This is a genomic window from Chitinophaga sp. ARDCPP14, assembly GCF_051362515.1.
Lineage (GTDB): Bacteria > Bacteroidota > Bacteroidia > Chitinophagales > Chitinophagaceae > Chitinophaga.
Genome location: NZ_JBKIXB010000005.1, coordinates 115343 through 173013, shown reverse-complemented (window position 1 = coordinate 173013; position 57671 = coordinate 115343). Strand labels below are relative to the sequence as shown.

Sequence of the window (57671 nt, the reverse complement as noted above, 5' to 3'; positions counted from 1 at the left end):
GGGATTTACCAGCTGCGCTGCATATTCTGTAGCCCGGAAGGCATTTTCTGAAAAATCCGTCAGGATGAGCATTGTTTTCATATGCATGTGTTTTGGTACAAACAGATTAGTACGAAATTACTGCCAATAACTGGATGAACAATTTAAGCAGGCTTATGTTCAGCGAAAATTAACAATTGGATGGAGACGCCATGTTCATTTTTGTAAGAAAAGTGTTCATTTTTGAACAAAAAGGAGCCGGTTGATTTTTAAAATTGGCTATGGTACTGGCTCTTCTACGTGGCATCCGTTTTGGGCGCCAGGTATAACTATTTAAATATATATCGTCGTTATTCCTACAATTATGATCAGCAACTATTTTAAAATTGCCTGGCGGAGCCTTTCCAGGAGTAAAATGTACTCTTTGATCAATATCATTGGTCTGACCGTCGGTATTGCCTGTTGTATCCTGATCGTGTTATATGTGAAGGATGAATTGTCGTATGACCAATATCATAAAAATTACCATCAAATTTACCGGGTACTGCATGCGTACCGCGAAAAATCTGCTCAGAAGTTGCCCCCACCAGCACCGGGAGAATACCAGGTATGGGGCAATGCGCCAGTAGCGCCGGCTTTACAGGCAGATTTTCCGGAAATAAAAATGACAGCCAGATTCACCAGTCCGATCACCCTGTTACTGCAACATGGCGATAAGCGGTTCCAGGAAAGCAACCTGACATTCGCTGATTCTACCATGTTTGATATCTTCAGCTGGAAGCTGATATATGGTAACCGGGAAGCGGCGTTAAAAGCGCCTAACAGCATTGTGCTAACCGAGAGTACTGCAAAGAAATATTTTGGAGATAGTAACCCGGTAGGGCAGGTATTTAAAACCGATCAGGATAATCCTTTAACAGTTACGGGTGTGATGGAAGATGTGCCTTCCAATTCTCACTTTACGTTTTCCGGATTATTGTCGATGAGTACTTTTTATCGCTTCAGGCCGGAGATCTTTAATGAATGGGGATATGTTGACTTCTACACTTATTTCTTACTGAATGAAAATGCAGACATCAACATGATGCGAGGGAAGTTGCCTGAATTCTTAAAACGGCATATTCCCAATGAAAGCAACTATGCTATTGCTTTTGAACCGTTGAAGAACGCTTATCTGCGTTCGGAGGCAATGCGGCAGCCCGGAGCTACCGGGAGTTTGTCAAATGTGTATATTTTTTCGCTGGTAGCCGCTTTCATTCTTTTCATTGCGGCTATCAACTTCATTAATCTTACTACGGCGCGTTCTATGGAAAGGGCAAAGGAGATCGGCGTACGAAAGGCTGTGGGTGCTCATCCGCAGAGTTTAATTCTGCAATACCTTGTAGAAGCTGTGGTGATTTCCATGTTGGCTACTGTGCTGGCATTTGCGATGGTATTTATTTTATTGCCGATGGTGCGTAATATATCCGGAAAGCCGTTGCCATTTGTTGACCTGCTGTCGTGGCAGATGATATCTGTTTTAATACTGGCGCCTTTTTTTGTAGGGATTCCCGCCGGTATTTACCCGGCGTTGGTGCTGTCGCGTTTTAAGCCGGCCCTTGTGTTAAAAGGAAAATTTTATTCCTCAGGGAAGGGTATCCAGCTGAGAAAGGGGCTGGTGGTATTCCAGTTTACTTTATCCATTGCACTGATTGCCTGTACGGCCATCGTGTTTTCCCAGCTCGATCACTTGCGGTCGCATAACCTGGGTTTCCGGCAGGACCAGATGCTGGTAATTGACTATGGTGGCGATAATGAAGTGAATAAGAACATAGAAGCCGTAAAGGCCACACTAGCCAATAATCCGGCGGTGATAGCCATAACAGCTTCCCGTGCAGTGCCAGGAGAATTTTTTCCCAACGCACATACCGTTATTGCTTCGCCCAGTGGTGAAATGCAGCCTTTTGGTCCGGGGCTGTATGAAATAGATGCAGATTTTATACCGGCATATGAAATAAAGATGGCCGCAGGCAGGGCATACTCCCGTGATTTCCCGGCAGACCTGGAGCAGTCGATGATCATTAATGAAGCTGCTGCGAAACAATGGGGCTATGCCAATCCGCAGGAAATTATCGGGAAGAACTTTGAGCAATGGGGCCGTAAAGGCACCGTTATCGGCGTTGTAAAAGATTTCAATTATCAGTCGCTGCATAAAAAAGTAGAGCCGCTGGCGTTAAGAATGGCGCCCTCCGATGCATTGAACAGGCTTTCCCTGCGCATTAAAACAACGGAGATAAACAAGACTATTTCAGCGTTGGAACAAACATGGAATCAGCTGGAACCACAAAGGCCATTCAAATACAGCTTCCTGGACCAGGCTTTCAATGAACAATATCTGAAAGACCTCCGCTTCGGAGAAATCTTTGCGGCTTTTGGCACACTCACTATATTCATTGCCTGTCTTGGTTTATTTGGCCTGGCCACTTTCTCCACCGAAAAACGGCTGAAAGAAATCGGCATCCGCAAAGTGCTGGGTGCGTCTATCACGAGTATCGTTGGCCTGCTATCCGGCGACTTTATTAAACTGGTATTAATTGCCATCCTGATAGCTACACCGCTGGGCTGGTGGAGCATGCATCGCTGGCTGAATGGATTCGCCTACCGGGTGGATATCCATTGGTGGACATTTGGCCTGGCAGGACTGGGGGCGGTGATTATCGCTTTACTTACCGTAGGTGTGCTGGCGCTAAAGGCCGCGAGGATGAATCCTGTGAGGTCGTTGAAGGCGGAGTAGGGGTACAAATTAATGATAGCTGACCCATTGAATTCCAAACAGGCCGCGGTGTTCTTCTTTATTCAGATAATCTCCATCTTTAAACCGCTTGTATAAGCTGAAGGGAACAGTTTGCCGTACAGGCAATACATTTGTAGGGAGTAATTCGAGCTGGAAACGCTCCCTGAAAGGCACTGCTGCGCTGTCACGTCCCTTCCACTTATCCATTACGAGGTAGTTTACACTATCCTTGCCTTTGTAAGGACCATAGTCTTTAACGCCATAGTAGTCATTTGCGGGAACGGTCTGCCAGCGCGTGGGGCCGGTCATACTTTCCGCGGGCAACAGGTAAAAGTAATAGATGTCTATTTCGCTGATATCCGGATCGTTAAAGACATGAGTAGTATGATCGCTGCGGGTGATGTAATATCTTGTAATCGTGGGCGTAGAGAAGTCGAATGCATAATTAAGGGCAAAGAAAAAGGGAATGATGTAAAAGGCCAATGTTCGCAGCAATGCCCGTTTGTTATATTTATGTACTTCTGTTGGAACAGGATCCTTACCAAACAAAAGATACCAGCCTATCGCAGGTGCAATGATGATGAGTATCCACCAGAAATAGGAGGTAGTGTAAATCTCAAGTACGTGTGCTAACACCAATACATACAACACTGCTATGCCGGCAAGGATAAAAAAATGGCTGACTACTCCCAGCTTCGGGTAGCCGGCGAAAAAAACGTCCATTTCCGTTTGCTGCCACGCATGAAGAATATACCTGATCACCGGTAATAAAAAAATGACAACAATAAGATATCTAAACGTTACAGACAACTGGTCTGTGAACAAAAGAGCGATACCCAATACCATCCGGGTGATGGCAGAAAAGCTGACCCGGTACAAGAGGTTCTTCATTTGAGATTATTTTCTGTTATTCTCTGTTTGTGGAATAACACAGGGCTAACATGTTAATCTATATTTTTTTAGCGATAAAATTACAAGATTATATCGTAAATGTGTAGATTTTATGTGTTGATGATTATTGATGTTGGAAGTATATGCGTGTGTTTTCGATCAATTTAATTGTCTGGTAGACCTTGGGCTTTTAACGCTTGTATAACAGACTGCCATTCGTCTCTGTCTTTTTCCTGAACAAAGTAGAATTTACCTCCGGGCTCATATAAGAAGCCGCCGTACCCACTTACTTTGAATTTTCTCTTTTTGCCGTCATTGAATTCTACAATGAGCAAATATTCATCTTTCCAGATAGCCATTGTTTGTTCTTTACATTCTGAATTACTCAAAATTCGTGCAGCATTGTTTATTTTTACTGGTTTTAATTTTTCTATATCTGGCCACTTAATTCTTTCTGTGGTGACATTTCTGGGTAAATTATAAAAATGGAACGTACGGGCTTCCTTCCAATTGACACATTGTTGTTCATTTGTATTGAAGTAAAGAAATGCTAAAAGATATAAGATGATGTTATTCATAGTGGTGATTATTTACACTGAAAAGTATTGGAGGGAGATGTCCCACCTGTGAGATTTTTTTGTGCTATGGATGTGGAGTTAAATAGCCTGAGATCTTCGCCTAAATCTGCGGGGTTGGCCCCTTGTCCCAATGGCCATGTACCAATTGTTTTAGGCACATTTAAGCCGATGATATTTAAGGCAGAGATGCAAATATCCGTACAATTATTCCAGTTTAAATTATAGTTGCCTTTTGTTGCTGCTGCAAATTGCTCCATTGCTGTTTTAAATTGGGCACCTGATACCTTGAATGTAACGGAAACATCATATGCAGTATTGGAATTATCAGCAATGGCACCAGGAGTTTCAGGTAGAAAAGGCGATACCATTGTTGACGGGTAAAAGCCTGCATATCGGCTAACCGTTGTTGATACACCTCCAGATTGAGAAAATCCCAGGAAAGTGTGACCTACACTCAAAGAATTGAGATCTAATGAGCTAGGCAACTTATTTCCATAACCATCGGAAACAATGACGCGGGAATTGGGGATAGGCTGTTTTACATACAATGTAATATTGTAAGTCGAAGTACTATTTATATTGAAGCAGCCGAAATATTTTTTAAGATCAGCGATTAGTCGATCAGTAGCCGGTGCAACCATCCATCTTGTAAACCTTATAGCTGGAACGGAATTATAGTCAAAATTGGCGCTACCTATTGGGTCAATAGGATTGTTTATAGGCGCTCCACCGCCATTGTCCGGTATATCTACACATTGACGGGTGCTATAATTGTAAGTACATCCATAGCTTACTCCCCTGAATGACAAGCATGTATACCAATCCGTTTCAACGCACAAAGAACCTCCCGGCATTCTTGTTACGTGATTTTGATAGCGAATGGTATCCATATTTGTGGGGAATAATTTGACACCGTCCGAAACAAAGTTACCTGACAATCTTCCTGAATTATCAAAGACGAGAATTGACAGGCTGTTTTGTGCATCGCTATTGACAAAAAATGTTACAAGCTCGAAAACCACAGTCCCACTCTTATTCTTGCGGAATAAAAGATACCTTTCGACATTAGAGGAATGCTTATTGTCCTGGCTTTTGATTTGCCTGGTAGAAGTTGGGTGAATGTCTAATATCAAACAAGATTCTCCACTTATTTGTCTTTCATAACAAGCTTCCCAGTTTAAGTCTTTAGGAAGGCTATCATTCAAACCAATAGAATTTTTCAAATCAAATGTCAATTTTGTAGTGTTGTAGCTTTGCTTTGCCTCTGAAATAGTAATTTTGTTTGAAAATCCGAGGTCCTTTCTTTTACAGCCAGATATGAGTACGAGAAAAGCTAAACAGTAGTAAAAAGGTTTCATTAGGATCTTGATTTTGGTCTTATCAATTTAAATTATTTCCTTTATTCAAAAAATTGATATATGTCAAATATATGTATTGACTTAATTTTCATTATATTTAGACACTAAAATTATTGCTACCTCAAAATAACTAACCACAATGGATACCTTATTCGCTTTATTATCACAGTTAGGTCCTGTTTCTGAGGAGTTGAAATCACAAATATCTGCCAAACTGCAGTTTGCAAAATTTAAAAGAAAACAGACGATATTATGGCAGGGAAATGTTTGCGATAATCTCTTTTTTGTATCTAAGGGATTACTAAGAGCATATTATGAAAAGGATAACGAGGAAATTACCAGTTGGTTTATGATGGAGAATGACTTTATCATTTCCGTTTTGTCTTTTTTTAGGAGAATTAAAAGCTATGAATCCATTGAGGCATTGGAAAGCTGTGAACTAATATACATCACATATGATGACCTCATGGAGCTGTATGCAAATTCCCTGGAGTTTAATATCATTGGAAGGAAGCTTACTGAACACTACTATTGTAAAAGTGAAGAACGGTTGTTGGCAATCAGAAAGCAAACTGCTTTTGAAAAATACGAATTTCTTATACAGAATTACCCCGATCTGGCGCAGAGAGTTCCTTCAAAGTATATAGCATCCTATCTGGGGATTACACAGGAAACCTTCTCAAGAATAAAAGCCATTTATTGACATTTATCAACGCTGATTATTGATATTTATCAATTTTATTTCTTGATAATTATCAATTAAAAATTCAAAACAAATCCCCTAATTTTGATCCCGAAGCGCTAAATAATTACCAAACATTATCAAAGCAACAAATCCATTATCTGTTAAAAAACGAAATCCCGTAGTCGCTACATTCATTATTTATTTCCGGTTGACAGGACATTGATTCAATACCATATATTGAAGGAGGCAATCGCATGGAATAAGAATTTCATTCATCCATTAAATAACCCAACCAACCACCCACTTTGCCACTTCCGGTTGCATGGGCGCGCAATCAAGTGGTAGGCTCTCCCTTTCCTCCATCCATTTCAGGGTGGGGGAAAACGGGAAGCTGTTCTTCTCCCTGATTTACATCCCCCCGCAAAACCTCGTTAACAAATTGATCACTTCCGGTGTTATAAAAGGACGGTACCCTGAAAATAACATTTCCCTCATTATTAAACCACACATATGAAAGCTATCAGGAACTTTACCATATGGTTATTGTTTATTTCCTTTACTGCAATACAACCATTTGAGGGCCTTGCTCAGGAAAGGAGACGGGGAGGAGCTGCACCAGCAAGGAACAGGCCCGCACGTACACCTCAGAAAGCACCCGCCAGAACCCGCCCTGCACAAACAGCAAGACCCGCTCAAACAGCAAGGCCCACGCGGCAGCAAACACGACCGGCCAATCGACCGCAAAACAACACCGTTAACCGGAATAACATTAACCGGAATAACTCAGGTAACCGTGTCAATAACTCTGGCAACCGCGTGAATAATAGTCGCAGAAACGTAAATATCAATGTCGATAACAGCAGGGATATCAATGTACATAACAATCGCAATACGGTCGTAAGGCGCAACAATATCAACACCTACCGCAGACCGCCATATGCTTACGGCGGACGAAGATATTATTCATACCATCCTTACTATTATCACCCCTACAGGCCCTATGCCTGGGGACCAGTATGGCATCCATGGGGATTCTTTATCGCCACACTGGCTACTACCGCTATCATCGTGAGCATCAATAATGCAAAGTATCATTATGACCAGGGCGTGTGGTATCAGCAGGCCAATAATGGCTACACTGTTGTACAGGCGCCGGTGGGAGCTACTATCACTACGGTGCCTTCAGGCGCGCAACCGGTAGTGGTAAATAATGTTACTAACTACTATTACGGCGGAGCATATTACGAGAAGGATGGCAGCAAGTATACCGTTGTATCTCCACCTGCGGGAGCCGTTGTGCAAAACCTGCCCGCCGGTGGCGAAGAAGTAAAAGTAGGAGATCAAACCTACGTCAAAGTAGGAGAAACTTATTACCAGCCGGTAAATCTCGACGGCAAAAGCCAGTATGAAGTAGTACAGGTAGAAGATGGTGCACAATGAAAAATTTCTTCCACTATATAAAAATAACCATTGTAGGAGGGTTGTTGTTACTGATTCCCCTGTTTGTGCTGATAGCAGTAATTGTGAAAGCAGGTAGCCTCATAAAGCGGGTGGTGGTCCCCATTGCACACAAGCTACCTGTTCAGGTCCCCGGCATCGGGAAAGAAACGCTGCTAACCATCCTCATTCTCCTGCTGCTTTGTTTCCTGGCAGGGATCTTTATGCACACCGGCATTGCCCGCCGTTTTAAAAGGATCCTGGAAGATGATATCCTGGTACATATTCCAGGATATTCTTATCTGCAGGCACTATCCACCGACAAACTTACCAGTAGCCAGGCTTCTAACTGGAAGCCGGCTGCTGTGCTGATAGATGGTAATGAAGTGATTTGTTTTGTGGTAGATGAAACAGAACACTACTGCTCTATATTCTTTCCTTCGGCGCCCACTCCCTCTTCTGGTACCATCTGTGCCCGGGAGAAGCAGGATGTCCGTTACCTGCCTATCAGTGTATCGGAAACTATCACAATAATAAGGCGACTGGGAAAAGGCAGCGCCGCAGTACTGGAAAAAATAAGAAATACCTGAGCTTCCTGGCAAACTATATTTGAGCCCTGCAACAAAATCCGGCAGTAATTTCCACCCGACCTTTGTCTAAACAAAAAACAATACTCATGACAAAAGTTTGGTTTATCACAGGAAGCTCCCGGGGCCTCGGCCGCAGTCTTACAGCCGCAGTGCTCGCCCAGGGCGATCAGGTTGCCGCTGCCGCCCGCACCCCCGCACAATTAAATGACCTCGCCGCACAATACCCCGGCCAGCTCCTTCCCCTACAACTCGATGTAACAAACAACCAACAGATCCAACAGGCAATAGATACAGCCATCACACACTTTGGTAAAATTGATGTGCTGGTAAACAATGCCGGCTTTGGTATCACCGGCGCCGCAGAAGCCTTCACCGAAGAACAGGTACGGAGCCAGCTGGAAACAAACCTCTACGCACCCATCGCTATCACCAGGGCAGTTCTTCCGCACATGCGTAAACAACGCGCGGGCCGCATCCTCCAGATCAGCTCCATAGGCGGCCGCGTAGGAAACCCCGGTCTCACCATCTACCAGGCGGCTAAGTTCGGCCTCGGCGGATTCACCGAAGCCCTGGCCAAAGAAGTAGCACCGCTGGGCATCTTCGTTACATCTGTAGAGCCAGGCGGATTCCGCACCGACTGGGGCGGCGCATCCATGACCTTCGCAACACCCATCGAAGATTATGAACCTACCGTTGGCTGGATGATAAAATATCTCCGCGAAGGAAACTATGTGCCGGTAGGCGATCCTGAAAAAGCCGCCAAAGTAATGGTGGATCTGGCAAACCATCCCGCCCCACCTGTGCATCTCATCCTGGGCAGCGAAGCCGCAGGGATTTTAAAACAGGCGGATGCCGCGCGACAAGCGGAATTTGAAAAGTGGCTGCCCGTTAGTACTTCCACTGATCACGATGATGCTGTCGACTTCTTCGGAACAACCGCAGCAGATAAATTCGCCACAAAAACAGCCGAGTAACATGAAAACAATAGACCAGATATATATCAACGGCGCCTTCGTAACACCACATGGCGCCACTACCTTCGATCTCATCAACCCCAGCACCAATCAACAAATAGGAACAGTAGCACTGGGGGATGAAATGGATGTAAACAGGGCCGTTGCCGCAGCAAAAGCCGCCTTTACTATCTTTTCAAAAACTACGGTGCAACAACGGAGCAACTACCTCCAACGCCTACACGACGCCATGCAGAAAAGAGTGCCGGACCTGGTGGAAGCCTCCATCATCGAATACGGCGCCCCTGCGCAACGGGCCCTCGCCAGCAATCAACTCGCCGCCGATAGCTTTCTTCACTATAAAAAAGTATTGGAAGATTTCTCCTTCACCCGCAAAGCAGGCACCTCGGATGTGGTCATGGAACCATTGGGCGTAGTTGGAATTATTACGCCCTGGAATGCGAATGCCAGCTATATTTGCAATAAACTGGCTACCGCTGTCGCGGCAGGTTGCACTGCTGTTATCAAGCCGAGTGAAATGAGCGCCATTCAAACGCAGATCGTCGCAGAAGCGCTTCATGAAGCAGGACTGCCGCCGGGAGTATTCAATATCGTCAATGGCCTGGGCAATGTAGTAGGTGCCGAAATCACGCGGCATCCCGGTATCGCAAAGATCTCTTTCACCGGCTCTACAGCCGTGGGAAAAATGATTGCACGCGGCGCCGTAGATACCATGAAACGGGTTACACTGGAACTCGGCGGCAAATCCGCCAATATCATCCTCGATGATGCCGATTTCAGTACCGCCATTCCGATGGCCGTAGCCGCCTGCTTTATGAACAACGGGCAGGCATGCATCGCAGGCACCAGGCTGCTGATACCGGAAGCCAGGCTGGAAGGAGTAAAAGTCCTGCTGAAATCAGCGGTGGCAAACGTGAAAGTTGGCGACCCTATGGACAAAACAACGACTATAGGCCCGCTCGTGAGCAGGAAACAATACGATCGCGTGCAGCAGTATATTCAACTGGGCATCGATCAGGGTGCAGAACTCCTGACAGGCGGTACAGGACATCCCAGAGGATTGGAAGCGGGTAACTTCGTGCAACCAACCGTGTTCACCGGCGTTACCCGGAACATGCGAATCGCCAGCGAAGAAATATTCGGACCGGTAATGTCGGTGATGACTTACAAAACAATCGAAGAAGCCATCGATATCGCTAATGATACAACATACGGCCTGATGGCGTACATCAGCTCATCCAACGAAAAGACAGCAAGGGATATCGCAGGAAAAATTGCAGCAGGACGGGTGCTGATTAATACGCTGCATCATGATCCACTGGCGCCCTTCGGAGGATTTAAACAGTCAGGTATCGGAAGGGAATTTGGCGCATATGGATTGGAAGAATATGTAGAACCGAAAACCATCATTCTATAATATTATGTCGAAGGAAATTGTTTATTCCTGTTACGTAAACAGGAGCAGGGAAGGAGAACAGTTTGTTCCGGTACACGTTTTCAGTTACCAGATCGCGGGCGCCATCACATTCAACGATGGACAACGCAATCAAACTTTTGATGAGGGAACTTTCCGTTTCTGCAGGCGGAATAAGCTGCTCAAATTCTTCAAACAACCACCGGAAAATGGTGAGTTTAAAACAATCTCCGTTTATCTCGATGAAACCACGCTCCGTAATTTCAGTATGGAATATGGCTATGCAGCGGATAAACAGGTGGACAGCGAAACCGTGATGGAACTGAAAGCCCATCTGCTGCTGCAAAGTTATGTTGCCTCCTTACAGCCTTACGAGAAGCTGAATGAACCGGGCAACGATCACCTGTTTGCACTGAAGCTGAAAGAGGCCATCCTCATCCTTCTGAAAGTAGATCCGGCACTCAAAAATATTCTCTTCGATTTTACAGAACCAGGTAAAATAGACCTGGAGGCTTTTATGCAGCAAAACTATCACTTCAATGTAGAAATGAAACGCTTTGCCTATTTAACCGGCAGAAGCCTGGCTACCTTTAAGCGCGATTTTGAAAAGATCTTTCATACCTCGCCCAGCCGCTGGCTGCAACAGAAACGACTCCAGGAAGCCTACTATCTCATCAAGGAAAAAGGACGAAAAATATCGGATGTATACCTGGAAGTAGGATTTGAAGACCTGTCACATTTTTCTTTTGCTTTTAAAAAGACGTTTGGCGTGGCGCCGTCGATGCTGGTATAACAAGGGGCTGCCGGTAAAGACAGCCCCCTGATGCTTATAACCGTTGACCGCCAATAGCCAAACCGCCATCTACCAGGATGCTCTCCCCGGTAACAAACGATGCTGCCGGACTGCTCAGCCACAACACCAGTTCAGCCACCTCTTCAGGTTTCGCAAAACGGCCCATAGGCGCATGTTTCTTAAAAGGCTCCTGTAAAGCTTCCGCATTCTCCGTAGGGAAAAACCGGTCGAACATCGGCGTGTGGATATAACCCGGCTGAATATTATTTACCCGGATACCCGCCGCCGCTGTTTCAATCGCCAGCGCCCGGATCAGGCCATCGGTACCCGCTTTGCTGGCGGAATATACACCCGAACCAGCTCCCGCTCCGCGGGCCAGCCACGACGAAGTATTTACAATCGCCCCACCAGTACCCTGTTTTTTGAATTGCTCAATTTCATATTTGCAGGATAACCACACACCCTTTAAATTGATGCCGATCACCTTATCAAATTCTTCTTCCGGTGTATCTTCAATCAGCCCAAACCGGCCTTCAATACCCGCATTATTAAAGGCAATGTCCAGTTGCCCGAAACGAGTCACGGTATCAACTACCAGCTTTTGCACAACAGGGCCCTGCGACACATCGGCCGCAATAAAATGTACATCGGAACTGATCTGTTGTAAATGCTGTAATGCTTTTTGTCCTTCTGTTTCCCGGCGTCCTGCAATCACCACTTTGGCGCCATTGCGCAGAAATAATTCAGCTGTTGCCAAACCTATACCGGTAGTGCCTCCTGTAATCAGGGCTACTTTGTCTTTTAATGCTTCCTGTGCCATATATTTTTATTTATGACACAAAGATAGCCGGCACCGTACGCCCGGAATTATGCGAATCAAACAGGTAGTTATGAAATGGAAACAGTTGCCTTCCGGAACTGGTTAGGCGTTTGACCAGCTTGTTTTTTAAAGAAGATGTTGAAGTTGGAAGCATGCTCGAAGCCCAGGCAGTAACCGATTTCCGCAATATCGCAATTGCTGTGCAGCAGCAGCGCCTTTGCTTCGGCGGTTATTTTCTCCGAAATCCACTCGGTAGTGGTTTTTCCGGTGGTTTCCTTTAACGCCCGGTTTAAGTGATTGGTATGAACAGATAAATGTTCGGCAAACTCATTGGCATTTTTCAGCCGGATCACCTGGTGGGGCGGATCAAGAGGGAACTGTCTTTCCAGCAAAGCGATAAATAATTCACTGATCCGCTGGGAGGCATTGCCCGCCTGGTAATAGGTTTCAGGTGGCTGCATCTTCAGCGCTTCATGCATAATGATCTGCACATAGCTTTTCTGCAATTCCTGCCTGTTGGCATAACCGGAATTCATCTCCCGCAGCATGTTCTCAAATATCTGCCGCAGAAAATCCATTTTCTCTTTATCAGGAAAAAAGATGTGATTGCCGCCGGTTTTAAACAACGGCGATTGCGCAAGGCTTCCATTCTTCAAATGCGCATCTATAAAGTCTTCCTGGAACAGGCAGAAATAGCCGGTTTGCACGTTGGTAGTGGGTTCCCAGGAGTAAGGGATCATCGGGTTCATGAAAGAAAGACAGGCGCCTTCTATACGGATACTTTTATCTGAATAAGATAAAATACCACCGCCCTGTATAATGAGCGAGATCTTATAAAAATCCCTCCTGTTGGAAGGCAAATTGGTAGCACTGCAGCCAAATTCCTCCAGCCGGTTTACACTGAACTGTCCACTTGGATATTCCTTTCCATGTAATTCAAAAAAGGAGGCTACACTTTCCTTTGCTTTCATAGCGCCAAAGTTATGAAATTCAAACGTAATAATAGCCGGTTGTGCTCCTCCGGGTAAACCCCTTTTTTCAACAATTCAACCCCTTAAATCCGCAGCTCATGATAAAATAGATGGCCGTAAACCTTTGCTGTTGCATTTTTACGGCGGATGCTACGCATAAAACAGCCGCATATGAAATTTGAAAAAGTGCACAACAAAGGTCAGGCGCAGATTTTCAGTAACAGGTACCTGGAGTTCCTTACAAAAACCCATCCCGTCATTATCTTCGGGATGTATCTGCCCGTAATCAGCTACATGATATATTACAGCCGCACTTCATTACATTATTCCTGGTGGGAAATTGGCGCAATTTACCTGGCCGCCGTAACCGGCTGGACACTCTTTGAATACCTCGCTCACCGGTTTATCTTTCACTGGGTCAGCGAACATCCGCTGGCGAGGAAAGTCACCTATACCCTGCATGGCAATCATCATGAATATCCGCGCGACCGCCAACGGCTGTTTATGCCGCCCGTGCCAAGCCTTATCATTTCTTCCTTTCTTTTTGCTGTCTTTTATTTACTGATGCACAACGCCGCCTGGGTATTTTTCCCGGGCTTTATTTCCGGGTACCTTGCCTATGGAAGCATGCACTACGCCATCCACGCCTGGGCGCCACCTTTCAAATGGCTGAAGCCCTTGTGGCGTAACCACCACCTGCATCACTATAAAAACGAGGAACTGGGTTTTGGCGTAAGCTCTACGCTGTGGGACCGCGTGTTTGGTACCATGTTCTGACGCGGCATTGCCGGAAATTAGGGGATCCGATTATTGTCAGGTTTACATTTAATTGCTACCTTAGTTGAAGAGGCCTATTAAACAGCATCTTCAAAGAAGAAAGCAGTGATCTATACCAATTCACGTACTCATATTCTGGTTAGCGTAATATCCCTGGTCGTGGCAATGCTGCTCATACGCAGTGAAGCGCGGGCACAGCAACAGCCTATCAGTCATCTCGGCATTGAGCGGGGACTGTCCAATAATTCCGTTACCTGCATACATAAAGACCGGTATGGTTTTATGTGGTTTGGAACTTACGATGGACTAAACCGTTTCGACGGCTATAGCTTCAAAGTAAGCCGGCAGCAGCTCAAAGTGCCGAACTCCCTGATCAATAACCGCATCGTTGCCATCGCAGAAGATTCTACAGGCTATATGTGGGTAGGTACCAAACATGGTGCGAACCGGTTGAATAGTCCAACAGGCGTATTCCAGCCGGTGTATTACCGCAGCTGGACAAAAGGCGATACCCTGCCCGTTTCTTCAGAAGTATATACCATCGTCACCAACCGGAAAGGACTGGTGCTAATGGGCACCGCCAATCATGGTCTCCTTGTTTATCCGCCAGCTGGCAACCTCGCCCGGCAAATCCCGCTGGCAGGTGTCAATACCATTGTCAACAACAACGTTCCCGCTATCGTGAATGATACCCGCGGGCAATGCTGGCTTATTGTACAAAACGTAGGACTTTGCCGCTATGATGAAGATAAACAGCAGATCATCCTGGTAAACGGACAACAGAAAAGAGGAAATTGCCTGATCGCTGATGCGTCCGGGCAATTATGGATGGGCACCGACGAAGGCGTTTACCTTTACAATCCCGCCACCAATAACCTTTCCCGGTCATTAGCGGCCACCCGCCGGCAGGATAGTAAAGTGATCAGCTTAACGATTGACGCCAGCCGGCAGCTATGGGTCGCCACCGATGGAGATGGTATTTTTGTTATGCCCGCACAAAAAGATACTGCCTGGCAACTTCAAACCGGTAAAGATAAATCTTCCCTTACCAGCAACGCGGTGTATGCGGTGTATGAAGATCGTGACCAACGCAAATGGATCGGTACCCTGCGCGGAGGCATTAATATTATAGATAAACAGAAATCCCGGTTTACTACCATCACCCCCAATCCCTTACCCGGTAATAGCCCGGCAGCGAATTTTGCTTTTTCATTTTGTGAAGATGATAATAAAGATATCTGGATAGGATCCGACGGCGGCGGGATCTCTGTATGGAACCGGAAACAAAACACCTATGCCGCCTTTGTCCACAAAGCCAATAGCCCCGGTTCACTCAGTAATAATAATGTTACCAGTATCGTAAAAGACGAGGATAATAATATCTGGGTGGCCACCTTCGGCGGCGGAATCAACCGCTACAACAGATCAACGCATACCTTTGAAAAATACCCGTGCAGTCTTAATGGTTATGAAGATAAGTTCATCTGGAAACTCTATCTCGACAGTCAGGATAACCTATGGGCGGGCGCCTGCATGGGAGGCACCATCTACCGTCTGAACAAAACTGCCAACCGCTTCGAGTGTTTTGATCCCGGCCTCCGCGATATTATCACCATCGCGGAAGATAAAGCCGGCGACCTTTGGCTGGGCACTTTCAACAGGCTCATAAAAGCGGACACGAAAAACCGGCAGCACCAGTATTATAATATGGACTTCAACGTCCGGGCGATCTGCGAAGATAATGCCCGCCATTTCTGGATAGGCACCGAAGGAGGAGGACTCGTGCAGTTTGACCGCCGCACCGGTAAAACCACTACCATCGCAGAACAGGAAGGACTGCCCAATAACGCTGTCCTGAATATTGAAGAAGATAACAAAGGAAACCTGTGGATGAGCACCTACAACGGCATCTGCCGCTACAGCCCGTCCACCAGGCAATGTAAAAACTTTTATGAGTCCGACGGATTGCAAAGCAACCAGTTCAACTACAACGCATCATTGCGCCTGTCGTCCGGAGAACTGCTTTTTGGCGGCATCAAAGGGTTTAACATTTTTGACCCTGCCGCCATCGCGGAAAAAAACGACTTCCCGCCGCTGCTTATCGCAGGGCTACGTATTTCCAACACGCCATTTGATCCGGAACATGCCAAAAGCAGCCACCAGTCGCTAAGTTATCTTGATGAACTGGTGCTGCCCTATGATAAGGCCGTATTTTCCCTCGACTATGTAGCGCTGGAATACTCTTCCCCGGATAAGATTGCCTATGCATATTATATGGAGGGCTGGGATAACGACTGGAACTATGTGAACGCACAACGAACCGCCAACTATACCCGCCTGCATGAAGGCAATTACACCTTCCGTATAAAAAGCACCAATGCAGATGGCATCTGGAATCCGCAGGAACGGATCATAAAAATTAAAGTGCTGCCTCCCTGGTACCGCACCTGGCTGGCATACATCATATATGCCTTGCTCACCGGCGGCCTTTTATACGCCTATCGCTTTTACCAGCGCAGGCAGGCCCGCCTCCGGTATGAAATAGAACTGTCGCATATCAGGTCTGAAAAAGAAAAAGAAGTGCATGAAAAAAGGCTCTCGTTCTTTACCAATGTGTCGCATGAATTCCGGACCCCGCTCACGCTGATCATCAATCCTGTAAAAGAACTCCTTTACAGCGATGGCAGGCAAATCGAAAGCAAGGACCTCACCATCGTATACCGCAATGCCCGCCGCTTACTGAGCCTGGTAGACCAGCTCCTGCTGTTCAGAAAGGCCGACCAGGAAGAGGACCAGCTGAAAATTGTGCCCCTGGACATGGCCGCTATCTGCCGGGAAGTGTACCTCTGCTTTACTCACCAGGCAGGCATGAAGAAACTGCAGTTCGACTTCACCTGTAACGCGGAACAGGTAATGGCATACGCCGACCGCGAGAAAATAGAAGTGGCCTTGTTTAACCTGTTGTCTAACGCCTTTAAATATACGCCCGACGGCGGCAGCATCCATTTTTCGCTGTCAGATCTCCCCGAAGGTATTGTCATCCGTGTTGCCGACAGTGGTTGTGGCATCCCCGGCCAGGTAGGCAATCAACTCTTTGAACGCTTTTACCAGGTATCAGAAAAAGATACCTCCCTGAAAAATGGCTTCGGTATAGGATTATATCTCGTTAAAAAATTTGTACAGGCGCACAAAGGTACCGTGGCATATGAAAGTGAGCCGGGCAACGGTACCACCTTTACGATTACCCTGCAAAAGGGCAGGGACCACCTGCAGGGCTATACGATTTTTGAAGAAGCCGCCGGAATGGAATCCCTGTTGGAAGAACTGGTGGAAGAAGATGACCTGGCACTGATGGAAGCAGAAGAAGCTGCTGCGGAAGATACCCTGGACGTGTTGTTGTCGCCCCGCCCCAGCATGCTCATTGTAGACGACAATGGCCAGATACGCGACTACATCAAAAGCATTTTCAAGGCTACCTTCAATATTTATGAAGCATCAGAAGGAGGGGAAGGCTACCAGCTGGCCAGCCGCCACCTGCCCGATATCATTATCAGCGATGTGCTGATGGAAGGACAAAGCGGTATTGAATTGTGCCGCCAGATAAAGTCGGATCCGGCGTTGGGCCATATCCCTGTGGTATTGCTTACGGCCAGCTCTTCTCCCGAAATAAAATTAAAAGGCATCGAAGGCGGGGCCGACGACTATCTCAGCAAGCCATTTGACAAAGACCTCTTCGTAGCGCGCATTACCAATATTATCCGCAGCCGCAACACCCTGCAGCAATATTTTTACAAGGAAATCACGCTGAACACCGGCAACCAGAAAATATCAGCAGAATACAAGGAGTTCCTGCACCGTTGTATTGCTGTTACCGAGAAGCATCTCGATAACCCCGACTTCAACATCAAACTGTTCGCCCTCGAAATAGGGATCAGCCACTCCACCCTTTATAAAAAGGTGAAATCCATTTCCGGCCACTCCGTAAATGAGTTTATCCGTTTCATCCGGTTGAGGAAAGCAGCAGAGCTGCTCATTAATACCGGGTGCAATGTAAATGAGGCCGCCTTCCAGGTAGGATTTAACGACATGAAGTATTTCCGGGAGCAATTTTGTAAGGTGTTCGAGATGAACCCATCTGCCTATATCCGGAAATACCGTAAAAAGTTTGATAACCAGAAGCAGGTATAAATTTCCGGGAGATAGAAATGCGAATTGCTATCTCCCGGAATCAAAATCCCTTGAATATTAGCGCCTTATTCCCAATTTCTCCCCCTAAATAGGCGAATCTCTCCCCCATGATTCAGGATGATTCATCCGAATTTTACCCCTGTCAACCAATGTAATGCGGGGCATACAGCCACGTCATTCTCAAAAGTCAATACCCAACGTTATGAAAAAAAGCTACTGTAGTGTGCGGTCTTTTTTACGGATAACTTATGTTGTCCTCCTGTCCCTGACCTCATTACCTCTCTTTACCTTTGCCGCCGTTAAACCGGCCGGCGTCATCATTACTGGTAAGGTAACCGATGAAAAAGGCAGCGCCCTGATAGGCACTACCATCGTGGTGGAGGGCACCCAGAAATCCACTTCGGCCGATTCGGATGGCAATTACCGCATCGATGTGCCGGAGGGCAAACGGGTGCTGGTGTTCTCCTGTATCGGGTACATTACCCGCAAAGTATCGCTGGGCAGCGGAGCAGTTTTAAATGTAAAGATGCAGCCGGACGAAAAGAACCTCGGGGAAGTGGTGGTGGTGGGATACGGCGTGCAGAAAAAGGTAACCGTTACCGGCGCTGTGGCGTCCATCGGTACAAAAGACCTGTTACAATCCCCCGTTGCCAACGTATCCAACATGCTGGTGGGTCGCCTGCCAGGCCTTATTGCGGTACAACGCAGCGGCGAACCGGGCCAGGATGGTTCCAGCCTGAAGATCCGCGGTATCGGCACACTGGATGCCGGCTCCGGGTCAGACCCGCTTATCATGGTGGATGGAATTGAACGCTCCAACATCAACCAGATAGATCCCAACGAAATAGAAACCATCAATATCCTGAAAGATGCCTCTTCTACAGCGGTATATGGTGTGAGGGGCGCCAACGGCGTAATCCTGATCACCACCCGCCGCGGCAAAATGGGGCCTCCCAAGCTGAGCTTAACTTCCAACCTGGGCCGGCAAAGCCCTACCCAGCTGCCCAAAATGGTGAGCAGCTATGAGTATGCCACCTTGAAAAATGAAGCGCTCAAAAACGACGGCAAGGAGCCTTATTTTACGGAAGAGGACCTGGAATTGTTTAAATCCGGCAAGGACCCCGTGTTTCATCCCAGCATCGACTGGTTTGATATGATGCTGAAACCTTATTCCCTTCAATCACAGCACAACCTGAATATCAGCGGCGGTACCTCGCTGGCCAGATACTTTATTTCAGGCGGCTATTTTGAACAGAACGGGGCTTACCGCTATGCCGACTATAACCCCGAATTCAGCGCCAATCCAAAATACAAACGGTATAACTTCCGCTCTAATTTCGATTTTGATGTAACCCCGCTGTTTACCGTAAAAGTAAACCTCGGCGGACAGGTAGAGAATCAGAATTACCCGGCCAAATCTGCCGGTGATATCTTCTTCGATGTGCTGTCGGCTAATCCTTTCAGCAGTCCTGGTATTGTAGATGGTAAGCTGGTTATAATCTCCGGCGCCGTAAACGGCAGGAACCCGCTGCTCACCATGCTGAACGCAGGCTACCAGCAGTTGTTTAAAAGCAATGTGAATTCTTCCGTTATCCTGAACCACAAACTGGATTTTATAACGGCTGGATTATCGGCCCGTGGTACCATCGCTTACGATAGCTGGTACAGCCACTCTATCAGGCGCTCTAAAAACAACGTTACCTACCTCGCTGTAAAAGACCCGGCCAACGCCGGTAATATCCTCTATGTGCCGCAGGGCGAAGAAACCACCCTCGGCTTCAGCGAAGGATACGACAAGCGCCGCAAAATATATGGTGAGCTGGCAGTGGATTATAACCGCAGTTTTGGATCGCATAACGTTACCGGCTTACTGCTGTATAATCAGAGTAAAGCCTATGCACCTACGCTCACCTATAAAGTACCCAACGCCTACCTCGGAATGGCGGCACGCGTGACCTATAACTTCAAAAGCCGCTACCTGGTGGAGTTTAACATGGGTTATAACGGCTCTGAAAACTTCCCCGAGGGCAAAAGATTTGGTTGGTTCCCTGCTTACTCCCTGGGTTGGGTAGCTTCTGATGAACCTTTCTTTCCAAAAAATAAATACCTCACTTTCCTGAAAGTAAGAGGATCTTATGGAGAAGTGGGCAACGATAAACTCTCCGATATCTTCAATGGCGGCTCCCGGTTCCTCTACCTTCCTTCTTCTTTCGCATACGGCGGTGGATACAATTTCGGCGAAGTAGGTTCCTCTTACCAATGGTATGGCGGTTCTTATGAAGGCAAACTCGGTAACCCGGATATCACCTGGGAAAGAGCCAAGAAATCCAACATCGGCCTTGAAATGAAATTGCTGAACAACAGGTTGTCTTTCACCGGCGACTACTTCCAGGAAAAACGTAATAATATCCTGGCTATGCGCGGCGCCGTGCCGGGCATTGTAGGAGTGAGCGACCTGCCAGCGTATAACCTGGGAAGGGTTAGCAACAAAGGGTTTGAACTGGATGCCGGCTACAACGACTATGCTGGCAAAGTGAACTACTGGGTAAAAGCGAACTACTCTTTTGCCCGTAATAAAATAGAATTTAAAGATGAAGCTCCGCGCTTATACGCCTATCAAAACGAAACCGGTAACCCGGTAGGACAGTATTTTGGCCTGGTGGCAGAAGGATTGTTCAATACCTGGGACGAGATCAATGACGCAAAAAGACCACAGTCGTCCTATGCGCCCGGCGCCAATGGCAGGGATGCCCTCCAGCCCGGCGATATCCGCTATAAAGATGTGAATGGTGATGGCGTCATCAACAACGACGACCAGATGCCTATCGGTTACTCGCAGCTCCCGCAAATCATTTATGGCTTCTCCTTCGGTGCAGCCTATAAAGGATTCGATTGCTCGGTGCTGTTCCAGGGCGCCGGCAAAGCTTCCGTATACCTGGAGCAAATGGCGGCATGGCCATTTGACACCGACTGGCGCAATGCAATGTCGGTACACATGGAGCGCTGGAACGAAGAACGGTATAAGGCTGGTGAAAACATTACGTTTCCCCGCTTGTCGCAAAGCCCTGCCGGCAACAACTATCAGCGTTCCAGCTACTGGCTGAAAGATGCCAGCTACCTGCGACTCAAGAACGTGGAAGTTGGCTACACCTTTACAGATGGCATCCTGAAACGCGCAAAGATCGGCAGCGTACGGGTATATGCCAATGGCATGAACCTCGTTACCTGGTCGTCCCTGAAAACATACGACCCTGAAGCGCCGGATGGCCGCGGCCAGTTTTATCCGCAACAAAAGGTATACAACGTGGGGTTGAATCTGCAGTTCTAAAAAATACAAACTATGCAACAAGTAAAATACTATATCATATTAAGTCTGCTGCTGGGCGCATTCTTTTCCTGCACAAGGGATTTTCTTGAGAAGCCGCCATCCGTGGATATTACAGAAGATACTATCTTTTCAAAGATCAGGAATGCAGAAACATTTCTGTATGATGTATATGGCAACAGCATGCCTTCAGGATTACCTACCGGCTGGAGTACTTCGAGCAGCGGCGGCATCGTAGCCGGTGTGCTGGCGGCGGCCTGTGATGAAGGGGATATTGCGGACAGCTGGCCAGGCGCCAACCGTTTTAACGAAGGGCAATGGAACGCCAACGATAACCCGGAAGATGATTTCAATACGCACTATAAAGCCATCCGCAAGGCTAATATTTTTATGGAGCGCATCGACGGTGTGCCGGATGCCACCGCGGAATATAAAACACAATTGAAAGCAGAAGCGCGTTTCCTGCGCGCCCTGCAGTACTTTGAACTGGTGAAGCGTTATGGCGGCGTGCCTATTGTAGACAGGCGTTTGCTCAATAGCGACGATCTGAAACTGCCGCGTAACAAACTGGAAGATTGTATCAATTTCATCGTGGCCGATTGTGATGCTGCTGTAACCGGGCTGCCGCCTGCACAGGAAGGTTTCCTCCGGGGCCGCATCAGCAAAGGCGCGGTGCTGTCATTGAAATCGCGCGTGCTGTTGTATGCAGCAAGCCCGTTGTTCAACAGCGCCACCCCATATGTAGCCACCACCGACGCTACCGCTACATTGGTGGGCTATCATAACTACGATGCTGCCCGCTGGCAGAAGGCCGCGGATGCCGCCAAAGCAGTGCTCGACTGGGCGCCCACCGGCAGCTGCCGCCTGATCACCGAGTTTGGCGCAGATAAGAATTATGAGTACGTGTGGTCACAGCCGGATAACGCGGAAATCATCCTCGCGAATAAATCGAGCGGCTGGTGGGGCATTTATGGCGACTATTTCAACTTCACCATGCCGGTGAATATGTACGGAGGATGGTATGGTATTTCTGTGCCAATGAACTTCGTGAAACTGTATGAAAAGAAAACCGGTGGTGCCCAAACCTGGCCGGAATCCGGCGATAACGCCAATGCCATGTACGCTTCGCTGGACCCGCGCTTTGCACAATCAATAGGATACAACGGCGCCAACTGGAATAGCGAAATAGGAGCCGTGCAGATGTACATCAAAACAGATGGCAAACCTGCCCTGCATGGCGGTGACCGTGGCGGCGGACAGTGGCTGCATAAGTTCCTGCCCCGCAGTGTTACCTGGTCAACCTACGGCGCTACCATCAATTGGCCCGTATTCCGCCTCGCCGAATTTTATCTCAACTATGCAGAGGCGCTGAATGAAGCGCAGGGCCCCGTTACGGAAGTGTATACTGCCATCAACACGGTACGCGCCCGCTCCGGCATGCCTGCACTTTCGGGTAAAACAAAAGAAGAAATGAGGACGGCTATACGAAATGAACGCACCGTGGAACTGGCATTTGAAGAACATCGCTTCTGGGATGTACGCCGCTGGAAAATTGCCGGCGACGAAGGGGTGATGAACGGAAAGATGTATGGCCTGAGATTGAAGCCTATTACCGGCAGCAGTGAATTCCATTTCGACCAGGTAGTGTTTGAACAAAGGGTGTGGAACGATAAAATGTACCTGTATCCTTTCCCCAATGTGGAAATCTACAAACAATACATGATCCAGAACCCAGGCTGGTAACGCCACGCCCGATTGTAAACTTCAATACTGAAACAATGAACTGCATATATAAAATAAAAAGAACAGCTTTGCTAACGGCAACGGGCACACTATTGTCCGTTGCGGCATTGGCACAATCTGCTGCCGACTCTGCCTCGGCAACAGCGGATACCTCCCGGCAGGTACCTGTGGCATATGGAGAACAGGCGTGGTGGAAAGTAACCGGCGCCTATGGACGGGTGAACGGCAACGTGTTACGGAAATCAGCCGCCGCCACCCTGAGCAATGGCCTGTATGGCCGTGTACCGGGGCTCACCGTTATGCAGGGCAGCGGTGAACCAGGCTATGATGCGCCATCCATGACCATACGCGGCGTTAGTTCGTACAGAGGGTCAGGACTCCTTACCTTTGTAGACGGATTTGAAAGTCCTTTTGATCAGCTGGCAGCAGATGAAATAGAAAGCATCACCGTGCTGAAAGATGCCACCGCTACTGCCATGTATGGTATCCGCGGCGCCAATGGCGTATTGCTGGTGACCACCAAAAGAGGCTTCAACGGCAAACCTAAAATCTCCTTCCGCGCGCAAACCGGTTTTCAGCGTCCGCAGCGACTGCCGGATTTCCTTGGATCGTACGACTACGCCACCCTCTACAACGAGGCATTACGGAATGAAAGTAAAACAGACAAGTACTCATCCGCAGACCTGGACGCCTACAAAAGCGGCAACGATAAATATTTTCATCCCGATGTAAACTGGTATGATGAAGTGCTGAAGAAGTCCGCGCCCATGTCGGAGTACAACCTGAACCTCACCGGCGGCAACAGCAACGCTACCTATTTTGTATCGCTGAACGTACTGAAGAACACCGGGCTGTATAAGAACACCGATAAAAAAAGAGAAGAAAGCTCCAACGCCAATTTCCTGCGTTATAATTTCCGCTCCAACGTGGATATTAAAGTAACGCGGCGCTTAAGTACTTCACTGGACCTGGCCGGAAGGGTGGAGGATCGCAGCTATCCCGGCGTTGGCGCCCCGGAAATATGGAACAATATGATGCTGATACCGCCAAATGCATTCCCGGTACGCAATCCCGATAACTCTTACGGCGGCACCTCGGTATACCGCGGTAACCCCGTAGGACTGGTACTGGGTCGTGGTGTAGCTACCACGCACGCCCGCAGCCTGCAGGCGACCATGCGCCTCAGCTATGTCCTGGATCAGATTACACCGGGATTAAAAGCCGGTGCAGCAGTATCTTTCAATAACTGGTTCCAGGGAAATGACGATAAAACCAAGCAGTTCGCCGTATTTCAACTACTCAGGAACCCGGCAGGAGACACCATCTACAACAAGTTTGGTGATAACACCACTATCGTGGAAAACGATGGGGTGAACGACCAGTGGAGACGCACCAACACCCAGTATAATCTTACCTATAACCGTACGTTCGGCGATCATAGCATTGATGCGTTGTTACTTTACCAGCAGGATGTTTATACCATATCCGGTAATAACGTTCCCTATGCACATCAGGGTACTGCCGGCAGGATAACGTATGCGTATAAACGAAAATACATCGGCGATTTTTCCTTTGGCTACAACGGTTCAGAGAATTTCCCCAAAGGCAAACGCTTTGGCTTTTTCCCGGCCATATCCGCCGGATGGATCTTATCTGAAGAACACTTCCTGCAACAGGCAGAGTGGATCAGCTTCCTGAAACTACGGGCCTCTTATGGCCAGGTGGGCAACGACCAGGTGGGCGGACGCCGGTTTCCTTACAGCCAGTATTACAACAGCGGCGGAGGATATTACTTTGGCACGGATAATCATTATGCCGGTGGTATGGATGAAGGGAGTCTCGCGAACCCCGGCATTACCTGGGAAAAAGACCGCAGGGCCAATATTGGTATAGATGCCTCGCTGCTGAATAATAAAATCAGCCTGATGCTCGATATCTTCGACGAAAAGAGAACAGATATCCTGGCGGAAAGATACGGCGCTGTTCCCGGCTACATAGGCGTGGGCCTGCCAGCCGAAAACGTAGGCAGCGTACAAAACAGGGGCTTTGAATTGCAACTGGGATACCAGAGCGAAGTAAAACGCAGCTTCAGTTATTTTGCTACTGCCTCCGCAGCTTTCGCCCGGAATAAAATATTGTATATGGCAGAAGCACAACAACCCTATGCCTATCTTAACCGCACCGGTCAAAGCATCGGGCAGCCTTTTGGATTACAGGCTATCGGGTTCTTTAAAGATGAGGCAGATGTGAACAACAGCCCGCAACAGATCTTCGCACCGGTAAAACCCGGCGATATCAAATACAAAGACCAGAACGGCGACCACATCATCGATATTTATGATGAAGTAGCCATTGGCAAACCTGTATTGCCGGAGTGGACTTTCGGTTTGCACCTGGGCGTACAATACAAAGGGTTTGACCTGGATGCATTTTTCCAGGGCGTCACCAACCGCAGCATTATGTTATCCGGCCCGCTGGTATGGGCTTTTGTAAATGATGCAAAAGCAGCGCCCATTGCGATGGGCCGGTGGACGCCGGAAACTGCCGCTACCGCTACTTATCCGCGGCTTACTACTGCAGCCAATGATAACAACTACCGCTCCACAGACTTCTGGCAGCGCAACGGCAGCTTTATAAAACTGCGCAACATTGAACTGGGATACACTTTTCCGGCCTCGCTATTGTCGCGCATCCGGATGCAGCAACTACGGCTGTATGTGAACGCCACCAATGTGTTTTCGCTGGACCATATTCATTTTGCTGATCCTGAAACACTCAGCGGATATCCTGCTATGCGTTCCATGAACGCTGGTGTACGGGTGCAATTATGATCATCATCTCAACAAAAAATTTCAAGTTATGAAATATAAGTTTTGGTTATTTTTTACAGGAGTAGTTACACTCATCACCGCATCCTGTAAGAAAGATTTCCTGGACAGGCAGATAAGTACGGAGCTAACGAAGGATGAAGTATTTTCTTCCTACGCCAGAACACGTGACTTCCTTATAGGCACTTATGGCTTTTTGCCCGATGGCTTTAACCGGCTGGATAATGCCATGCTCGACGCAGCTACCGATGATGCAGAATTTACCTGGGAAGGCAGCGCCATTCAACGCTATAATAACGGCAGCTGGAACCCCTACATAAATCCGGACGATAACTGGAATACCACTTATACGGCTATACGCCGCACCAATCTTTACCTGGAACAATCCGGTAATGTGGACCTCAACATGTATAAGCTGAACCCCGACGCCACCGCGCAGCAAACTTACCGCAATATGACGGCCGACCTGGAGCGCTGGCGTTATGAAAACCGTTTTCTGCGCGCCTACTTTTATTTTGAACTGGTAACCCGCTATGGCGGCGTACCGCTCATTACTAAAACACTGGCCTTGTCGGACAGCCTCAACCTGCCCCGCAACACCTACGATGAATGCGTGCAGTTTATCACTTCGGAATGCGATTCTGCTGCTGCGCACCTGGCGGTAACAGTTCCCGATAACGATCTGGGAAGAGCTACCAAAGGCGCAGCACTGGCGCTGAAAAGCCGCATGCTCCTTTATTATGCGAGCAGCCTCAATAACAAAGGACATTTACAGGAGCGATGGATAGCCGCTGCAAAGGCAGCAAAAGAGGTGATTGACCTGAATGCGTATCAGCTGGAAAATGATTACCGTGGACTGTTCCGCAGCACCACCAGCAAAGAGATCATTTTTGCACACCGCTATGCACCCGGCAATGGCTTTGAACGGGCCAACTATCCCATTGGTTATGATGGCGGCGGCAGTGGCACCACGCCCACGCAAAACCTGGTAGATGCCTATGAAATGACCGACGGTAGCACTTTTAACTGGAGTAATCCAGCTCAGGTAGCGCATCCGTACGATAACCGGGATCCGCGTTTAGCCATGACCGTGATCCTTAATAACTCGCAGTGGAAAGGCCGTGCCGTAGAGGCATTTACCGGTGGCCGTGAAGGCAGGGGAGTAGACCGTGCCACCAAAACAGGCTATTACCTGAAAAAGTATGTGGATGAAAACCTCGACCTGGTACAGAATAAAACCAGCGTGCACACCTGGATCCTCTTCCGTCTTGGTGAAATCTATCTCAATTATGCGGAAGCCATGAACGAGGCATATGGCCCCGGTCAGGATCCGCAGGGTTTCGGCTTAACAGCCCTTGAAGCCATCAACAAGGTACGTGACCGGGCTTCCGTTAAGATGCCGCTGTTGCTGGCTGGTCAATGGAACACCGCCACCCTGCGCGATAAGGTGCGCAATGAAAGAAGGGTGGAGCTGGCCTTTGAAGAACACCGCTATTGGGATGTGCGCCGCTGGGAACTGGGGGTAGCCTTGTTCAATACACCGGTGTATGGTGTAAACATCACCCGTGTGAACGCTAATACGTTTACTTATGAAAAAGCAGAAGTGGAAGGAAGGGTGTTTCAACCAAAGATGTACTGGTATCCGATACCACAGGCGGAGAAAATGAAATCGTCTGCCCTCGCGCAAACACCAGGCTGGTAAATGTATTTTAAAAGATAACTGAAATGAATATTAGAAAGGTTTTTCAGAGCGCCGTATTATTCTCCATGATGGCGGGTTTACCTGCTGTTGCTGCTGTGCCCAATACATATTATATAGATGCCCTTACGGGTAAGGATACCAATAGTGGGTTGTCGGAACAACAAGCCTGGCGCAGTTTGCAGCAGGTGAACAGCCACGTTTTTGAACCGGGCGATCAGATCCGCTTCCACGCAGGCCGCATTTATGAAGGGCAGCTGAAGCCGCAGGGGAGCGGCCACGCGCAACAGCTGATCACCATCGACCAGTATGGAGAAGGATACAAACCACGCATCCAGGGCAATGGCGTAATGCCGGCAACGTTATACCTGTTGAACGCAGAAGGCTGGGAAATCCGTAACCTGGATATTTCCAACTACGGCCCGGATGTGAAGGCACATCGCGCGGGCATACTGGTGCAGTTATCCGACTACGGTATTGCTTCCAATATCTATCTCAAAAATGTAGATGTGCATGATGTAAACGGCAGCCTGGTAAAGAAAGACGGCGGCGGGGCAGGCATTATTTTCAGTAACGGCGGCCGGCACACCCGCTCGAAATTCGACAGCATCCTGGTGGCAGATTGTACCATTAAACGTTGTCAACGCAACGGCATCCTGGTAAACGGCAACTGGTCCAGAACAGACTGGTTTCCCAATGAGCATGTGGTGATCCGCGGTAACCTGATAGAAGGCGTGCCCGGCGATGGAATTGTGCCTACCGGCTGCGACGGTGTGCTGGTGGAATATAACATCATGCGGGACAGCCCCCGCTTATTGCCTGATACAGAATCGGCAGCCGGCATATGGCCCTGGAGCTGCGATAATGCACTGATTCAATACAATGAAGTAAGCGATCATAAAGCGCCGTGGGATGGACAAGGATTCGACTCCGACTGGAACTGCAATAATACCGTGATACAATATAATTACAGTCATGATAACGACGGTGGCTTTGTACTGGTATGTGACGATGGAAGTGCCAAAGCTCCGCAAAGCTGCGGCAATAAAGGAACCATCATCCGTTACAACGTTAGCATGAACGATGGTTTGCGCACCACCGGTAAACACGCGGGCTTCGCGCCGGTTTTTCATATAACCGGCCCCGTAGTAAATACACGTATATACAACAACGTTATTTACCTGCCAGAAAGAGATATTAAAATGGATAGCACATTGGTAGAAATGGGCAACTGGTTTGGTTATGCCGACAGTACCTATTTTGCCAACAATATCTTTTATACCCTCGGCACGGCAGACTACATCATGAATAAAAGCAAACGGAATGTGTACAGCAACAACCTTTATTTTGGCAGGCATCTTAACCGGCCGGCCGATAAAGCGGCGGTTTCAAAAGATCCGCAGTTCCGGGCAGCGCCGTTAACCGGCATGCACGGCATGGAGGCGCTGGAAGCATTTCGTTTGCAACCGGGTTCGCCTGCCCTGCACAAGGGCGCCGCATTGCCGGATAAAACAGTAAAAGATCTATATGGGACCCCATTGTTGTTAACACCTCCCAATATAGGCGTGGATGGAAAATAGGGAAGTATTTTATTATTCACCATAAAAACTCCACTTTATGAAAACAAGTATGAAAATCCTATTGGCGCTTAGCAGCTCCGTGATCCTGTCGTGCGGCAAGCAGGCGTCCGACAAACTTCAGCCGGTTGAAAATGCAGCGCTGGCCAAAACAGAGGCAGCTGCTGCACTCACCTGGGAAACCGTACTGGACAACAGTTCGTTTGCCAGCTACAGTGCCTTTGAAGCGGCCTGGAACTATCTCTATCCCTGGGGATCGGATCATAACGGTACCGCACGTATGTATGGCAGCAGTTCAGACCATAATCACATTTACCTGAATGCAGGAGTCCTTACTATTAAGGCCGCCCGCATCAACTGGAACGAAGGTAACAGCAGCAGTGACCCTTATCTGCCCATTCACTACCATAGTGGCGCTGTGCATGCTAAAGCACAGGTGTTGATCAACGACCAGTTCCCCGAATGGGAAGTAAAAGGAGATTTTCAGGCGCCGTCTGTAGCCGGTTCCTGGCCTGCCTTCTGGCTTACCGGCGTTAACAGCTGGCCTCCGGAAAGCGATATCCTGGAGTTTAAGGGGAACGCCACCAACTGGCAGAATACTTTCAGAACCTGGCAGGATGTGTCCAGTATCTTAACCAGTGTATCATCTCCCGGCAACTGGCATAACTACCGCGTTTGGATCACTAAGGTGAGCGCTACCGATGTGAATATTCATTATTACATCGACAACGTATGGAAGGGAATGCATGTGGCTAACTTTGTGGGCAAGCCCATGTATATTATCATCAACATGCAGATGGAAGGCTCCAGTGGCAGCAATGGCCCCGCCGGAGATACCTATTATAACGCGAAGAATATTTATGTAGGTCGTAACCGCGCCTGGTAGTAATAAATAGTTTGACTAAAGCCCTTGCAGCATATTGTACTGCAAGGGCTTTTTTTATTAAATTTACGGGAGATGATAACGCTACTGGCATTACTGATCAGCAACTGTTGCGCGGAAAACCGCCTGGACACCGTGCCCCTGCAAAGCAGGGATACCGTGCACCTGTCTTATAGCGTGGCGCCGGCGAACGACTGGAATGCACTCTTTATCCGCCAATCCGGCTGGTTTGGCGGCGATGGCATTTTCAGCATTCCGGTGAATGGGGTAGATACCGCCGGCGCGGCAGACAGTACCCTGCTGCTTTTCAGCGACACCATGACCGGAACTATCCGGGATGGCAAACTTCAGTCGGATGTAACCATGATCCACAATTCCGTGGCGATGCTGAAAGGTAATGAGCCGCTGGAGAAAAATATCCGCTTCTATTCGGATGCAACGATGTTTGAACCCCGCACACCTGCCGCAGTTAAAGGCGACTATTACTGGCTGGGCGACGGTTTTGTTAATCATGAAAAAGGAAACAGCACTTACATAGTAGCATACCGTATTCGCAATATTGGCAGCGAAGTTTTCGGTTTTGTTGAAACAGGCAATGCCCTTATTGTATTGCCGCCCGGTAGCCGGCCTCCTTTTGCCAACCACCGCCAACTGGATACGCCCTTGTTTCAGCCGTTGGATAGCAGTCAGCATATCACTTTTGGAGTCGGCATCTTCGTGAATACCCGCCGGGCAGGCGCGCCCAACCCGGATGGCTACGTGTACGTTTATGGCGTAAAGGGATTACAGAAAGAAGTGCTCGTAGCCCGTGTGTTGCCAGCGGATATCGAGGATTTCGGAAGATGGCGCTACTGGAACGGGCAGCAATGGACGGCGAACATTCAACAGGCGGCTGCGGTAACCGCACATGCCTCCAATGAACTGAGTGTAACGCCGTTGAAGGATGGCCGTTATGCCCTCATCTTCCAGGTGGACGGTATAAGTCCTGTAGTCGGGCTGCGGCTGGGTCTCAGTCCTGCCGGGCCTTTCGGACCGGTCATCAAAATATGGGAATGCCCGGAAACAAAGGAAAACAAGCATTTCCTTGTATATAACGCCAAGGCGCACCCCAACTTATCAAAGCCGGGTGAACTGCTCATCAGCTACAATGTCAATGCGTTCAATTTCCTTCATGAGCTGGCCGCCCAGCCACAGTTGTACCGCCCGCGGTTTATCCGTCTTACCTTCAAATAACCACTGGTCACTATCCTGCTTGATAAAAAGCGGTTATTTTTATACATTGGCGCGTCAGCTTTCTTTAGCTGCTTAACAACAGATATCTAATCAGCGCTTATGAAGAGATTATTATTCGGATGTGCAGCCATCCTCATGGCCGCCACTGCCTATGCCCAGGAAAATGCCCTATGGCTCAGGAACCCTTCTATCTCTCCCGACGGCAACACCATTGCCTTTGGCTATAAAGGAGATATTTACCGGGTAGATACCAAAGGGGGAGTGGCCGTTCCACTCACCATTCATGAAGCCCATGACATGCTCCCGGTATGGAGCCACGATGGCAAATTCATTGCGTTTGCGAGCGATCGTTATGGCAACTTCGACGTGTTTGTGATGCCCGCCGCAGGCGGCACACCGGTACGCGTTACCAGCAACAGCGCCGGCGATTTTCCGTACGACTTCACCACCGACAACAAACAGGTACTTTTCGGGAGCGCACGCAACGCACCTGCCGCCAGCGTAAGATTTCCGTACCGCCTGTTCCGGAACATGTATACCGTTCCGGTAACCGGTGGCCGCGCCACACTGCTCAGCGCCGCAGGAGCCGATGTAGCGCATTACAACAAAGCAGGCGATAAAGTCATCTTCCAGGACCGGAAAGGATATGAAGATCCGATGCGTAAACACCACGTATCTTCTGTTACCCGCGATATCTGGGTAATGAATATTGCAAAAGGCAGTTATGAAAAGGTATCGGAGTATGTTGGGGAAGACAGGGAACCTGTATTCGGCAATGGCAACGATATTTATTATCTCAGCGAAAAAGGCGGTATCTCACAGAACCTCTTCAAAGGTTCTCTCACAGATAAAGCCAGCATGCAGCAGCTCACCACCTTTACCAAACACCCGGTGCGTAACCTGTCCAAAGCAGATAACAATACCCTTTGCTTCACCTATAACGGTGAAATATATACGCTGAAAGAAGGCGAACAACCGCGTAAGCTGGAAGTAAGCATCTTTAATGATGGACGGGCCGGTATTGTGAAAAATGTACCCGTGAGCGGCAACACCACCGAGTTCGCCATGAGCCCCGACGGTAAGGAAATGGCATTTATAGCCAGGGGAGAAGTGTTTGTTACCAGCGTGGAAGGCAATCTTACTAAACGTATTACCAACACGCCCCAACAGGAAAGGATGGTGCAGTGGTCGCCCGACGGCAAAAGCATCATCTATGCAGCAGAACGCAACGGCAACTGGGACATCTTTCAAACTACCAAAGTGCGCAAAGAAGAACCTTACTTTTTTGCTGCCACCCTGCTGAAGGAAGAACCGGTGATCGCCACCTCAGCAGAAGAATTCCAGCCGCTGTTCTCTCCGGATGGAAAAGAAATTGCTTATATAGAAAACCGCAATGTCCTGAAGGTATTCAACATCGCCTCCGGTAAAAGTCGCACCTTATTGCCCGCAGGCCGTAACCATTCCTACTCGGATGGCGACTGGAGCTTTGAATGGAGCCCCGATGGCAAATGGATAGCTGCAGATGACCAGCAGGGTTATTTCACCACGAAAAATGCCACGCTTATTCCCGCCGATGGTAAAGGAGCATTCGTTTACCCCGTGAACAGCGGTTTTGGCGAAGGCGGTACCAAATGGGGCGCCGGTGGAAAAATGCTCACCTGGGCCAGCAGTCGCGAAGGACGTAAATCACTTGCCAAACAAGGCAGCCGCGAAGTAGATATCTTCGCCGTATTCTTCGACCAGGAAGCTTATGATAACTATAAGCTGTCGAAAGACGAATTTAATCTCCTGAAAGAAAAAGAAGCCACCGGCGGCAAAGCAGCCAAAGACTCCACGCTGAAAGCCAAGGATTCTGCTGACGCGAAAAAAGTATTTCATCCCGATTTCAATAACCTTGAAAACAGGAAGGTAAAACTTACTATCAACAGCGCCTCCATCAGCGACTACGTGCTGAGCAAAGATGCCAGCAAACTATATTACATGGCCTCTTTTGAGAAGGGCTACGACCTGTGGATGACTGAGCCGAGAACCGGTGAAACAAAGATCCTCGCCAAGTTAGCCGGTACACCCGGCAGCATCGAGTTAAGCAAAGATGGCAACACGCTCTTTGTCGGTAACCGTGGCAGCGTGGTAAAGGTAGACGCCAACAGCGGCAAAATTACGCCGGTGTCTATCAGCACAGAGCTGTCGCTGAACCAGGACGAGGAACGTAAATACATTTTCTGGCATGCATGGAAACAGGTGAAAGAGAAATTTTATGATCCTACGATCCGTAACATCGACTGGAAAATGTATGGCGATAACTATGCCCGCTTCCTCCCGCATATCAGCAACAACTATGATTTTGAAGAGCTGCTAAGCGAACTGCTCGGAGAACTGAATGGCTCCCACACCGGTGGCCGCTACTCGCCGCAACAAATGAATGGCGACGCCACTGCATCTTTAGGCTTGCTGTATGATGAAACCTCCACAGGCGATGGCCTCAAAGTAGATGACATCATCGCCGGTGGTCCCTTCGACAAAGCCTCCAGCAAACTGAAGAAAGGTAACATCATTGAAAAAATAGACGGCGAAAACATCACCGCTAAAACCGACTGGGCATCGTTACTGAACCGCAAAGCAGGCAACAACGTGTTGGTAAGCATCTACAACCCTGATACTAAAGCCCGCTGGGATGAAACCGTGAAACCAATATCCGCCGGTGAAGAAAGTACGCTCATGTATAAACGCTGGGTGGAAAATACCCGCGAAATGGTGGATAAACTCAGCAACGGAAAAGTAGGCTACGTACACGTACAAGGCATGAACGACGCCAGCTATCGTTCTGTATACGATGAAGTAATGGGTCGCAACCGCGATAAGAAAGCCCTGATTGTAGATACCCGCTTCAACGGCGGCGGATGGCTGCACGACGACCTGTACAACTTCCTGAGTGGTAAAAAATACCTTGAGTTTGCGCCACAGGGTGAAAAGCTTAAAGGCGGTGAACCCTCCGGCCAATGGCAGGAGCCGAGCTGTGTACTCATGAGCGAAGGGAACTACAGCGATGCATTCATCTTCCCATACATCTATAAACAAGGTAACCTCGGTAAACTGATCGGTATGCCGGTACCCGGTACCGGAACCGCCGTTTGGTGGGAAACACAGATCGATCCAACCATGGTATTCGGTATTCCAATGGTTGGCACTATCGGTAAAGAAGGCCGCCCTACGGAAAACCTTCAGCTGGAACCGGACATCAGGGTGCCGCTTCGGTATGAAGAATTCCTGGCGGGTAAGGATACCCAGCTGGAAGCGGCAGTGAAGGAGATGTTACAGGAAATTAAATAAAATGGGTTAATGATAAGGAAAGCCCCTGTAGCGTGTGCTGCGGGGGCTTTTTGGTAACTGGCGGTGTCGTTGCCGGTATCGCCAATTTCTTATTCCGATATGAAAAGAAAACTATTTGTTTTGTTTAACAAAAAGTGCGTTTTCTCTCATATAGTTGACACTATCCTTCATGTAAAGTATTGCCCGTGTGAGTTTCTCAGTTCCTTGTGCATCTGCAGTCATTCTGTCGATCTGCAAAATATCCAGGTTAAAAGGATTTAAATACATCAGGTGTGATAGCTCAAAAGGGAGATTATGATCTTCAAATGCTCCCAGGAAACGAAAATCTCCATATTTTGCTGTGATTTTATCTTGATCGGCTTTCGAAAGCTGAATCAAATGCAAAGTGTCTGGGACCTTTAACCTGCTTATGATCATGAGCTGCTGTTTGGGCTGATAGGCAATACCGATAGGTTTAAAGGTATATACTTTGCCCCAACCAGCCTTTGGATCAAAAAAGGAAGTGTGGGATATCTCACTGATAAAGCCCTTTTGATTATACTGATCAGTAGAGCAGCTATTGGAAATAAGCGCCGGAAATATAACTGAAAGTAGGTATTTAATCTCTAACCGTACCATAGAATGCACCATTTAAACTTGCTGTTCTTTGAAAATTAGGGTATTGAGATGTCCAGCCGCTCACAGCCACCTTTAAAGTATAGCTTACTTCCCCAGAGTGAACGCCGGTTTCGTTTCTCGCACTTTGAACGGTAAATCCCGCCTCAATTTCCGAACCAATTTCTATAACTTCGGCATTAAAGCCGGCCATAACTTTCGTACCTCCGTTCACAGATGTAACAATGGTTCTTTTTTCGCTGGCGCCATAAATAGCATTCCCATTCGTTTGCAGTGTCTGCGTATGGCTGGTTGCCTGAACTGTTCCCACAGAACCGTATGAATATGTACCTACTATATCTCCAGGAGTTCCAATAAAGCTTATTACTGGATTCCCGTCACCTTGTTCAGCGGGACCGATTTTGTAAACACGACCATTATATCTGTTGTAGTCATATTGATAAGGGATTGTAACCATTACCTGCAAATTACGTGTCCTGTAACGCCCTGTAACCTCCAGCTTGCCATAGTAGTAGTCTACCTGGGAAACTTGCCCGTCTACAATACTGTAGTAAATGCCAGGGCCGCCCCAATTATAATCATGGTTTCCAACAACGACATCATTCTTACTACCGGTTACCTCATCCGAATCTTCCGTCATCGTATTGGCGTTAACGTTAGCGAACGCATTTGAATTTAACTTTTGGAGTGTTGCTGGTTCGTCTTTTCGACAACTGGACATAAGAATAGTAAATCCAATTAGCCATGCTGCGATTGGTTGCTTCATAAATAGCGTTTTAAAGATGAAAATATATGTGAATTGCAAAGACTTGAGTAATGGGTTTTAACCGGGTTAATAGAGAAATTCGTGAAATAGGGTTTGAAAAATTACACCTTATGGATTAACGAAGCTTTTACTTGTACTTAAGATGTTTCATTGCAAATAGTATTTCGGGCGCAATAATATAATACAAAAAAGAAAAGTCCAAATTATCTTAATAGTTATTTATTATAAATGTTCAAGAAATTATCCAGTAGGTTTAAAGTCTGTTTGTTGCGTCGTTGATTACTGAACTGTCAAAGTTGCCCAGTGAATACAAAATTCAAATAGTTTTTGTATTTCTATCTCGATATAACTAACATATACTTAGCTATCCGGATTTTAACTCGTTATTGGAAATCCTCAAATAGCCGAATTACTGTGAAAGGCTCCTCATTTACCATTTTTAGTAGATTTCTGTATTAGTTATAGTACTTTCCTTTCCGGAGTGGGGTATTACTTTATTATATAAACAATCTATAAAAACACATTTATGAACAATCTCAGTGCCCCTATACTTTTCCTGATCGTAGGAATTTTGTTTTTCGTAATTCAGATAATGATTATCAGATGGGTATTGAGAATAAATGATATTGTATTTTATCTGGACAAAATAAATGAGAAGCTATACAAGATTGCGGAAGATAAAAAGTTGAATAATAATTCCTGAACTATTACCCTGAACGCCTTACTTCTGATTTTTACAATTATTATTGTTTACCTGAGCCATTCGACATCTACTCAATTTAAACCAGCCATATAAAACTTAACCCCCTTTCCACTAATGATTCCGGGCTACATCCCATTAGGTTCGCTAATTGATCATTAAAACTGAACAGGTATGTCCGTATCCGTACATATTACTTATTAAACTATCCGCCACAGAAAGGCAAACATAGCCACCACAGCGGGGCGAACAAATAGGCAACAAGTGGTATGGTAGTTGTTGCCCAGGTAAAATACCGGCGCTGACTTCAATATTTCCGGGTTGGCGCTATGGAACTAAACTGTTTAACGGTCTTTTTAAATTAACCTTATGTTCTCGAACTACTTGAAGATCGCTTTACGTGTTCTTTGGCGCAACAAGATTTATGTGGTCCTCAACGTAGTAGGCTTAGGCTTTGCTATTGCCTGTTGTATCCTGGCATATCTCAACTATAACTACAGAGCTAACTTTGATCTGAATCACGTTCACACCGAGCAAATTTACCGGCTGAACAGTGTGCGGTTGGTTGATGGAAGCAGGCAGCCCTGGGCCGTTGTGCCCTTACCTTTAGCCCAGGCCATGCAGAAAGAACCTGCCGGGGCGGAACAGGTGGCCCGGTTCAGTAGCGCTGCAGTTGTTGTGAAAATTAAGGAGAATACTTTCGATGAGCATATTCACTATGCTGACAAAACGCTATTCGATTTTTTTACTTTCCCCCTGAAATCCGGTAATCTGTCCGGTTTTGGTCAACCGGATCAGGTAATCATCAGCGAAGATTTTGCAGACAAATACTTTCCAAAGCAAATTCCGGTGGGCCAGTCATTGACGATCATTGGATCCGAAGGCCGTTCTAAGATATATACGGTTGCTGCTGTAACACAGAAAATCCCGGCAAATTCAAGTATCCAGTTCGATATCATCACTTCATTTGATAATGGATTTGTGAATGGGCAGGTGGCCCCCGACGACTGGGCCAATCCGGATCTCATTACAACATTTGTGAAATTAAAGGATAAACAGGCGGCCCGTTTTGTAATGGCTGATCTTAATAACTATGTAGCGGTTCATAACCGTAATCGTTCCAATTGGCCCATAGCAGGCTTTTCCCTCCAACCTTTCTCTGAGTTGGCGACCACCTCGGATATTGACATGCCGGGATACGTATATGGCAACCAATTAACGGTTAATCCACGTGGTGTGCTTGTTATAGTTCCGGCCATCATGTCGCTGTTTATTTTAATTATCACCTGTTTCAATTTTACCAATATTTCCATCGCATTTGCCAGTGGACGGTTAAAAGAGATTGGTATCCGTAAGGTAATGGGAGGTTTCAGGAGCCAGCTAATCCGTCAATTCTTAACGGAGAATATTGTTTTATGCCTGTTGGCATCTGTATTGGCGTTGTTGTTTGTCCATCTGTTATTGCCGGCTGTTAGTCAACTTACAAACGTTGAACTTTCACCTGACTATAGCCGGGATTATGGATTTTGGTTATTCCTGGTATCAATTCCCGTAGTCAGTGCCATTTTTTCTGGTCTGTACCCGGCAATGTACGTTAGCTCTTTTCAGCCGGTTCAGATTCTCAAAGGTAAAACTTCACTTGCGGCTTCCAACCGTTTTACACGTTTCCTGTTGATCTCACAATTTAGCTTGTCGTGCTTCGCATTGGTAGTTGGCATTGTGATGTCTCAAAACGCCCTATTTCAAAAGAAAGTCGATTTTGGCTATGCTGTCAATGAGGTGGCGGTTGTAGAGATCAGCAATCCCCGGGAGTACGGGGTTTTTACCCAGGCCATTCAGCAGTACCCGGAAATTAAAAGCGTGGCCGGATGTGTGCAGCAAATTGGTGACGGCACCTACACCCAGACGGCCAAAGCTGAAAATGGGCAAACCCAGGTACAGGTCGCGCAGGTAGGAGGGGAGGCCTATCTTAACACGATGGGAATCCGTTTGCTTCAGGGGCGTCATTTTTACGATAATGGCGCTGATGCCGATGAATCTATCCTGGTCAATCAGACCTTTCTGCAACGGTTACAGATAAAGGAACCGCTTGGTCACCGGGTCACCCTGGATAGCATCAATTACACGATTGTTGGAGTTGTGAACGATTACAAAGAATACGGCTTACATGGTCTTGTACCACCTTGTGCGTTACGTATGGCCAAACCAGCGGAGTATAAGTTTGTGGTTGTTCGCTCAGATAAAGATAGATTGTCGCAGGTAACCCAGCACTTGCAGGCAGCCTGGCGTAAATTGATACCCAATGTACCCTACCGGGGATATTTGCAATCAGATTTAATTGAAAAGGAGATCCGGATGACGCAGGCATTTAAGTTGATTGCATTTTTCCTGGCCATAGTTACGTTGCTTTTGTCAGCATCAGGCTTATTTGCGCAAATTTCATTGAACATAGACAAGCGAAGTAAAGAAATCGGTATCCGCAAAGTACTGGGTGCATCGGTGCTGCAAATTATAGGATTAGTCAACCGGGAGTTTATACGTATTCTCCTGATTGCATTTGTGGTTGGTTCAGCGCTGGGCTACTTGTTTACGAACAAGTTTATTTTTGGAGTTATTTACCGGTATCATGCTAATATTGGAGCAACGCCTTACATCGGTGCATTCCTGATTGTATTGCTCTGCTGCAGTGCTGTTATTGGAACAAAGGTATACCGGGCTGCTAATGCAAATCCAATAAAAAGATTGCGTACTGAATAGTATATGTTTTTTAAGAAAATGGAGTGGGGATTGCCTGTGGGTATTCTTAAAAAAGCTGCCCCAACTTATTTACTTCAAAAAATAATGGCATCTCCGATATTGCGCTTTGAGGCGTATCAGGATTAAAACATCCCAGTTGTTTTGCATTGTTTATTGCGGTAGCTAATTTTGATTTTAGTTGCAAGTAAATATCATTATTCTGTTTGGTATAATACTTTTGTGTCTTTTTATAATCTTTGAGATGTTTTTTTAATTGCTTTTCAGCGCCTTCGCATGAGCTAAAATATTTTGATGTACGTTCAAAATGGAGCAATAACCAAAATTCAAGACACGGGTTGTTAACTATCACAATTACATTATCATGTTCAGATTTAATTTTCCTTCGATATTCTGAAAATGTTTGAACGGGAGTTTTTACTCCTTTTTGGGTATTTTTTGTCTCACTTGCAAGTGTATCAAAATCAATTATCCAGAAAACCTTGTCGTAGTCTCTGGACAGCTCCGTTACCATCTCAAATTGTTCTGAAAGCCTTTTCCTTTGAGGTATCTTAGGCTCAATGTTAACATTAATGGACCTTTCGTTTCTCTTTAGCATTTGCAAATACCACACTTCAGTATCTCCATCCACAACAACCGCAAATGTTTTCCTGGCCTTTATTGCAGTAGCTCTTTTTTGTCTCATTTTTCGATGTCAATGTAGTAATCTCCTAAATGCGGAACACCACCAAGTTTGCCGCTTTTATAGACATTTAGCCTATTTGTGGTGTCCCTGATTACCGAACTGTCAAAGTCCGCTAGTGAATATAACGAAGTTGAGCAGGATTCATCTTTATCGGTAATCCAGATAGCGTCATCTCTGAGTATATCCCTGCTGTCAAGGATTTCTCTGTTATGCGTTGTTGCAATTATTTGAGATTTATCTGCATTCAAAAGAAATGAAAGTAAGAAATGACGATACAATTCGGGATGTAATGATGATTCAAGTTCATCTATAGGAAATGCAACTGAGTTTTTAATGAGCAGCGCCAGTATGCCAGCTAATCCATAATATCTTTTAGTACCCTGCGATTCCAGGTCGAAATGCAGCGTATACTTTTTGTCATCTTCTGTGGTGTGTTCGAATGCTAATTTTCGGGAGGTTATCCTGCCTTTAGCTTTTAGTTCATTTATTTTATCATTTGGGGTATTCAACTTGGTTTCAATAAATGTGATGAAACCTTCAGGAATATCTCTTTCTTCTTCTTGAATGAGTATATCTGAAATATTAAAATCAGCTTTTTTAAGAATACTCACAATATCCTCTTTTGAGATGTTAGCGTTGTCAATGTGCGACGTTACATCGCCTTCTAATGCAGTAGTTGTAAGAATCAGGGGTTTCAGATATTCTCTAAACCAATCTGTAGCCTCCTTTAATTCTTTTAATTCAATGTTTGTTTTTAAAAAGCCACCCAATACAGTATTGTTCCAAAGAGTGTTTGATTCTAATATCTTTTCAGAAGTTTTATCTATTTTAATCTTGCCACCAAAAGTGATCTCTGTGAATTGGTTTTCCAGGTTTGTCTTTCTTTTGAAAACACCCGCTTTGTTGGGATGGAAGAAATCCAGTTTCTCTGCTACAATTGCCTTGGGGGAAAATTCAACTTCATAATAGTATCTTATTTCATTTTGAATAAACGTTATCGTAATAACAGCGTTTTGTTTAGGTGTTTGGCTATCAAAAAGAAAAGGATGAAAATCTAACTCCTTTGTTTTTTTCCCTACAGGCTCTAAAACTATATTTCTTAAAAAATCCAGTGCTTTTAATATCGTGGTTTTGCCTGATGCATTTGCGCCATAAATTAAAGCCAGCTTTAGCAATTTAACTCCACCAGTATTTACCACATATTGTTTTTCAAGATGCGATGATTTAGTTGCTTCAAAAGAAAGCGTTTGCTTATCCTTGATGGAACCAAAGTTTTCAATACTAAAATTGACTATCATTTTATGCCTTTATTATGTAAGTATATTACAAATATAGCGTAAAATAAGTAAATTTATGATGTTTTTACGTCGAATTTTGTAGTCGACATGCAAATTTAAGGACAAAGAACCTGAAAATACCTAATCAAAACCAGCTATATAAAACTTAGCAACCCCTTCCACTAATGATTCCGGGCTGCATCCTGTCAGGTTCGTTAGAATTATAATCGAAATATCATCCTGGGGATAGATAAATAAAGAAGCTCGTCCTCCTCCAATGGGCGCTATAGCAGGGTGCCTGGGCCGGTCCACAACCGGCCATCCAAGTGCGTAACCATTGAGGATACCGCCAAAACCGTCAAGAGATCCGTTATTGAGACGCACAGGCGTCCACATCGTATGAATACTTTTTTTGTCTTTCAGCAGTTTGCCCTGTTGCAAAGCTATAATCCAACGGGCCATTTCTCCCGCTGTACTGAACATCCCTGCGTCAGTCAACAAAAAAGCCGGGAATTCCTCGTATGTCTGCATCAAATGATTCTGCTTTACAAGTTCTCCTTTATCATCTTTATGGTAATAAGTATACGTAGGCGCTTTCCTATGGAATACATCAAAAGAATTCCCAAATGTGGTTTGCTGCATATTCAACACATCCAGTTGTCTGTGTTGAATAAAGCTCACGAACGGCTGCCGGCTTAATTTGTCGATGAGCTTTCCCAAAAGGAGGTAATTGGTGGTATTATAATTAAAGCGTTCACCTGGCTGGAAAAACAGGGGCAGGCTTTTTACTTTCACCCAGGAGGAATCTTCTCCTTTTTTACTTACAATTCATCGGTTAAAGTATCTGTAATATCCGGGAGACCGGAAATGTGGCCCATCAGTTGCCGTACAGTAACTTTTTGCCAGGTCAGGGGTAAACTGTCGAGATAACGCGAAATGGGGGATTCAATATTCACTTTCCCTTCTTCCACCAACTGCATAATTGCGACCCCGGTAAAGGCCTTGGTAATAGAGTTAATGGAGAATACTGTGCTATCTGTTACCGGAACAGAGAATTCAACGTTGGCGAAACCGTAGTTGCTCATCCTGACGATTTTCCCATGTTGAATAACAGCCATCTGCAAGCCCGGAATGGAACGTTCTCTCATCTCATACTTTATGAAAGCATCTACCTTATCAGCTACTGGTTGGGCATAGCCACCAATACCCCATAAGATAAAAGAAAACACTACCGTAATGGTTCTTATTCTCATTTTAGTATATATAGCGTTTAAATGTACAGATAAGTTAATCTGTTTCTTTCAATCAACAATTTTCCAATTTCCTCTCACCCCTTGTTTCTCATCCCCGTATACCTTAGCTTTGGGTTCATAACAATCTCTAATATCAACCAATCATTAATTTTTGCAGGCATTTTTATAAGAGATGATGACCGAGTACTCCTACTATGCTGATGATGAGCTGGTTCAGCTGATGGGTAAAGATGATCACAACGCCTTTACAGAAATTTACAACCGTTACTGGAAACGTTTGTACGTACTGGCATACGATCGCCTGCGTTCCCGGGAGCTGGCGGAAGATGTGGTGCAGGACGTGCTTACCGGTCTTTGGCAGCGCAGGACGCAAACTATCATCCGGTCGTTGCCTGCCTACCTGGCTACGGCCAATAGGTACGCTGTATTTACACAATTATCGAAAATGGTCCCGGTTACAGCGGTGGAAGCCCTCCCCGAAGCTGTTCAGGCGGTGACAGACGATACCGCCCAGTTACATTTCCTCCAGCAATCCATGCAGGAACAATTAAAGCAACTACCCGAAAAATGCCGCATTGTATTCGATTATAGCCGCAATATGGGTATGAGCAACCGGGAAATTGCCACGGAACTGAAGATCTCCGAAAAAGCCGTGGAAAAGCATATTACCAAAGCCCTGCAGCGACTGCGCCTCCAATTCCGCAACTACTTTCACGCCCTTTTTTAAAAATGTCTATAATTTTTTTTTGACGGAGGTAGGGTAGCACCCTTATTTCCAGACATTACTATATAGGACCCTGTAAATTATATCACGGATGGAAATGAATGAACTGGCCATACTGTCAAAAAAGTACCTTGCCGGCGCGGCCAGTGACGAGGAGAAGGATCGTTTGCTGCGATGGTATAATGCTTATGACGAGCATGCCTTAACAGCCCATTTAACTGTGGAGGAAAGAGAAACCGAAACAGCCATGGAACAACGGATGCGTAATCGCCTGATGCTGGCAACGGCGCCAGAGCCGCGCGTAGTGCCCATACGCCGCCGTAGCGGCTGGAAGGTGGCAGCGGCAGTCATATTGCTGGTAACGGCAGGCAGCAGCTTCTATGTGTGGCAGTCGGGTAAGAAACAGGTGGTCGCAGATAAACCGGCGATTATTATGCCCGGAGGCGATAAAGCCACGCTCACGCTGGCAGATGGAACGGTGGTAAACCTGGACAGCGCCGGCACGGGAGTACTCACTGTACAAGGGAATAGTAAAGTAGAGAAAACCACGCACGGACAAATCGTATATAAAAACGAGGAAGCCGAGGCATCTGCGGTAACTTATAACGTATTGCGCACGCCCCGCGGCGGACAGTATAAAATCACCCTGCCGGATGGAACGGATGTATGGCTGAACGCTGCCTCCTCTATCAGTTATCCTACGGCGTTTGCGGGAAAGGAGCGGACGGTGACGATCACAGGAGAGGCCTATTTTGAAGTGGCCAGCGATGTGGAACGGCCTTTCACGGTGAAAGTCAATAACATGGAAGTAATGGTGCTGGGCACGCATTTTAATATCAATGCCTATGGAGATGAAAGCACCATCAATACCACCCTGCTGGAAGGGGCGGTGCTGGTAAAAACAAGCAGCGCTATGCGTCACCTGAACCCGGGGCAGCAGGCAAAAGCCACGGCCAGCGGCGACGGGATCATAAAAGTGGGCAGGGTAGATGTGAACAGCGCCATCGCCTGGAAGAATGGGTATTTCTCTTTTGAGGAGGCAGATATCCCTACCGTCATGCGTCAGTTATCCAGGTGGTATAATATAGAAGTAAAATACAGCGATAAAATACCGGGAGAAACATTTACCGGGGAAATAGGGAGAAGTCTTACACAGGAACAATTGTTAAAAGTATTGTCACAGGCAAAAATTAACTTTAAAGTAGAGGAGGGAAGACGGATCATTATTTATCCATAAGCTAAATCAATAACCAACCATAGCTGATACCACCAACGTCAGCGAAACAACCAATGTTGCCAGGCTTGCTAACGCCTGCACAGATAGCTATCCAGTAATATCATGTTATGAATTGATGAGGTCCACCGGACGCGGAGGTCTTATGTTCATCCATAAAAAAAACCTGGTGTCAAGATTGGCGTCCGCACCAGGTTTTGATCAATGGTTAACCCGTTTCAGGAAAGCTTTTCACTGCCTGCAAAGGCGGATGAGAAACATTTTGTCAACCAAAAACCAATCTAAGGTATGAAAATTAATGTTGTTCGCAACCCGCATGGGTTTTCCATGTCATTGGTTCGTTCACTTGATAACGGAAGGTCCCCTCAACCAGGGACCAATTATGTCACCAAAATCTGGCGAGTAATGAGAATGACCGCAGTTTTATTAACGGTACTGGCTTTACACGTTTGTGCCAGTGGAGTTTCACAAACGGTCACGGTGTCCTGCAAGGATATGCCGCTGCAGCAGCTGTTCAGCGTCATCAAACAACAAACCGGGTATGTGTTTTTTTACCGGAGTAAAGATTTGTCAGATGTGAGTCCTGTTTCGGCAGAGATCCGGGAAGTGCCGCTAAAGGCAGCACTGGGAAAACTGCTGAAGGATAAGCCGTTAACCTTCGATATAGAAGGCAACACCATCGTTATTTCCCGGAAGGTAACCCCTCCGGCGAACGACGACGCGCTTCCCCCGGAAGATGTGCGCGGCAAAATAGTGGACACCAAAGGCAATCCCATACCCGGCGTATCGGTGCGGGTAAAAGGCAGCAACGCCGCCGCTATCACTGACCAAACGGGGTTCTTTATCCTGCATAATACAGATGCCCGCGCGGTGCTGCTGATTTCATGCGTTGGCTTTGAATCCAAAACGCTCAGTATGGGTGGTAAATTCACTGTGGAGGTGGAACTGAAAGCCAAAGTGGATGATCTGAACCAATACGTGGTAGTAGGCTACGGCAGCACTAAAAGAAAAGACCTCACCGGCTCGGTGGCCTCGGTAAATGTAGACGAAGTAAAGAATGTTTCCTTCGTGAGCATCGACCAGGCCCTGGCCGGTAAAGCAGCAGGTGTGCAGGTTACACAATCCGACGGCTCCCCCGGCGGCGTAGCCAAGATCCGCATCCGCGGTGGTACCTCCCTGCTCGGCGGCAACGATCCCCTCTACATCATCGATGGCGTACAGGTAACCATCCAGAACAGGTATATCCAGAACCAGGCAGAAGTGGTAAACCCGATTGAAAGAGCCGGCAGCGATGATCCTAATAATACCGTGAGCGGTTCTTTCTCCCGCGGACTGAACAGCCTCGCCGGGTTAAATATCAATGATATTGAAAGCATCGATATTTTGAAAGATGCATCCGCCACGGCTATCTACGGTTCCAAAGCAGCCAACGGCGTGATCATCATCAACACCAAAAAAGGTAAGCTGAACCAGAAACCAGTGCTGGAAGCCAATTACTATGCGGGTGTCAGCACACCTATCAAGGAAAAACTGCTCAACGCAACGGATTATCTCTCGCTGCTAACAGAAGCCGCTGTAAACCTGAATACCGCCCGCGCAGCCGCAGGTCAGGCATCCAGCACCAAGGCAGATAATATTATTAAAAATCCTTCCAGTCTTGGTACAGCTAACACCGACTGGCTCGGCCTCGTACTCCGTAATGCTACCTCGCAGAATGCCGATATCTCTGTACGCGGCGGCGGCTCGGGCTCCCGTTACTATACTTCCCTGGGTTATAACAAACAACAGGGCGTGGTGCTCGGAACGGATTTCTCCCGTATTTCCGGTAAGATCAGCCTGGATAATGAAATCACCAGCCGGTTCCGGATCATCACCAACCTGGATTATGGCTTCACTAAAAATAATATCACCAATGGTATTTATCCGGCCGCATTCTTTGCGCCGCCTACCTTGCCTGAACGCAACCCCGACGGCAGCTATTACCGGTTCCTGGGCTCGCAGATCGGTGGGTACGACTACCAGGGAAATCAAAACCCGATGATCCTCCTGGATGGTATCAACGAAGGAAAAACATCTTCTCTTCTGGGATCACTCTCCGCAGATTATGATGTGCTGAAAGATTTGAAATTCAGGTCTACTGTTTCTGTTAACTACAACAACTACCACCAGCTGAACTATGTGTCCAGTTCGGCCGTTATCGCTTCCCCCAGCGGGGTAGACGACTCCAATGGCGGCGTCGGCTCACAGTCACAAACAGAAGATGTAAACCTCTTCTTCGAAAATACCCTTACCTGGGACAAACAGTTTAATGAAAACAACCGGTTAAACCTCCTCGGCGGTACCTCCTGGCAGAAATACCGTTATAACTCCTTTTCCGCCAGCGGGCAGGGTTTCCCGGATGATAAATACCTGAACAACCTTTCCTCCGCAGCCATTACTTTACCCGGCACCGGTGTTTCCGGGCAGAACTCCCTGCTGAGTTTCTACATGCGCGCTAACTATGCCTGGAGAGAAAGATACCTGTTCACCTTCACCGGCCGTTCAGATGCGTCCTCCAAATTCCCGAAAGATAACCGCGTAGGTTATTTCCCTTCCGGCGGTGTGGCATGGCGTATTTCTGAAGAGCCCTTTATGAAAAAAGTAACCTGGGTAAATGAACTGAAACTGAGAGCTAGTGGCGGTTACACCGGTACACAGAATTTTGGTGATAACCTTTATTATACTTTGTATACGCCCGGTTCTTACGGTGGTGTGAACGCACTCGTTCCTACCCAGCTCGGAAATGAAAAAATTAAATGGGAATCTACCCTGCAGAAAGACCTGGGCCTCGACTTTGAACTGTTCGGCTCCCGCCTGCGCGGTGTGATCGGTTATTATGAAAAAAATACCACGGGCCTGTTAATGGCTACACAACTGGCCCCCAGCTCATCTTATGGGAGTGTGATCTCCAACTTTGCTACTATCAATAACAAAGGACTGGAGCTGGACCTGCGCACGGACTTCATCAAAAGCAAACAATTCCAGTGGACAGGCGCGCTTAATATTTCCAGGAACAGAAGTAAAGTAACCGACATCAACGACGATTTCACCAATGCAGGTGAAGTCAGCTCCTATATCCAGGGGAACAGCATCGTACGCAAAGGAGAACCCCTCGGCCTCTTCTATGGCTATAAAATGAAAGGTATTATACAAAACCAAAAGCAACTGGACGATTACAAGAAAGAATTCACCTTAGCACGGTACATGGCTCCCTACCTCGGCATCGGTGATCCGATGTATGAAATAGGCGACAATGGATTTTATAAAAGCGATGTGATAGGAAAGTCGCAGCCGGACTTCTTTGGCGGCTTCACCAACACTTTTACCTTTAAAAATTTTAGTCTTATCACCTTACTGACGTTCTCCTACGGCGGAGACCTGCTTTATCTCGCAGATATCCAGAATAAATCTTTCGATAGCTATGCCAACAGGGGAGTATCTATAAAAGATCGCTGGACACCCGAAAATCCAAATAGCAACAGGCCCCGCCTGCTGCTCGGGGAAAATGTGAGCAACACTGCCAGCGACGATGTGTACAATGGTTCCTATATCAAATTAAAATCCATTACGCTTACCTACCAGCTGCCGGCAAGAGTAGCTTCCTCGCTGCATATCAGGGACGCTTCCATGTACGCATCTGCTACCAACCTGTTTACGATCACCAACTACCCTGGCCCCGATCCGGAAGTGAGCAACAATCCTTACAGCCTTATCAACGGCAGCTCGGATGTAAGCACCTTTCCCACTACAAAGCAGTTTAACATCGGTCTTCGTTTTGGATTTTAAAACAACAAAAAAGATTTTATGAAAAGGATCATATATACTTTGCTCGGCACCCTATTAATAGCAGGAACTTCCTGCAAAAAGGAGCTGGGAAAATTACCGGAAAATGCAAAGGTAGATGGTAATACCATCATCGACCAGCGTACTTCTGAAATCGCCCTCAATGGTGTTTACTATCGCTTTGCCAACGTGGATGCCACTAATAATGTAACGGACTGGTTTGAACACGAAGTGCCCCCCGCCGTATTTGCCGGTTATATGGGATATGGTTATGGCGAAGATGGAGCAGAACTCAATGACTACACCAATTCCTTTTTCAGCGGCGTATACTGGACTTCAGCCTATCAGTTGGTAAATGCTGCCAACGGCGTTATAAAAGGCGTTTCCCTGCTGGAGGACAAAGCGTTTACCAACAACCGTAAAAAAGAAGTATTGGCAGAAGCACGGTTCCTGCGGGCTTACGGCCATTTTAAAGTGCTCAGTTACTTCGGCCAGTGGTTCGATCTCAGCAGCCCTTACGGCGCATTGCTGCGCGATGAATTTGTAACAGTGGGCGCTACCGCAAAAGCACGCAGCTCGGTGAAAGACAGCTACACCGCTATCCTCGCTGATATTGATGATGCCATTGCCAATGCGCCGGCACAAAATAAAGCGTTCTATGCTACCCGCTGGGCCGCCATGGCGCTGAAAATGAGGGTGCTTATGAGCCACGGCCAGCCGGCCGATTACCCGGTGGTAATAGCCCTGGCAGACAGTATCATCCTCAATAGCCAGTATACGCTGGAGCCGCAGATGAAAGACATCTTTTACACAAAAGGCCTTGCCAGCCCGGAAGTTATACTCGGTGTTAAATCACAGCAAAACCAGGAAAGCTATTACTATGTGCTCAGCCGCCAGTACTGGCCCGGTGCATCTTCCCTGTATGTAGCCAAAACAGCGCTGAAAACATTGCTGGCGAATGATCCCCGCGGCGCCTGGATGATAGGTTCCGCCAATGATTATTCGGATGGCACCTTTTACTTCCTGAAATATATCAAAGAAGGAAATACGCCCACACCTTTAACAGAAACCGCCTATGCCATCCGTTTAACAGAAGTATACCTGCTGAAAGCGGAAGCTATTGTACGTTCCGGCGGCAGCCTCGCTGCGGCCCGTACTATCCTGAAAAACATCATGGGCCATGCGGGTGTAACAGATTTTTCTGCAGTAGATAATGCCGGAAGCGTTAATGAAATGCTCAAACAACTGTACCTGGAAACGGTCCGCAACCTGGTAGGAGAAGACGGACAGGAGTGGATGTCGCTGCTGCGCCTTCCATCTTCGCTGGTACAGGAACTGCGGCCCACCGCAAATGATAAGGTGAAATATATCATGCCCATCCCGCACACCGAATTTTTGAACAACCCGACCATCGGTGAGCAAAACCCGGGCTATCAACAATAATAACTTTTAAATATTCAGTATGAAGATCCACACACCCACTATGTTTGCCATGCTGCTGCTGGCCGCCGCCTGCAGCCAGCCTAAAGCTCCCTCCGCCAGTATCACGGCGGAGCTGCGCGGATTGAAGGACTCCGTTGTTTTCATCTCCATACCGGTAGCCGATTCTGCTAAAACAGACACGGTGCCGGTAAAGGATGGCCGCTTCACCTGGACCGGCAACATCACCGAGCCGCAAAAAATATATATCGGTACCTCCACACGCTACCTGGAATTGTTCGTGGAAAATGCCGCTATACAGGTGAACGGAAATATGGATTCAACGGACCAGATAAAGATCACCGGCTCCGCCACGCAGGACGCTTACGAAGCGTATAAAAAATCGATCTCCGATATCACCAGCCAGGAAGATACCCTTTACTCAAAGTACGATGAAGTAAAAGGTAACGATACCGCCAAAGCGGCTTTGGAAGCGAACCTCGAATCCCTGCGTAATCAGCGGAGGGCCCGCGCCAAAGCCTATATTAAAGCACATCCTGAAAGCGCCGTAAGCCTGAACATGGTGGCAGATATGGCCGTGATGGGAGAATATGCACCGGTAGACAGTATGTTCCGTATACTCACGCCGGCGGCACAACAAACCGCTACCGGCGTACGATTGGCCAAACGCCTCGCTGTGCTGAAAAAGAGTGCGATCGGTGAGCCGATGATAGATTTCACTCAGGGAGATGTAGATGGTAAACCCGTTCGCTTATCCGACTTCAAAGGCAAATATGTATTGCTCGATTTCTGGGCCAGCTGGTGCGGTCCTTGCCGCGCTGAAAACCCCAACGTGCTGAAGGCTTACAACACATTCAAAGATAAAAACTTCACCGTGCTCGGCGTATCGCTCGATGATAAAGCCGATAAATGGAAAGAAGCGATTAAGCAGGATGGCATGCCCTGGATGCAGGTGTCGGACCTGAAAGGCTTCCGCAATGAAGTAGCGCAGGAATACGGTATCCAGGCGATCCCGTCTTCTTTCCTGATAGATCCGCAAGGCATCATCATCGCCAAAGAATTAAGAGGTACTGCACTGCATACAAAGCTGGCTGAAATATTAAAGTAAAAACTACGCAGGTATGAAAAAAATAACCGCATTGCTGGCTGCTGCATTAACTACAGCAGCAGCCTACGCACAGCAAAACACCACCATCACGGCTACCATCAAAGATCTGCCGGCTGGTCAGTGGGTATACTGGCGCTCACAGGGCAACGATGACCGCCGCGACTCCGTGCAAACCACTGCCGGCGGGTTTACCATCAAAACAAACATCGCCCCCGGGGAAGCAGATTTCTATATTATCCAGATCGGGAAAAAGTATGGAGACAATAATATGATCTTTTACTACCTCGATAAAGGAAACGTCGCCATAAAAGGAGATGGACCTATGTTTAAGAATGCCACTTTCTCAGGTCCGCAATACATAAAAGATTACAACGAATATACGGCCCTGCTGAAACAGGCGCCCGGGTTGCAAGGACAGGCAGCCCTCTATGAACAGGCGAATAAATTATACGCCGCAAAGGACTCCGCCGGCCTGGCAGCCCTCGAACCTAAAATGAAACGCATGCAGGAAGAGCGTGACAGCCTCACCAAACAATGGATCCTGCAACATCCGAAATCCGGTATCAGCGCATCGTTGCTGTCGCACCTGAACGACGTGCCGCTGGATGAAAAGGAAAGTATCTTTAATAAATTGTCTGCCGCTGCGAAAGAAAACGGCCCGGCAAAACGACTGGCGCACAGCATACGTGTAAATAAACTCACCGGCATCGGCAGCATGGCGCCGGACTTCACGCAGAATGACACTTTAGGCAAACCCGTTTCCCTAAAGGATTTCCGCGGTAAGTATGTACTCATCGATTTCTGGGCCAGCTGGTGTCATCCCTGCCGGGAAGAAAATCCGAATGTAGTGGCCGCCTTCCAAAAGTATAGCAGCAAGAACTTCACGGTACTCGGCATATCGCTGGATCAGCCCACCGGCAAAGAGAAGTGGCTTAACGCCATTCACCAGGACAACCTCACCTGGACGCATGTGTCTGACCTGAAATTCTGGAACAACGCCATCGCCCAACAGTATGATATCCGCAGCATTCCGGCTAACTTCCTGGTTGATCCTTCCGGTAAAATTATCGCCAAAGATCTGCATGGGGATGAGCTGGAAAAGAAACTGGCGGAAGTATTATAATCATCTCAAAAAACAGCAGCATGAAATACAGTCTCATTGCGCTTCCTTTTATAGCCCTGCAATTTGGGGCACAGGCGCAGGAAAAGTTACCATTTACCCTTGCGGGAGATATTAAGGGTCTTCCCAATCGCTACGTGTACCTCGCCTATGCGGAAAGCGGCAAGGAATACCGGACCGACAGCGTATTGTCGAAAAACGGGCAGTTTACCTTCAGCGGTAAACTGGTGCAGCCGGTAGAAGGCCGTATCTTCGTGGATAAAAAGACTGCCATGTACGGAGAAGGAGACATGGCCTCTTTTTTCATGGAGGCAGCGCCCATGAAATTAAAGTCTTCCACCGGGCGCCTGAAGGACGCGAAACTCACGGGTTCCAAAGCCCAGCTGGACCAGGACCAGCTTGATGCGGCCCGCGCACCTATCATGAAAAAGCTCCAGCCACTGTCTGATGCTTTTAATAAGCTGAATAAAGAATACATTACTGCCATCAAAGCAAAGAAATCCGAAGCTGCGCTGGAGGCCTACAAAACAAAGCTGGACAAAATAAAAGACCAGATGGAGCCCTATTACGAGGAAATGGAGAAAACGGATAAAGCCTTCCTTACTGAGCATCCCAACTCCTACGTATCTGCACAGCTGCTTCGTTTTCGTATAGGCAATATGCCTTTGCAGGAAGGAGAGGCCTTTTATGCAAAGATGTCGCCTGAGATGCAGCAAAGCGCCAGCGGCCTTGAAATCAAACAGGAACTGGACGCCCTGCGCGCCGGCTCTCCCGGCAGTCCTGCTCATGATTTCACCAAAACCGATATCGAAGGCAAAACCATTAGTCTTGCTGATTTCAAAGGCAAATACGTGATGCTCGACTTCTGGGCCAGCTGGTGTGGACCCTGCCGCAAAGGCAATCCGCACCTGAAGGAGCTATATGGTAAATACAGCAGCAAAGGCTTCGAAATCATCGGCGTTTCTGACGACGACTCCAAGCCTGAAGCATGGAAAAAAGCCGTTAACGAAGATGGCATCGGCATCTGGCGGCATGTACTCCGCGGCCTGGATTGGAGCAAGCGGGAAAAGAACCTGCCCAACCCCGAAGATTTGAGCGACTACTACGGCATCCATTCCCTCCCCACCAAAATCCTGATAGACCCCAATGGTGTGATCATTGGCCGCTACGGTGGCGGCGGAGAGGATGACGAGGCGATGAATAAGAAGCTGGCGGAGCTTTTCGGCGCGTAGATACGCGGATTTTGTCTTTCTCAGGATTACGCTGATTTTACTGATTTGGGGGATTTGATCACTTGGGATTTTAAAGGATTCGGGGAGATGTAAGCGGATGTTGTTTTTTTGAAGGAGAAGATGGGGTATTTAAAGATGATGTGAAGAGGAGATAGGTTATGCTTTGTACTGGCTTTGGACATGCCTTGGACTTACTTTGCATCTGCCTTTAATGTGCTTTGAAGCTGGCCTTGATGTGGAGGTGACGTGGACTTGATCGGTAATGTATTGTGTATCAATGCGCTATAGCAGGTTTTGAAATATTCTTTAGACGCATCCTTCGGAGAAGTAAACTGGTTATCAATACCTTACAGATATTATAAAGATAAGCAAGATCCGCTAAAATTCAAAAAAATCAGCCTAATCAGCGTAATCAGTGAGAAAGACAAAATCCGCTAAAATCCCAAAATAAAATTAGCGTAATCCTGAGCCAAGACGAAATCCGCTTAGATCTCCCCGAATCATTTAAAAATCCAAAGTGATCAAATCCCCTAAATCAGTAAAATCAGCGTAATCAGCGGGAAAGACAAAATCCGCGTAATCCTGAGCCAAGACAAAATCCGCGGCAAAACTTCAAATTTGCTATAAATTTACTACGCACTTTGCATCCAGGTGTGTTTATATGAAAGTATTGATTGTAGAAGATAACAAGGAACTGGCCAGCGGTATTTCCGATTACCTCAACGGGGAAAAGTATATCAGCGAACTGGCTTATGATGTGGAAACGGCCCGGGAAAAGCTTTCTCTTTTCACTTACGACTGTATACTGCTGGATATCATGCTGCCTGACGGCAATGGGATGGAATTGCTCAATTTCATCCGGCAGGAGAATATCAGCAGCGGGGTGCTGATCATTTCCGCGAAAGATGCCCTCGACGATAAGGTGAACGGCCTCGAACGGGGTGCGGATGATTATGTAACCAAGCCTTTTCACTTACCGGAGCTGCATGCCCGCCTGAGAGCTATTTACCGCCGGAAGAAGCTGGATGGCAATAACCTCGTTGTTTTCAATGAAATAGAGCTGAATACCGACACCATGGAAGCCCTGATCAATAACTCCCTCCTGGACGTAACACGCAAGGAATTCGACCTGTTGTTGTATTTTGTGGTCAATAAGAACCGTGTACTGTCACGACAGGCTATCGCCGCTCACCTCTGGGGTGATTATACCGATAACCTGGCTAACTTCGACTTCGTTTACCAGCATGTGAAAAATCTGAGAAAGAAGATCAGCGCCGCAGAAGGAGTAGACTATATAGAAACGGTTTATGGATTAGGGTACAAGTTTAATACATCCAAAACATGAAGCTGCTTAATAAAATAACACTCTGGTTTATAGGGATCGTGTTCCTGGTAACGCCTGTTACCATGGTGATTTCGCGCAATAATATCAAAAGGCACCTCGATGACGCCGAAGTAGCGCGTATGACCGCCGTCAACGACCGGGTGGCCCAGCAGATGATGGCCGGTGAAAAACCAGACCGCTACACCCATGGCAGGCCCATTGCCATTACCACCGTGGCGGGTCCGCTGCCGGAGAAGAAGGTAATTGTAACAAAAGATAATTTTGTAGCAGAAGATCTTGGAAAGAAAGAATGCCGCATCACGGTAGATTCCTGGTATAAAATCGGGGACCAGCAATATAAAATATCGTCCTATAATTATGTGATCAAATCGGAAGAAATATTCCGGGGTATGCTCAGCACGGTAGTATGGAAAATGCTGTTGATGATCTTTGCGGTATCTGTTACAGCAAGGTTGCTTTCCGGTAAGATCTTTTCCCCGCTGCGCCGCACCATGAAAGCGATTCACAGCTTCGACCTGAAACAAAAGAATAAACTGCAGCTGGCGGAAACCAGCACCACCGAATTTAAAGAGCTGAATGTATTCCTCAGCAAGATGACCGATAAAGCAATGGAAGATTACGCTGCCGTAAAAGAGTTCAGCGAAAATGCTTCGCACGAATTACAAACGCCGCTGGCCGTGATCCGCAGTAAGATAGAACTGTTGTCCGAAACCAACATCGATAGCGTGCAGGCCGCACTGCTTGGGGATATGCAGAATGCCATTGAGAAACTGTCACATATTAACCGCTCCCTCATTTTGCTCACCAAGCTGGAAAACCAGGAGTTTAAAGTAACAGAGAGCCTCAAGTTTTGCCGCGTGGTGAAAGATGTGATTGCTACTTATGAAGACTGGATCACTATGCGTGAAATCGCCATCACCACTAATCTTGATAAAAACATTCCGCTTAATATTCACCCGGCCCTTGCTGAAATGCTTATCAGCAACCTGCTGAGCAATGCCATCCGGCATAACCGCGACGGCGGACAAATAAAAATGGTGCTCACTCACCGTGAGTTAAGCATCAGCAATACCGGCATACCGCCGCAAATCCCCACGTGTGAACTGTTCCAGCGGTTTAAGAAAAGTAACCAGAGCAACGACAGCATCGGGCTCGGACTGGCCATCGTAAAGCAAATCTGCGAGGTGAATGGCTATGATGTGGATTATAATTACAGCGATGGATGGCATAAAATACAGGTGTGTTTTTACAAAAAACAGACAGTAAACAGTGATGCCTTGCCTGTAGCGGCCGCAGTAGCCGTTTAAGTGTCCATCTCACAAAAAAAAATCCGTATTTCCCTTTTCCTTCAAGTTTACTTCAAAATGATACAGAAATTTTGCAGTTGAATATCCTTCAGGATATTTCAACCGTAAAATCTATTTATTCATGTGGAGTAAGAAATATTTGCTGTTGGCGCTTGTATCCCTGTTTTCAGGCTACCATTTATATGCACAACAGGCATTTACCTTAAAGCAGGCTATCGACACGGCTATTGCCAACTATGGAACGATCCGTGCCAAAGCCAGCTACACCGCAGCTTCCAGGGAACAGGTGTCCCAGGCACGCCGCGATTACCTGCCTAATTTCAATGTGGCAGCACAACAGGACTATGGTACCGTAAACGGCCAGAACGGCCCGCTGTACGGCTTCGGAGGCTTAGCAGTGGCTTCCTCCGGCTTACCACTCGATCATCAGAACTGGAACGCCTCCTTCGGCGCATTATACCTTACTAATATCAACTGGGATTTCTTTGCTTTCGGCAGGGCAAAGGAAAAAGTTAAAACAGCATTAGCGGCCGCCGCTCAGAACGATAAAGACTGGCAACAGGAGATTTTTAAGCACAAGATAAAAGTGGCGGCCACTTATTTAAACCTCGTAGCAGCACAGCAATTAACCCGCTCTTACCAGGAAAACCTGGAACGTGCAGATACCATCAGGAGGGTAGTGGTTACCCGCGTGAAAAACGGGCTGATAGCGGGTGTTGATTCCTCCCAGGCCAACGCGGAATACTCCAATGCAAAAATTGCGCTTACCAAAGCGAGGGATTTTGAACAAACACAAAGCAATGAACTGGCACAGCTGCTGGGCATCACGCCGCGGCAATTTATACTGGACACTTCTTATGTAGCCCGCATCCCGGCGCTGCCGCAGCAAACATTTTCCCCGGAAAACCACCCGCTGTTACAGTGGTATAAGAGCAGGATCGCTGTTAGCGATGAACAGGCAAAATATGCTAAAACCTTTTATTACCCGGCGTTTACGCTGGTGGGCGTATTGCAGACAAGAGGTTCGGGCTTCGGCTATGGTTATGCTACCGATCAAACAGACTTCACCCATAGCTACTGGGATGGCATTAAGCCTACCCGTACCAACTACCTGTTGGGCGTGGGCGTTACCTGGAATATTACGCAGCCCTTCCGCATTTCGCGGCAGGTGAAGTCGCAACAGCTCATCAGCCAGGGATTACAGGAAGAATACAACCTGGCGGATCAGCAGATCCGCGCACAGCTGGACCTCTCTGATATCAAAATCAAAAATGCTTTAGATAATTACCTGGAATCGCCTGTACAGGTGAAAGCCGCTTCAGATGCCTATCTCCAGAAATCAGTATTGTATAAAAACGGACTGACCAACCTGGTAGATGTAACACAGGCGCTGTATGCACTCATCAGGGCGGAAACAGACAAGGATATTGCATATAGTAACGT

Annotated in this window: 40 protein-coding genes (2 of these 40 running past the window's edge); 28 read left to right on the top strand and 12 right to left on the bottom strand. The window is 47.2% G+C overall.

All coding sequences use genetic code 11. The features are described 5' to 3' along the window. On the bottom strand, window positions 1–81 hold the 5' portion of the coding sequence (locus tag ACLHR0_RS15755; protein WP_436487793.1) for a universal stress protein. The gene continues 762 nt to the left of window position 1, outside the view; only the first 81 of its 843 coding nucleotides appear in the window; its start codon is at window positions 79–81; its stop codon lies beyond the left edge, outside the window. 262 nt (window positions 82–343) lie between these two features. Between ACLHR0_RS15755 and ACLHR0_RS15750 the strand changes: the two genes are divergently transcribed. After that, a complete protein-coding gene (locus ACLHR0_RS15750) occupies window positions 344–2752 on the top strand; it encodes an ABC transporter permease (protein ID WP_436487791.1) in 2409 nt (802 codons plus the stop codon). Between the two features lie 9 nt (window positions 2753–2761). Here the strand turns inward: ACLHR0_RS15750 and ACLHR0_RS15745 are convergent, their stop codons facing one another. From ACLHR0_RS15745 to ACLHR0_RS15735, 3 genes are all read right to left on the bottom strand, one after another. Beyond that, the gene (locus ACLHR0_RS15745; RefSeq protein ID WP_436487789.1) at window positions 2762–3643 is read right to left on the bottom strand and encodes a hypothetical protein; all 882 of its coding nucleotides are present in this window, start codon (window positions 3641–3643) and stop codon (window positions 2762–2764) included. A 164-nt stretch (window positions 3644–3807) separates the two neighbouring features. After that, window positions 3808–4221 carry a hypothetical protein gene (locus ACLHR0_RS15740; RefSeq protein WP_436487787.1) on the bottom strand — a complete coding sequence of 138 codons (414 nt, stop codon included), beginning with the start codon at window positions 4219–4221 and terminating at the stop codon, window positions 3808–3810. A gap of 8 nt (window positions 4222–4229) precedes the next feature. Continuing rightward, a complete protein-coding gene (locus ACLHR0_RS15735; RefSeq protein ID WP_436487785.1) occupies window positions 4230–5579 on the bottom strand; it encodes a hypothetical protein in 1350 nt (449 codons plus the stop codon). A gap of 139 nt (window positions 5580–5718) precedes the next feature. On the opposite strand from ACLHR0_RS15735, the gene ACLHR0_RS15730 reads away from it, so the two are divergent. The 6 genes from ACLHR0_RS15730 to ACLHR0_RS15705 all read left to right on the top strand — a co-directional run bounded on the left by ACLHR0_RS15730 (window position 5719) and on the right by ACLHR0_RS15705 (window position 11472). Beyond that, on the top strand, window positions 5719–6282 hold the full coding sequence (locus ACLHR0_RS15730; protein WP_436487783.1) for a Crp/Fnr family transcriptional regulator: 564 nt from the start codon (window positions 5719–5721) through the stop codon (window positions 6280–6282). Window positions 6283–6774: 492 nt separating this feature from the next. Next, window positions 6775–7704, top strand: coding sequence for a DUF6515 family protein (locus ACLHR0_RS15725; protein WP_436487781.1), 930 nt, complete (start codon window positions 6775–6777; stop codon window positions 7702–7704). Next, complete coding sequence (locus ACLHR0_RS15720) at window positions 7701–8291, top strand: hypothetical protein (protein WP_429049054.1); 591 nt, start codon at window positions 7701–7703, stop codon at window positions 8289–8291. The genes ACLHR0_RS15725 and ACLHR0_RS15720 overlap by 4 nt, the downstream gene beginning before the upstream one ends. Before the next feature lie 86 nt (window positions 8292–8377). Further along, on the top strand, window positions 8378–9265 hold the full coding sequence (locus ACLHR0_RS15715) for an oxidoreductase (protein WP_436487779.1): 888 nt from the start codon (window positions 8378–8380) through the stop codon (window positions 9263–9265). Window position 9266: 1 nt separating this feature from the next. Beyond that, window positions 9267–10682 carry an aldehyde dehydrogenase family protein gene (locus ACLHR0_RS15710; protein WP_436487777.1) on the top strand — a complete coding sequence of 472 codons (1416 nt, stop codon included), beginning with the start codon at window positions 9267–9269 and terminating at the stop codon, window positions 10680–10682. A gap of 4 nt (window positions 10683–10686) precedes the next feature. Then, window positions 10687–11472 (top strand): helix-turn-helix domain-containing protein, encoded by a 786-nt coding sequence (locus ACLHR0_RS15705; protein WP_436487775.1) that lies wholly within the window; start codon window positions 10687–10689, stop codon window positions 11470–11472. Window positions 11473–11506: 34 nt separating this feature from the next. Here ACLHR0_RS15705 and ACLHR0_RS15700 read toward each other — a convergent pair whose 3' ends face one another. Together ACLHR0_RS15700 and ACLHR0_RS15695 are read right to left on the bottom strand one after the other, a co-directional pair. Beyond that, on the bottom strand, window positions 11507–12292 hold the full coding sequence (locus ACLHR0_RS15700; protein ID WP_436487774.1) for an SDR family NAD(P)-dependent oxidoreductase: 786 nt from the start codon (window positions 12290–12292) through the stop codon (window positions 11507–11509). A gap of 68 nt (window positions 12293–12360) precedes the next feature. Further along, the gene (locus ACLHR0_RS15695; protein ID WP_436487773.1) at window positions 12361–13263 is read right to left on the bottom strand and encodes an AraC family transcriptional regulator; all 903 of its coding nucleotides are present in this window, start codon (window positions 13261–13263) and stop codon (window positions 12361–12363) included. Between the two features lie 171 nt (window positions 13264–13434). Between ACLHR0_RS15695 and ACLHR0_RS15690 the strand changes: the two genes are divergently transcribed. The 10 genes from ACLHR0_RS15690 (at window position 13435) to ACLHR0_RS15645 (ending at window position 34846) form a co-directional block, all read left to right on the top strand. After that, entirely contained in the window at window positions 13435–14040 is a 606-nt protein-coding gene (locus ACLHR0_RS15690) for a sterol desaturase family protein (protein ID WP_429049040.1), read from the top strand. A gap of 165 nt (window positions 14041–14205) precedes the next feature. Then, window positions 14206–18228, top strand: coding sequence for a hybrid sensor histidine kinase/response regulator transcription factor (locus ACLHR0_RS15685; protein WP_436488240.1), 4023 nt, complete (start codon window positions 14206–14208; stop codon window positions 18226–18228). A gap of 202 nt (window positions 18229–18430) precedes the next feature. Beyond that, window positions 18431–21556: a SusC/RagA family TonB-linked outer membrane protein gene (locus tag ACLHR0_RS15680; protein WP_436487771.1), complete on the top strand. Its 3126-nt coding sequence runs from the start codon at window positions 18431–18433 to the stop codon at window positions 21554–21556. Window positions 21557–21568: 12 nt separating this feature from the next. Then, entirely contained in the window at window positions 21569–23296 is a 1728-nt protein-coding gene (locus ACLHR0_RS15675; protein ID WP_436487769.1) for a RagB/SusD family nutrient uptake outer membrane protein, read from the top strand. A 35-nt stretch (window positions 23297–23331) separates the two neighbouring features. After that, window positions 23332–26127 (top strand): SusC/RagA family TonB-linked outer membrane protein, encoded by a 2796-nt coding sequence (locus ACLHR0_RS15670; RefSeq protein WP_436487767.1) that lies wholly within the window; start codon window positions 23332–23334, stop codon window positions 26125–26127. A 28-nt stretch (window positions 26128–26155) separates the two neighbouring features. Then, on the top strand, window positions 26156–27826 hold the full coding sequence (locus ACLHR0_RS15665; RefSeq protein ID WP_436487766.1) for a RagB/SusD family nutrient uptake outer membrane protein: 1671 nt from the start codon (window positions 26156–26158) through the stop codon (window positions 27824–27826). 23 nt (window positions 27827–27849) lie between these two features. Next, window positions 27850–29403 (top strand): right-handed parallel beta-helix repeat-containing protein, encoded by a 1554-nt coding sequence (locus ACLHR0_RS15660; RefSeq protein ID WP_436487764.1) that lies wholly within the window; start codon window positions 27850–27852, stop codon window positions 29401–29403. 37 nt (window positions 29404–29440) lie between these two features. Continuing rightward, window positions 29441–30286 carry a glycoside hydrolase gene (locus ACLHR0_RS15655; RefSeq protein WP_436487762.1) on the top strand — a complete coding sequence of 282 codons (846 nt, stop codon included), beginning with the start codon at window positions 29441–29443 and terminating at the stop codon, window positions 30284–30286. Window positions 30287–30358: 72 nt separating this feature from the next. Continuing rightward, window positions 30359–31516, top strand: coding sequence for a DUF4185 domain-containing protein (locus ACLHR0_RS15650; protein WP_436487761.1), 1158 nt, complete (start codon window positions 30359–30361; stop codon window positions 31514–31516). 99 nt (window positions 31517–31615) lie between these two features. Then, complete coding sequence (locus ACLHR0_RS15645) at window positions 31616–34846, top strand: S41 family peptidase (protein ID WP_436487759.1); 3231 nt, start codon at window positions 31616–31618, stop codon at window positions 34844–34846. 111 nt (window positions 34847–34957) lie between these two features. On the opposite strand, the gene ACLHR0_RS15640 is transcribed toward ACLHR0_RS15645, so the two are convergent. Both ACLHR0_RS15640 and ACLHR0_RS15635 read right to left on the bottom strand, forming a co-directional pair. Further along, the gene (locus ACLHR0_RS15640; protein WP_436487757.1) at window positions 34958–35464 is read right to left on the bottom strand and encodes a hypothetical protein; all 507 of its coding nucleotides are present in this window, start codon (window positions 35462–35464) and stop codon (window positions 34958–34960) included. Continuing rightward, on the bottom strand, window positions 35445–36227 hold the full coding sequence (locus tag ACLHR0_RS15635) for a hypothetical protein (RefSeq protein WP_436487756.1): 783 nt from the start codon (window positions 36225–36227) through the stop codon (window positions 35445–35447). The genes ACLHR0_RS15640 and ACLHR0_RS15635 overlap by 20 nt, the downstream gene beginning before the upstream one ends. 1084 nt (window positions 36228–37311) lie before the next feature. Between ACLHR0_RS15635 and ACLHR0_RS15630 the strand changes: the two genes are divergently transcribed. Further along, window positions 37312–39684, top strand: coding sequence for an ABC transporter permease (locus ACLHR0_RS15630; protein ID WP_436487754.1), 2373 nt, complete (start codon window positions 37312–37314; stop codon window positions 39682–39684). Between the two features lie 46 nt (window positions 39685–39730). On the opposite strand, the gene ACLHR0_RS15625 is transcribed toward ACLHR0_RS15630, so the two are convergent. The 4 genes from ACLHR0_RS15625 to ACLHR0_RS15610 all read right to left on the bottom strand — a co-directional run bounded on the left by ACLHR0_RS15625 (window position 39731) and on the right by ACLHR0_RS15610 (window position 42896). Further along, window positions 39731–40366: an RloB family protein gene (locus tag ACLHR0_RS15625; RefSeq protein ID WP_436487752.1), complete on the bottom strand. Its 636-nt coding sequence runs from the start codon at window positions 40364–40366 to the stop codon at window positions 39731–39733. Next, complete coding sequence (locus ACLHR0_RS15620; RefSeq protein WP_436487750.1) at window positions 40363–41664, bottom strand: AAA family ATPase; 1302 nt, start codon at window positions 41662–41664, stop codon at window positions 40363–40365. The genes ACLHR0_RS15625 and ACLHR0_RS15620 overlap by 4 nt, the downstream gene beginning before the upstream one ends. 120 nt (window positions 41665–41784) lie before the next feature. Further along, a complete protein-coding gene (locus ACLHR0_RS15615) occupies window positions 41785–42438 on the bottom strand; it encodes a serine hydrolase domain-containing protein (protein ID WP_436487748.1) in 654 nt (217 codons plus the stop codon). A 26-nt stretch (window positions 42439–42464) separates the two neighbouring features. Next, a complete protein-coding gene (locus tag ACLHR0_RS15610; protein WP_436487746.1) occupies window positions 42465–42896 on the bottom strand; it encodes a serine hydrolase domain-containing protein in 432 nt (143 codons plus the stop codon). Window positions 42897–43068: 172 nt separating this feature from the next. Here ACLHR0_RS15610 and ACLHR0_RS15605 point away from each other — a divergent pair, with 172 nt between their 5' ends. From ACLHR0_RS15605 to ACLHR0_RS15560, 10 genes are all read left to right on the top strand, one after another. Then, window positions 43069–43623 carry a sigma-70 family RNA polymerase sigma factor gene (locus ACLHR0_RS15605; protein ID WP_429049018.1) on the top strand — a complete coding sequence of 185 codons (555 nt, stop codon included), beginning with the start codon at window positions 43069–43071 and terminating at the stop codon, window positions 43621–43623. Window positions 43624–43711: 88 nt separating this feature from the next. Then, on the top strand, window positions 43712–44857 hold the full coding sequence (locus ACLHR0_RS15600; RefSeq protein WP_436487744.1) for a FecR family protein: 1146 nt from the start codon (window positions 43712–43714) through the stop codon (window positions 44855–44857). A 402-nt stretch (window positions 44858–45259) separates the two neighbouring features. Beyond that, window positions 45260–48679 (top strand): TonB-dependent receptor, encoded by a 3420-nt coding sequence (locus tag ACLHR0_RS15595; RefSeq protein ID WP_436487742.1) that lies wholly within the window; start codon window positions 45260–45262, stop codon window positions 48677–48679. Between the two features lie 18 nt (window positions 48680–48697). After that, entirely contained in the window at window positions 48698–50119 is a 1422-nt protein-coding gene (locus ACLHR0_RS15590) for a RagB/SusD family nutrient uptake outer membrane protein (protein WP_370912068.1), read from the top strand. Between the two features lie 19 nt (window positions 50120–50138). Continuing rightward, complete coding sequence (locus ACLHR0_RS15585; RefSeq protein ID WP_370912069.1) at window positions 50139–51224, top strand: redoxin domain-containing protein; 1086 nt, start codon at window positions 50139–50141, stop codon at window positions 51222–51224. 13 nt (window positions 51225–51237) lie between these two features. Further along, window positions 51238–52347 (top strand): redoxin domain-containing protein, encoded by a 1110-nt coding sequence (locus ACLHR0_RS15580; RefSeq protein ID WP_436487740.1) that lies wholly within the window; start codon window positions 51238–51240, stop codon window positions 52345–52347. A gap of 20 nt (window positions 52348–52367) precedes the next feature. Further along, a complete protein-coding gene (locus ACLHR0_RS15575; protein WP_436487738.1) occupies window positions 52368–53576 on the top strand; it encodes a redoxin domain-containing protein in 1209 nt (402 codons plus the stop codon). A 661-nt stretch (window positions 53577–54237) separates the two neighbouring features. Further along, window positions 54238–54921, top strand: a complete 684-nt coding sequence (locus ACLHR0_RS15570) for a response regulator transcription factor (RefSeq protein WP_079473001.1) — start codon at window positions 54238–54240, stop codon at window positions 54919–54921. Then, entirely contained in the window at window positions 54918–56228 is a 1311-nt protein-coding gene (locus ACLHR0_RS15565; RefSeq protein ID WP_429048993.1) for a sensor histidine kinase, read from the top strand. Before ACLHR0_RS15570 ends, ACLHR0_RS15565 begins: the two co-directional genes overlap by 4 nt. Before the next feature lie 121 nt (window positions 56229–56349). Beyond that, window positions 56350–57671, top strand: partial view of a TolC family protein gene (locus ACLHR0_RS15560; protein ID WP_429048990.1) — the 5' portion only. 61 nt of this gene lie beyond the right edge of the window; 1322 of the gene's 1383 nt are visible here — the first part of the coding sequence; it begins with the start codon at window positions 56350–56352; its stop codon lies beyond the right edge, outside the window.

Excerpts from the sequence above, each read along its gene's own strand:
- ACLHR0_RS15730 (WP_436487783.1), top strand. The coding sequence starts at position 5,719 with ATGGATACCTTATTCGCTTTATTATCACAGTTAGGTCCTGTTTCTGAG.
- ACLHR0_RS15570 (WP_079473001.1), top strand. The coding sequence starts at position 54,238 with ATGAAAGTATTGATTGTAGAAGATAACAAGGAACTGGCCAGCGGTATT.
- ACLHR0_RS15620 (WP_436487750.1), bottom strand. The coding sequence starts at position 41,664 with ATGATAGTCAATTTTAGTATTGAAAACTTTGGTTCCATCAAGGATAAG.
- ACLHR0_RS15710 (WP_436487777.1), top strand. The coding sequence starts at position 9,267 with ATGAAAACAATAGACCAGATATATATCAACGGCGCCTTCGTAACACCA.
- ACLHR0_RS15605 (WP_429049018.1), top strand. The coding sequence starts at position 43,069 with ATGATGACCGAGTACTCCTACTATGCTGATGATGAGCTGGTTCAGCTG.
- ACLHR0_RS15690 (WP_429049040.1), top strand. The coding sequence starts at position 13,435 with ATGAAATTTGAAAAAGTGCACAACAAAGGTCAGGCGCAGATTTTCAGT.
- ACLHR0_RS15635 (WP_436487756.1), bottom strand. The coding sequence starts at position 36,227 with ATGAAGCAACCAATCGCAGCATGGCTAATTGGATTTACTATTCTTATG.
- ACLHR0_RS15645 (WP_436487759.1), top strand. The coding sequence starts at position 31,616 with ATGAAGAGATTATTATTCGGATGTGCAGCCATCCTCATGGCCGCCACT.
- ACLHR0_RS15590 (WP_370912068.1), top strand. The coding sequence starts at position 48,698 with ATGAAAAGGATCATATATACTTTGCTCGGCACCCTATTAATAGCAGGA.
- ACLHR0_RS15660 (WP_436487764.1), top strand. The coding sequence starts at position 27,850 with ATGAATATTAGAAAGGTTTTTCAGAGCGCCGTATTATTCTCCATGATG.
- ACLHR0_RS15575 (WP_436487738.1), top strand. The coding sequence starts at position 52,368 with ATGAAATACAGTCTCATTGCGCTTCCTTTTATAGCCCTGCAATTTGGG.
- ACLHR0_RS15740 (WP_436487787.1), bottom strand. The coding sequence starts at position 4,221 with ATGAATAACATCATCTTATATCTTTTAGCATTTCTTTACTTCAATACA.
- ACLHR0_RS15655 (WP_436487762.1), top strand. The coding sequence starts at position 29,441 with ATGAAAACAAGTATGAAAATCCTATTGGCGCTTAGCAGCTCCGTGATC.
- ACLHR0_RS15670 (WP_436487767.1), top strand. The coding sequence starts at position 23,332 with ATGAACTGCATATATAAAATAAAAAGAACAGCTTTGCTAACGGCAACG.
- ACLHR0_RS15725 (WP_436487781.1), top strand. The coding sequence starts at position 6,775 with ATGAAAGCTATCAGGAACTTTACCATATGGTTATTGTTTATTTCCTTT.
- ACLHR0_RS15640 (WP_436487757.1), bottom strand. The coding sequence starts at position 35,464 with ATGGTACGGTTAGAGATTAAATACCTACTTTCAGTTATATTTCCGGCG.
- ACLHR0_RS15585 (WP_370912069.1), top strand. The coding sequence starts at position 50,139 with ATGAAGATCCACACACCCACTATGTTTGCCATGCTGCTGCTGGCCGCC.
- ACLHR0_RS15595 (WP_436487742.1), top strand. The coding sequence starts at position 45,260 with ATGAGAATGACCGCAGTTTTATTAACGGTACTGGCTTTACACGTTTGT.
- ACLHR0_RS15625 (WP_436487752.1), bottom strand. The coding sequence starts at position 40,366 with ATGAGACAAAAAAGAGCTACTGCAATAAAGGCCAGGAAAACATTTGCG.
- ACLHR0_RS15565 (WP_429048993.1), top strand. The coding sequence starts at position 54,918 with ATGAAGCTGCTTAATAAAATAACACTCTGGTTTATAGGGATCGTGTTC.
- ACLHR0_RS15745 (WP_436487789.1), bottom strand. The coding sequence starts at position 3,643 with ATGAAGAACCTCTTGTACCGGGTCAGCTTTTCTGCCATCACCCGGATG.
- ACLHR0_RS15675 (WP_436487769.1), top strand. The coding sequence starts at position 21,569 with ATGCAACAAGTAAAATACTATATCATATTAAGTCTGCTGCTGGGCGCA.
- ACLHR0_RS15700 (WP_436487774.1), bottom strand. The coding sequence starts at position 12,292 with ATGGCACAGGAAGCATTAAAAGACAAAGTAGCCCTGATTACAGGAGGC.
- ACLHR0_RS15715 (WP_436487779.1), top strand. The coding sequence starts at position 8,378 with ATGACAAAAGTTTGGTTTATCACAGGAAGCTCCCGGGGCCTCGGCCGC.
- ACLHR0_RS15610 (WP_436487746.1), bottom strand. The coding sequence starts at position 42,896 with ATGAGAATAAGAACCATTACGGTAGTGTTTTCTTTTATCTTATGGGGT.
- ACLHR0_RS15705 (WP_436487775.1), top strand. The coding sequence starts at position 10,687 with ATGTCGAAGGAAATTGTTTATTCCTGTTACGTAAACAGGAGCAGGGAA.
- ACLHR0_RS15650 (WP_436487761.1), top strand. The coding sequence starts at position 30,359 with ATGATAACGCTACTGGCATTACTGATCAGCAACTGTTGCGCGGAAAAC.
- ACLHR0_RS15750 (WP_436487791.1), top strand. The coding sequence starts at position 344 with ATGATCAGCAACTATTTTAAAATTGCCTGGCGGAGCCTTTCCAGGAGT.
- ACLHR0_RS15665 (WP_436487766.1), top strand. The coding sequence starts at position 26,156 with ATGAAATATAAGTTTTGGTTATTTTTTACAGGAGTAGTTACACTCATC.
- ACLHR0_RS15695 (WP_436487773.1), bottom strand. The coding sequence starts at position 13,263 with ATGAAAGCAAAGGAAAGTGTAGCCTCCTTTTTTGAATTACATGGAAAG.
- ACLHR0_RS15580 (WP_436487740.1), top strand. The coding sequence starts at position 51,238 with ATGAAAAAAATAACCGCATTGCTGGCTGCTGCATTAACTACAGCAGCA.
- ACLHR0_RS15680 (WP_436487771.1), top strand. The coding sequence starts at position 18,431 with ATGAAAAAAAGCTACTGTAGTGTGCGGTCTTTTTTACGGATAACTTAT.
- ACLHR0_RS15685 (WP_436488240.1), top strand. The coding sequence starts at position 14,206 with ATGCTGCTCATACGCAGTGAAGCGCGGGCACAGCAACAGCCTATCAGT.
- ACLHR0_RS15720 (WP_429049054.1), top strand. The coding sequence starts at position 7,701 with ATGAAAAATTTCTTCCACTATATAAAAATAACCATTGTAGGAGGGTTG.
- ACLHR0_RS15600 (WP_436487744.1), top strand. The coding sequence starts at position 43,712 with ATGGAAATGAATGAACTGGCCATACTGTCAAAAAAGTACCTTGCCGGC.
- ACLHR0_RS15735 (WP_436487785.1), bottom strand. The coding sequence starts at position 5,579 with ATGAAACCTTTTTACTACTGTTTAGCTTTTCTCGTACTCATATCTGGC.